The organism is Fusobacterium perfoetens ATCC 29250 (assembly GCF_000622245.1).
GTDB classification, from domain to species: domain Bacteria; phylum Fusobacteriota; class Fusobacteriia; order Fusobacteriales; family Fusobacteriaceae; genus Fusobacterium_B; species Fusobacterium_B perfoetens.
The window spans coordinates 456,651-514,321 of record NZ_KK211416.1 but is presented as its reverse complement, the minus strand read 5'-3'; the positions used below and the strand labels follow the sequence as shown (position 1 = coordinate 514,321).

Below are 57,671 nucleotides of genomic sequence, written 5' to 3'. Positions count from 1 at the left end.
TATGAATAAGGAGGAAAAATGAAAAAAAATAAGGGACTACTTAATAATCTTTTTGGATTTGGGATAGATTTAGAAGAGGATGAACAAATAGAAAAAGATGAAAAAATAAATCTTACTCAAATGGAAGAAGATACAGAAATTGAAATAGAGGAAATAAAAGAGAATAAAATTGAAACAGAAATAGAAACTAAAAAAAATTATACAGAAGAACCATATCAAAATTTTTTAAAAGAAGAAAATGAAAAAGAAACTTATAAAGTAGAAAAACAAGAGAAAGTAGAAGAAAAAAAAGAGAGAAAAATAGAAAGTTATGTTGATGTAACTTCTTATCAAAATGTAGTTTCAAGAATAAAAGGTTTTGAAGATAGTAAAAAAATAGCAAGATATATAAAAGAAAATAAAATAGTAACATTAAATTTAGAAGAATTAGATACAGAAACTGCTCAAAGAGTGATAGACTTTTTAAGTGGAGCAATGAGTATGAAAGAAGCTAGTTTAGTAGAAATTAGTAAATGTGTTTATGTATCAGTTCCAAAAAATCAAAGAGTTTTATTTGAGGGACAAAGAAACACAGAAAAATTTTTTAGAGAGGCTGGAAAATAACATTGGAAAATAAAAGAGTGAGAGCATTGGCACTATTTTCAGGTGGACTAGATAGTGCTTTAGCTATAAAAGTAGTAGCAAATCAAGGAATAGAAGTAATAGCTTTAAATTTTGTATCACATTTTTTTGGTGGTAAAAATGAAAAAGCTGAAGCTATGGCAAAACAATTAGGTGTAAAATTAGAATATGTAAATTTTAGTAAAGAGCATATGGATATTATGAGGGACCCTGTTTATGGAAGAGGAAAAAATATGAACCCTTGTATAGATTGTCATGCTTTAATGTTTAAAGTGGCAGGAGAGCTTTTAGAGAAATATGATGCACAATTTATAATTTCTGGAGAAGTTTTAGGTCAAAGACCAATGTCACAAAATTCACAAGCTTTAGAAAAAGTAAAAGCTTTATCAAATATATCTGATTTAATTGTTAGACCTCTTTCAGCAAAAAAATTACCAATGAGTAAACCTGAAAGAGAGGGATTGATTGACAGAGAAAAATTATTAGATATAGAGGGAAGAAGTAGAAAACCTCAAATGAGATTAGCTGAAGAATTAGGTGTTAAAGATTATCCTATGCCAGGTGGTGGATGTTTATTAACAGACCCTGGATATTCTAAGAGATTGAAATTAATAGAAGAAGATGGATTATTATATGAAGAATATTCAAATATATTCCATATTTTAAAAACAGGAAGATTTTTTAGATTAGGAGAAAAGAAATATCTTTTTGTAGGTAGAACAAAAGAGGATAATGATATAATAGTAAATTATAAAACATTTGGAAGCTTTTTTATAAGAGGAAAAGGAGTAGGAGGACCTTATATAATAGGGTATGGAGATTTGAATTCTGAAGAAATTCAATTTGCAAAGGATTTATTTTCAAGATACTGTAAATTTAAAGGGGAACAACCTATTGAAATTTTCTTTAATGAACAACCTATGAATGTTGATACAATTAATAGAGAAGAAGTTGAAGAAAAAATAAAAAAATATCAAATTAATATGGAATAAAAATTAAAGCTATTGCATTATTTATTAAAAATAATCTGCAATAGCTTTTTTATTAATCTTTTATTAAAAAATTAAGAATTAATCTATAATATCAGCAATTTCTTCAAAAGATTTTTTTGTTATTTTTGGTAATTCATAAGTTGTATCAGGTTTTCCTACTACTAATATCATTACAGGTTGCTCTCCCTCTGGACGATTAAGAATTTCTTTTAAGAAAAGCATTGGAGATGGAGTATAAGTAAGTGAAGCATAACCAGCATTTCTAAGAGCATTTATTAAAAATCCAATAGCAATTCCTATTGATTCATTAGGATAATAATTTTTATCGATAGTTCCATCAGGAAGTTTTACATAATTTTCTTTAAAAATTCCAATAAGACAAGGAGCTTCTGTTAAGAAAGGTTTTTCATAAGATAAAGTTAATTTTTCTAAGTCAGCTTTCCACTCTTTTGAAATTTTATTTTCATAGAAATCTTTTTCAATCTTTTCAGCTTTTTCTCTTATTTTCTTTTTTAAGTCTTCATTTGTGATAATAGAAAAATGCCAAGGTTGTTTATTAGCACCATTTGGAGCAGTTCCAGCTGTAAGGATACAATCTTTTATAACTTCCATATCAACTTTTTCAGGTAAAAATTTTCTGTAAGTACGACGCATTTGAGATTCTTTTAATAAGTCTTTTGATGTTAATGGCATAATATTCCCTCCTAATTTATTTTTACATGTATTATAGCATAATTTAGAATAAATTAATTAAAAACTTGACAAAAAATAAAAATAATATAAAATTAAAATATAGAGAAATTACTAAAAGGAAGTGATAGATTATGATGGATTTATTAAAAAAATTAAATTCTGAAAAGTATGATATAGTTACAGGAGCAAAAAAATATTATGGAATAAAAATAATAGAAAAGAAAGATAACTTTTTATTAGTAGAAACAAGACCAGAAACTTATATGTTGGTAAATATTGATTCTGTAACAACAATTACACCAGCAAAAGAACTTTCATATGGAACTATTGCTAAAAATATCAGATTCTAAAAAAATATAATTTTATAGCTACATTCAAAAAATTTTTATTTTTATAAATTTAGAATGTAGCTTTTTTTATTTTAATTTTTGATAGAATTTGATTGAAATTTAAAGAAAAAGATTGATTTTTTAAAAGAGGTATGATATTATAGAAAAAAAGGAGAAAAATATGTTAAGCGTAGAGAGATATAATCTTATTTTAGAACTAATAAAACAGAAAAAAAATATAAGATTGAATGAAATTGTAGAAGAATTAAAAATTTCTGAAGCAACAGCAAGAAGAGATTTAAATTTTTTAGAAGCTAAGAAAAAAATAAAAAGAGTTCATGGTGGAGCAGTCTTAGTAGATACAAAAGAAGAAGATATAGATTATAAAAAATTAATAAATATCGAAGAAAAAGAAATAATAGCAAAAAAAGCTATAGAACATATAGAAGATGGTCAAACAATATATTTAGATGCAGGAAGTACAACGGGAGCTATGATAAAATATCTTTCAAAATTTAAAGATCTAAAAGTTGTAACTAATGGATACCACTATATAAATGATTTATTAAAGTTAAAAAATATAGAAGTATATATTTTAGGTGGAAAATTAAAAGAAAAAACAGGAGCTATTGTTGGAGTTACAGCTTTGTTAATGTTAAAGAATTTTAATTTTGATATATCTTTTTTGGGAACCAATGGAGTTGATAAAGATGGATATTCTACGCCAGACCCAGAAGAAGTAATTGTAAAATCAGAGGCAGTTAAGCGTGGAAAAAAAGTTTTCTTCTTATGTGACCATACAAAATTTTTTAATAAAACTTTTATAAATTTTGCAAAATTAAATGATGGGGTATTAATATCAGATACAAATATTCCAGAAGAATTAGAAAATAAATAAATCAATCAAAAACAATCAAAAGGAGAAAAATATGATATATACAGTAACTTTAAATCCAGCTGTTGATTATTATCTATCTATGGATAAATTTATAGAAGGAGAACTAAATTCTCTAAAAGATGCCTATACTCTTCCAGGAGGAAAAGGGATTAATGTATCAAAAGTTTTAAAAAATTTTGGAGTGGAAAGTATAACTTTAGGTTTCATTGGAGGATTTACAGGAGAATATATAAGAAAAAATATTGAAGAATATGGTATTCAGCAAGATTTTGTAAAAATAAAAGAAGATACAAGAATAAATATAAAAATGAAAACAAATGAAAAAGAAAGTGAAATTTCAGGGAAAGCTCCAAATATTTCAAAAGAAGAATACAAAATATTTTTAGAAAAAATAAAAAATATAAAATCAGGAGATATATTAGTTTTATCAGGAAGTATTCCAAAATCTTTACCAAAAGATGTATATGTGGAAATAATTAGAGAATTACCAAGTGGGGTAAAAGTAATTGTAGATACAAGAGGGGATTCATTAAAAGATGTTTTAAAAGAGGGAGTATTTTTAGTAAAACCTAATAATCATGAGTTAGAAGAATTTTTTGGAGAAAAATATTTTACAGATGAAGAAATAATAGAAGCAGGAAAAAAATTAATGAAATTAGGTAGTGAAAATGTATTAATTTCTTTAGGAAAAGATGGTTCTATATTAATAACTAAAAATGGAGTTTATAAAGGAAATGTGCCAAAAGGAAAATTGATAAGTTCAGTAGGTGCAGGAGATTCTATGGTTGCTGGAGTTCTTTATGGAATAAACAGAGGAGAAAAAATAGAGGATGTTTATAAATATGGGATAGCTTCTGGAAGTTCAACAGCTTTTTCAGAAGGATTAACTACTTTTGAAAATATGAAAAAATTATTAAATGAAATTGAAATAAAAATAATTTAAAATAAAAATATAAAATATGGGGGTAAAAAATGTTAAAGGACATGCTTATTAAAAATTGTATCAACTTGAATCTTAAAGCTAAATCAAAAGATGAAGTCATTGATGAAATGATTGATATGCTTATGAGTAATGGAAGATTAAATAATAGGGAAGAGTATAAAAAAGAAATTTTAAAAAGAGAAGCTCAAAGTTCAACAGGTTTAGAAGAGGGAATAGCAATTCCACATGCAAAAACAAAAGCTGTAAAAATACCAAGTATAGCTTTTGGTAGGTCTTCAGAAGGTGTAGACTATCAATCTTTAGATGGAGAGCCTTCAAAATTATTTTTTATGATAGCAGCACCAAGTGATGCAGCAGATTCTCATATAGAAGTATTATCAAAATTAACAACTTTATTATTAGATGATGATATAAGAGAAGCTTTATTAAATGCTAAAACAGAAGATGAAGTTTTAGAAATATTATTAAAAGAAACAGAAGAAAAAGTTGAAGAAAAAATTGAAAATACAAATGGGCTTCCAGAAGTTTTAGCTGTTACAGCATGTCCAACAGGAATTGCTCACACATATATGGCAGCAGATTCTTTAATGAAAAAAGCTACAGAAATGGGAATAAAAATTAAAGTAGAAACTAATGGTTCTACAGGAGTAAAAAATCAATTAACAGAAAAAGAGATAAAAAATGCTAAAGGAATTATAGTTGCAGCTGATAAAAATGTTGAAATGGTAAGATTTGATGGAAAACATGTAGAAATTGTTCCTGTTATTGAAGGAATAAAAAATCCAGAAAAATTAATAAAAAATGCTGTAGAACAAAAAGCTCTAATATATAAAGCTGAGAATACTGGAGCAGTAGTAAATGGGAAAAAAGAAAAAAAAGGATTCTATAAACATTTAATGTCTGGAGTATCTAATATGTTACCATTTGTTGTAGGTGGTGGAATTCTTATAGCATTATCGTTTATGTTTGGAATAAAAGCTGTTGACCCAAGTGACCCATCATTTAATCCATTGGCAAAATTATTAAGTGATATTGGTGGAGGAAATGCTTTCTTTTTAATGGTTCCTGTTATGGCTGGATTTATTGGAATGAGTATAGCAGATAGACCAGGATTTGCTCCAGCAATGGTAGCTGGACTTATTTCAGCAAATAATGGAGCAGGATTTTTAGGAGCTTTAATTGGTGGATTTTTAGGTGGATATTCAATAGTATTTTTAAAGAAAGTATTTGAAAAATTACCACAAGGTTTAGAAGGATTAAAACCAGTTCTTCTTTATCCAGTATTTGGAATTTTTATTACAGGAACTTTAATGTATAAAGTAATTCTTTCTCCAGTAGTAGCTTTAAATACAGGAATGACATCTTTCTTAAATGGACTTGGAACAGGAAATTTAATTTTATTAGGAGTGATTGTAGCAGGAATGATGGCTGTTGATATGGGAGGACCAATAAATAAAGCAGCTTTCACATTTGGAATTGCAATGATATCAGCAGGAAACTATTATCCACATGCAGCTGTAATGGCTGGAGGAATGGTTCCACCTTTAGGAATAGCAATAGCAACAACATTATTTAAAAATAAATTTACAAAAGATGAAAGAGAAGCAGGAAAAACTTGTTATGTAATGGGAGCTTCATTTATAACAGAGGGAGCTATTCCATTTGCAGCAGCCGACCCAGCAAGAGTACTTCCAGCTTGTATAATTGGTTCAAGTATTGCTGGAGGATTATCAATGTTCTTTGGAGCTCAATTACCAGCACCACATGGAGGAATATTTGTAATACCAGTAGTAACAAATCCTATAATGTATTTAGTTTCAATTATTGTTGGCTCTTTAGTAACAGCTTTAATTTTAGGATATATTAAAAAATCTGTGCATGAATAAAATAATTTTGAACACAAAATAAATAATTAATATATAAGGAACTATTGTAAGAAAAAGTAAAACAATAGTTCCTTTTCATTAAGAATTTTTATTTTTTATAAGAAAAGAAAGAATTTTTTTAAATAAAAAAAATTTTTTGATTTTTTTAGAGATTTGTAGTATAATCAAAAAAATTGAGAAATAATTTAGGAGGTGTAAAATGGTAGAAGTTGATAAGAAAAAAGCAAGTTATTTAATATTTTTTATAGCTATTTTCATTACTGTAGTTTTAGCTCGTAGTTTTTATTTTAATTTGAATTTAAAACCTACAAATATAACAACAAAATCACATAAAGAAAATGTTGTTTTATTAAATACAACTACTACATCTTCAAATTATATTTCAATGAGAATCTCGAGAATAAAAGTTTTAGAAATTTTTGTTGAAAGAGATAATTTACCACCATTTTTAAAAGCTTTTGGTGAATTTTTTGAAATTGAAAAAATAGTAAAAATAATAGAAAAGAAAATAAAAATAGATTTTTTCTATTCTATTTTGATGAGATATAGGGATAGAATTCTCCGAATTTAATAAAATTTTATTCATTTAAAATACAATTGAATAAAATTTTATACAAGGAGAAACTGTCATGAAAAAATTATTTTTAGGAACTGATGTAGGTTCAACGACTGTAAAAATTGTCTGTCTTGACGAAGACAATAATGTGATTTACTCAGTTTACCAAAGACATTTTTCTAATGTAAGAGAAACTTCAAAGGAACTTTTTGAGGATTTTTTTGCTTACGTAGAAAAAAAATTTGGAACTGATATTTCTTTTAAAATAAACATTACTGGTTCTGGAGGAATGGGAGTAGCCAAGTGGATTGATGTAGATTTCGTTCAGGAAGTTATCGCTTGTATAAAAGCTATTGAAACAGTAATTCCAGAAACAGATGTAGCAATAGAATTAGGTGGAGAAGATGCAAAAATAACATATCTAAAAAATGATATGGAACAGAGAATGAATGGTAGTTGTGCTGGAGGAACAGGGGCTTTTGTAGACCAAATAGCTTCATTGTTAGATACAGATGCTTCAGGACTTAATGAACTTGCTAAGAATTATGATACCATTTATCCAATTGCTTCAAGATGTGGAGTTTTTGCAAAGACAGATATACAACCATTAGTAAATGAAGGGGTAAGAAAGGAAAATATTGCAGTTTCTGTATTTCAAGCTGTTGTAAACCAAACTATAACTGGTTTAGCTTGTGGTAAAAAGATTACTGGTAAGATAGCTTTTCTTGGAGGACCTCTTTTCTTTTTGAGTGAATTAAGAAAAAGATTCATAGAAACTTTAAAACTTTCTGATGAAGATATTATTTTTCCTGAAAATTCTCAACTTTTCGTTGCTCAAGGAGCTTGTATTTTATCAAGGGAAAATAAAAAGGAATTTACTTTTAAAGAGTTAAAAGAAAAAGTTTCAGTTTTAGATAATAAAGGACTTCCTGAAACTATGAGTTTAGCTCCTTTATTTTCTTCTGAAGAAGATAAAAAAGAATTTTTTGATAGACATGATAAAGAAAAAATAGAAAAAAGAGATTTAGAAACTTATGAGGGAAATGCTTATTTAGGAATTGATGCAGGTTCTACTACAATAAAATTAGTTCTTGTATCTGAAAATAATGAAATTTTATACTCACATTACTCTCATAATAAAGGAAATCCATTAGATAATGTTTTAGAAAATTTAAGAAATCTATATTCTAAAATGTCAGATAAAATAATAATAAAAAGTTCTTGTGTTACAGGATATGGAGAAAACTTAATAAAAGCAGCTTTAAAAGTAGATGTTGGTGTAGTAGAAACTATGGCTCACTATAAAGGAGCTAAATTTTTCTCGCCAGATGTAGATTTTATACTTGACATTGGTGGCCAAGATATGAAATGTTTAAAAATAAAAGATGGGGTTATAACTTCCATACTTTTAAATGAAGCTTGTTCTTCTGGTTGTGGTTCTTTCTTAGAAACCTTTGCTGGAAGTTTAGGACTTTCAATTCAAGAGTTTGCTGAGTTAGGAATGAATGCTAAAGCTCCTTCAGATTTAGGAACTAGATGTACAGTATTTATGAACTCGAAAGTTAAACAAGCTCAAAAAGATGGAGCTGATGTTGGGGATATATCAGCAGGACTATCATATTCGGTAGTAAAAAATACTTTATTTAAAGTAATAAAAATGAAAAATAAAGAGGAACTTGGAAATAAAATAGTTGTTCAAGGAGGAACTTTCTTAAACAATTGTGTATTAAGAGCTTTTGAATTAATATCTGAAAGAGAAGCAGTAAGACCAAATATAGCAGGACTTATGGGAGCTTTTGGAGCAGCTATTATTTCTAAAGAGTATGCAGCAGAACATCAATTAGAAAAATCATCATTATTATCATTACAAGATATAAATGGATTTACAACACAAACAAATTTAACAAGATGTGGAATTTGTGGAAATAATTGTCTTTTAACTATTCATAAATTTAGAAGTGGAGAGAGATTTATATCAGGTAATAGATGTGAAAAACCTTTAGGAAATAACAAAAAAGAAGAAGTTCCTAATATGTTTGAATATAAATACAATAGAATATTTAATTATAAACCTTTAGAACCATCTAAAGCTATTAGAGGAGAAATAGGAATTCCTAGAGTATTAAATATTTATGATTCTTATCCATTCTGGTTTACTCTACTTACTAAACTAGGATTTAGAGTAATAATATCTGATGATTCAAATAAGAAAATATATGAAAAAGGAATGGATACTATATCTTCAGATTCTATCTGTTATCCAGCAAAAATGGTTCATGGACATATTATAAATTTAGCTGAAAAAGGTATAAAAACAATATTCTATCCATGTGTAATCTTTGAAGAAAAAGAATATAAAAAAGCACAAAATCAATTTAACTGTCCAATAGTAATATCTTATCCAGAAGTTATAAAAAATAACTTAGATATTTTAAAAGAAAAACATATAGATATGATGATACCGTTTTTCTCAATGGAAAGTAAAGAAGTTCTTGCTAAAACTGTTTTTGAAGAATTCCAAAAATTTGGGGTTACTAAAAAAGAAGTTGAATTAGCTGTAAATGATGCTTGGGAAGAAAGATATAATTTTAGAAGAGATTTACAAAATAAAGCTAAAGAGATAATGGAGTATTTAGAAAAAACAGGAAAAACAGGAATTGTTATTTGTGGAAGACCATATCATAATGACAAAGAGATACATCATGGAATACCAAATATAATTAGTTCTTTTGGAATACCAGTACTTACAGGAGATGCAGTAGCCAGTCTTACAGATTTAGATGAGGGATTAAGAGTTATAGACCAATGGACTTACCATTCAAGACTTTATAGAGCAGCTACTTTTGTAGGAAAACATCCAAACTTAGAATTAGTAGAATTAAATAGTTTTAGTTGTGGATTAGATGCAGTTACTACAGACCAAGTAGAAGAAATTTTATCTAACTATGGAAAAGTTCATACTATTTTAAAAATAGATGAAGTAAGTAATATGGGAGCTGTAAGAATTAGAATCAGAAGTTTACTAGCAGCTTTAGAGGATAAAAAGAGAGCTTTAAAGAAAATAGTAAAAAATAGAATTGAATATAGAAAAAATCATTTTACTAAAAAAATGAGAGAGGAATATACAATTCTAGCTCCACAAATGTCACCAATACATTTTGGACTTATAAAAGATGCATTTAAAGCTGAGGGATATAATTTAGAAATATTAGAAGAAACAAAAGAAGCTTTAAATATAGGATTGCAGTATGTAAATAACGATGCTTGCTATCCATCAATATTGGTAATAGGTGAATTAATATCAGCATTGAAATCGGGAAAATATAATATAAATAAAACTGCTGTTATGATTTCACAAACTGGGGGAAGTTGTCGGGCAACAAATTATATAGGATTCTTGAAAAAAGCCTTAAGAGATAGTGGATTTGCAAATGTACCAGTTTTATCATTAAATACTATGGGATATGAAAAACAAGAAGGATTTAAACTTACACCAAAGTTAATTCACAAAACTTTGATGGCTGTTTCTTATGGGGATATCCTAATGAAACTTTTATATCATGTAAGACCTTATGAAACAATACACGGAATTACTCAAAAAATATTTGATAAATGGTATGATGCAGTAAGACCAAATATAAAAAATGGAAAACTTTTACAATTTAGAAACAACTTAAATAATATTGTAGATGATTTCTCATCTATAAAAATAACGGGCGAACAAAAAGTTAGAGTAGGAGTTGTAGGAGAAATTCTTGTAAAATTTAGTCCATTTGCAAATAATTATTTGGTAGATTTTATAGAATCAGAAGGTGGGGAAGCTCGTACTTCAAGCTTGATGAGTTTTGTAAATTATTGTATTTACAGCGAACACTTCTTGAAAGAAAGATTTAAAGGAAAATTAGCTAGTATGAGAGCTAAGGCTGCTTTAAAAGTTACAGGTTTCTATACAGGATTTGTTAATAGAGCTTTAAGTAGATGCAAAAGATTTAAACAAGAAGACTTTATAGGTCATATTGCCGACAAAACTTCAAAACATATTTCTATAGGACATCAATCAGGGGAAGGTTGGTTCTTGATGGGGGAAATGATAGAACTTATTGAACATGGAGTACCTAATATAGTTTGTGTACAACCATTTGGATGTTTACCAAACCATATTACAGGAAAAGGAATGATAAAAAGATTGAAAGAAGAATATTCTCAATCAAATATAGTTTCAATAGATTACGACCCTGCTTATTCTGAAGTAAATCAAATAAACAGAATAAAATTAATGATGTCAGTTGGGAAAAGAAATATATTAGCATAAAAATTAATGGGTTCACATATATAGAGGGTAGATGGGAGACTACCCTCATTTTTTTATGGAATTATTGGAAAAATTATAGTATAATCAAGTAAAAAATAATAGAGGGTGATACAATGATAGAAGCTAAATTAAAAAATATACTTGCTATGCTAATTTTTGGAACTATTGGAGTATTTGTAAAAAATATAGAACTTTCTTCTAGTGAAATAGCTTTAACTAGAGGAATTATTGGTGGAAGTATATTATTAATATTTATTTTTTTGACAAAGGAAAAAATATCTATAATATCTATAAAAAATAATTTAAAAATTTTGTGTTTTTCAGGATTTGCTGTTGGAATAAATTGGATTTTTTTATTCCAAAGTTATAGATATACAACTATTTCTAATGCTACACTTAGCTATTATTTTGCTCCTATTTTTGTAACTATTTTTTCTCCTATAATTTTAAAAGAAAAGTTAAATTTTTTTAAAGTTATTTGTATATTTATGGCATTAATTGGAATGGGTTTTATAGTTGGAGTAGATGGAATTACTAATAAAAGGGATTTTATAGGAATAATATATGGACTTTTAGCAGCTGGATTTTATGCTAGTGTAATATTGAGTAATAAGTTTTTAAAAGATATAAGAGGGATAGAAATAACAGTTGTACAATTATTTGTATCAGCACTTACTCTTTTACCATATGTATTAGCAGTAGAGGGAAATAATATTTTAAAAGTTTCTAGTAGCTCAATACCATATATATTAATATTGGGAATTATTCATACAGGAATAGCTTACCTTTTATATTTTTCATCAATTCAAAAATTAAAAGCTCAAACTGTGGCAGTTTTAAGTTATATTGACCCTGTTTTTGCTGTTATAATCTCAGGATTTTTATTAAAAGAACCTTTAGGATTTTCAAAAATTATTGGAGGAATATTAATTTTAGGTTCAAATTTTATGAATGAATTTTTAAATAGAAAATAGGAGGAGATTATGGAGGAAATAAAATTAATTATTGTTATTCAATGTGAAATTTCTAAAAGAAGATGTAGTGGATTTCATTGTATGCAATCTTTTTTCAATAGAGAACACCTTTTTAAAGATTATCCCCAAGATAAAGAAATAAGATTTTTAACTTTTCAATGTGGAGGTTGTAATGGAAAAGGAGTTAATATTCTCTTAAATAATGTTTCAAAAGTATTAAAAAAAGAGGGGAAAATCACGAAAGATAATATAGCTATCCATCTATCAAGTTGTATGGCTTTTGAAAATCATCATTCTCAAAGATGTATGTTTATAGATTTTATAAAATCAGAAATAGAAAGACTAGGTTATAAAAATATAGTAGAGGGAAGTTATCTTTCTAAAACTGCTACAAGAAGAAGAGAAGAGGGAGTATATAAAAAATATTAAAAAGATAGAGAGATGTTAAAAAGTTTTATAAAAACATCTCTCTATTTATATTTTTATTTATTTCTATAAAAACAAAGTAAATCCTTTGGAAAATTATTTATTTTAGAAATTAAATTATCAATTTTAGAGGAAATCATATTTTTATCTCTTTCATTTACTACAATAAGTATTTTTAAATTATTGATAGCCCTTGTCATAACCAGATAATTTTCATAAATATTTTCATAATTGAGAGTTTCTTCATTTAAGAAAAAATCTTCAAATTTTGTAATAAAAATAAGATTATCAAATTCTCTTCCTTTTATAAAATCTACTTTATGAGTAATAGTGTTTTTAGTAAAGGAAAAATCTCTGACAGAAATCTTTGAAAGAGTTTCATAATTTTCTATAAAAAGTGAGTTATGAAGATTTTTTTCTTTTAAATTTTCATAACCTTTTGAATTTATAGGTCTAAAATTAAAATAGATAAGATTTTTATTATATCTTAAATCAATCTCTAAATCATTTTCTTTATAGTAATATGGATAACACAAAGAATTTTCTAAACTATTATAAAGTTCTTTTTCTGTAACTAAACAATAAGTATCTCTATCCATTAAAATATTATTTTTAATAGAATAAAGTTGTTCAAAATAATCTATATATTTTTTAGAAAATTTAGAAGTATAATATAATAAATATCTAAAAGTAAAATCAGCTAACCAATAATCTAATCTATAACTTATATTTAAGTCAAATTCAATAACTTTATTACTATCTTCTATTCCGAGAACTTTCCAAAAAATATTTTTTATATTATTTTCTCCAAAATTATTAAAGTAATAACCATTATAATTAATTTGATTAGCATCAGTTAAAAGTATAGTATTTATATCTTGTCCATATAAATTTAAACAACTTATTAGATTTTTAAGCTCTGCAAAAGATTTAGAAGAATGGGAAACTATATCATTAACCTCATCTATATAAATTTCTTTTATATCCTCATAAAGAATAGTTTCGGTTTTATAATATGGTTTAGTAGAAGTAGAAACTTTTATTTCTACTCCTTTGTCATTAGCCTGTATATATCTATCTTTTGTAAGTAAATCAAGAAGAAAAATATTATCTCCATATAAATCATATTTAGAATGAAGATAATTGTATAGGGTACTTTGTTTATCTTTTAAAAAGATTAGAATTTTTTTATTATTATACATTGAATAATCTTCATTTTTATTAAAGACATTAGAAAAATTTCTATTGATATTTTCTCTTAAAAATTCTTCTAACCTATATTCCATAATATAAGTTTTACCAGAACCAGCTACTCCATATATAAAAAGAAATTTATTTTTTAAGTTTTCAATACTTTCAGCTATACCCTGTTGATTTTGGTCTAAAACCATATAATTATTATTTAAATTATAAGTGATTAAATCATTTATAATATTTTCAGAATCTCGAATTTTAATATTTCTAAATATCCCTATTTCATTAAAATTATCAAGGTTATCATAAGTTTTTATCTGATTTAAAACTAGAGAATAGAGCTCTGTAAGATTTCCTAATTTATTAATATCTTCTTTAAAAATAGTGTGAGTAAATATCATATTTTTAATATTTTCTTTAATCTCTTTATTTAAAAGTTTTTCAAAATCTTCTTTTGAAAGGTTAGGGAAAACTACAAAAGAACAAGTAGGGATATTAACTTCATTATATTTAGAATTTAAGTTTTTTAAAGTTTTAAAATAGTTATTAAAATCATTTAGGTATCTTTTACATTGACTTTCATAAGGATTATTTTTGACAGATATATTTTTAGTTTTTAAAGAAAATCTTAATTTAAAAAATTCAGATAATCTTTGTTCTCCTAAAAAATCAATACTTTCAATATAATTTTTATCCCAATCTTTAACTTCTAATATAACAAAAAAATTATTTTTATTATAAATTAAAAAATCTATTCTTCTTCCTCTAAATACATTAAATTCTTTAAAAAAGTATATATTATTATTGTGAGAACCTAAAAAATTTAAATTTTCAGCAACTAATTTTTCTCCAGGAGTATAGGAAGATAATGTTAAATCGAATTTAAAATTTCCTCTTATTCCATTTATACAATCATAAAAATGATACATTATAATATAATTCCTTTTTCTATTAATTTTTCTTTTAAAAGATTAGGAGAAGTTAAATGAATAGTATCTATTCCTAAATCATTAGCAGCTACAATATTTTCTTTTGTATCATCTATAAAAAGAGATTCTTCAGCTTTTAAATTATAAGTATCTAAAAGAAGATTATATATTTCATATTCAGGTTTTAAAAGTTTACAATGTCCTGATATAACTTTTCCATCAAATAATTTAAAGAAATCCCATAACTCATTAATATTATCAAAAGCTGGATAATGAAAATTTGAGATTATATAAAGTTTGTAGTTTTCTTTTAATTTTTTTAATAACTCAGCATTAAAAGTTATAGGAGCTAAACAATCAATAACTTTTGTATCAAACATTTTCTTGATAATTTCTCTACACTCTGGAAGTTCTTTAGAAAAAAGTTCTATAGCTTTATCATATTCTAAAGTCCCTCTGTCTAAATCTTTCCATTCTTGTCTTCCAAAAACTACTTGAAAAAACTTTTCTCTATAAATTTCTGGAACATTTTCATTTACAAATTTTTCTGGATGAAAGGAAACTAAAACATTTCCTAAATCAAATATAATATTTTTTATCATAATGACCTCCTAATCTATTAAGTTTATATTTTATTATCTACTTCTATTATATTATAAAAATACAATAAAATAAATTAAAATTTATATAAATAAAAAAGGACACTACATAGTAATGTCCTTTTGATTATTTAAGATAATTTTGCTACAATTAAATCTGTTACCATTTGAGGGTTTGCTTTTCCTTTAGAAAGTTTCATAGCTTGTCCTACAAGTCCTTTTAATACTCTAGGTTTTCTTCCTTCGTCAGAATTTTTATAGTCCTCAATTAATTTTGGATTATTTGCTAAAACTTCTTCAACTAAAGATTCAATAGCAGAAGAATCAACTACTTGAGCCATTTTCTCCTCTTCAACTATTTGAGAAGGAGTTCTATCGTCAGTAAATTTCATTTCAAAAACAGTTTTTGCTATTTTTGAAGAAATAACATTTTTATCAATAAGAGTTATAATTTCTCCTAAAGTTTCTGGTAAAATTGGGAAGTTTTTAATTTCTATATTATTATTTTTTAGATATTTTAAAACTTCTGTCATTATCCAGTTAGAGCTTACTTTTGGATTTTTAGAAGCATGAGCAACTTTTTCAAAGTAATCAGCAAGTTCTATATCTTCACAAAGAATATTAGCATCATATTCAGGAATTTGATATTCATTTATAAATCTGTGAATTTTATCTACAATATTTTCTGGCATAAGAGCTTTTATTCTTTCGATTTCTTCATCTTCAATTATAACTTTTAAAAGGTCTGGCTCAGGGAAATATCTGTAATCCATAGCCTCTTCTTTACTTCTCATTACTCTTGTGATTTGATGTTCGTCATCCCAAGTTCTAGTTTCTTGGTCTATAACTCCACCTTTTTCAATAACTTCTATTTGTCTATTGATTTCATAATCAATAGCTCTTGCTACTGCTTTAAATGAGTTTAAGTTTTTAACTTCAACTCTAGTTCCAAATGGTTCTCCTTTATAGTGAACAGAAATATTAGCGTCACATCTTAAAGAACCAAGTTCCATAGAAACATCACTTACACCAGTATATTTTATAGTATTTTTAAGTAAAGTTAAATATTCATAAGCTTCTTCTGAAGTTCTCATATCAGGTTCAGAGATAATTTCAACTAAAGGTATAGAAGCTCTGTTAAAGTTAATAAATGATTCATTAACTCCATGGATAGATTTTCCAGCATCTTCCTCTATTTGAATTTTTGTAATTCCAACTCTTTTTTCTTTTCCATTAACATTGATATCTAAATATCCTTTTCCAGCATAAGAATTTTCAAATTGAGTTATTTGATAGTTCTTAGGAGTATCAGGATAGAAGTAATTTTTTCTGTCAAAAGAACATTCATGATTTATTTTACAATTAAGAGCTAGAGCAGTTTTGATAGCATACTCTAAAACTTTTTTATTTAATTTTGGTAAAGCTCCAGGGTGTCCTAAACAAATTGGACATGTATGAGTGTTTGGCTCATCATTATCATAATCTGTACTACAATTACACCAAACTTTTGTATTTGTTTTTAATTGAAGATGAACTTCAAGTCCTATTACTGATTCCCACTCTTTTATCATTATTTCTCAACTCCCTCAGGAAGTTTCCATTCCCCTCTTATTTTTTCAAAAGCACTTCCTACTGATAATAATTTTCCCTCTTCAAAGTATCTTCCTAGAAGTTGCATTCCTACTGGTAAACCATTAGAAAGTCCTGCAGGAATAGAAAGTCCTGGAACTCCAGCAAGGTTTGCTGAAAGAGTAAATATATCTTCTAAGTATAATTCTAAAGGTGTTTTTACAGCATCAAGAGAGAATGCTGTAGAAGGTGCTACAGGTGTAAATATCATATCTACACTTTCAAAAGCTTTATCAAAATCAGATTTTATTAAGGCTCTAACTTTTTGAGCTTTTTTGAAATATGCATCATAGAAACCAGCACTTAAAACATATGTTCCTATCATTATTCTTCTTTTTACCTCGCTACCAAATCCTTCACTTCTAGATTTTACATATAAATCATTGATATCTTTAGCATTTTTACTTCTATATCCATATCTTATTCCGTCAAATCTAGCAAGGTTTGCACTAGCTTCAGCTGGAGCTAATACATAATAAGTAGGTAGAGCATATTTTGTATGAGGAAGAGAAATATCTACAATTTCTGCTCCTAATTCTTTTAATTTATCTAAAGCTTCAAACATAACTCTTTTAATATCTTCATTCATTCCATCTACAAAATATTCTTTAGGAACTCCAATTTTTATACCTTTAATATCTTTTCCTAAAAATTCTGTATAATCAGGAACTTCTAATTTACTAACAGTAGCATCATAATCATCATATCCAGCTATAACATTCATAGCAAGAGCAATGTCTTCTACATTTTTAGCAAGTGGTCCAATTTGGTCAAGAGATGAAGCAAAAGCCATAAGCCCATATCTTGATACTCTACCATAAGTAGGTTTTAATCCAACAACTCCACAGAAAGAAGCTGGTTGTCTAATACTTCCACCTGTATCAGAACCTAAAGATATAAAACATTGTTGTGCAGCAACAGAAGAAGCTGCTCCTCCACTACTTCCTCCAGGAACTTTTGATAAATCCCAAGGATTTTTTGTAAGTTTGTAACAAGAAGTTTTTGTACTTCCTCCCATAGCAAACTCATCCATATTAGTTTTTCCTATAATTATTGCATCAGCTTCTTTTAATTTTGTAACAACAGTAGCATCATAAATTCCCTCATATCCTTCAAGAATTTTAGAGCAAGAAGTAGCAGGGTCATTAAGTGATACCATATTATCTTTTATAGCCACAGGAACTCCAGCAAGATATCCTACCTTTTCACCTCTAGCAATTTTTTCATCAACTAATTTTGCCTCTTCAAGAGCTTTTTCTTTTCTTAATGAAACAAAACTTCCAATTAATTCATCAGTTTTTTCTATTCTATCAAATATAGCATTAACAACCTCAAAAGAAGTAAGTTCTTTATTAAGAATTTTATTTCTAACTTCTGAAGCTGTAAGTTCATAAATTTCTTTCATTAGAATTCCTCCCAAAATAATAAATTTTTATTCTCCACCAACAACTTTAGGAACTACAACAGTACCATCAATTTCTTCAGGAGCATTTTTTAAAGCCTCTTTTACAGAAAGAGAAGGTTTTACTTCATCTTCCCTTAAATTATTAGTATCGTTGTTTACCTGAGATAAAGGTTTAGTATTCTCTGTGTCTAATTCATTTAACATATCAATGTAATTTAAAATTTCATTTAATTCAGTTTGATATTTTTCAATTTCATCATTGTTAAATTCAAGTCTAGCAAGTTTTGCAACTTTTAAAACTTCTTCTCTAGTTAAAGCCATTTTTTCCCCCTTTATATTAAAAATTTTATATATTTAATTAAAATTACTTACAATGAATATAGATAATTTATTTCACTTTTTTTAAGTGGACGATAACCACCAATTTTAAGTTTTTCATCTAAGATTAAATTACCAATAGAGATTCTTTTTAAAAATGTCACTTTATGTCCAACACTTTCAAACATTCTTCTTATTTGTCTATTTCTTCCCTCTTTTATAGATACATTTAAAGTTGTATTATTAGATGTAGAAGAAATAATTTTAGCTTTTGCAGGAAGAGTCATTTTTCCGTCTAACTCAATTCCTTTTTTTATTTTATTAAGAGATGTCATAGAGATACTTCCTTGAATTTCTACATAATAAGTTTTAAAAACCTCTCCTCTAGGATGAATTACTCGGTTATAAATATCTCCATCATTTGTTAAAATAATAAGTCCCTCTGTATCATAATCTAGACGACCAATAGGAAATATTCTTTCATCAGTATCTATTAAATCTGTAACTAATTTTCTACCTCTATCATCTTTTACAGCTGATAAAACTTTTTGAGGTTTATTAAGCATAAAATATACTTTTTTATTTTGAGATTTTTTATTTATATTTTTTCCATTTATAATAATCTCATCATTTTCATCAACTTTCATTCCAGAAAGAGCCACACTTCCATTAACTAAAATTTTTCCCTCATCAATAAGTTTATCAATAGCTCTTCTTGAATCTACACCTAAATTTGCTAAATATTTATTTATTCTTATTTTCTCCATAAAATTTTATTCATTTCCTTTATTTTCATTATAACTTAATCTTTCAATTTGTTCTCTTATCTCTTGATAATTAGGTAATTCATTGACATAATCTATTCCCAAATATCCAAGGAATTTTTCTGTAACTTCATAAAGATTAGGTCTTCCAACAGTTTCTTTTTTTCCACAAATTCTTATAAATTTTCTGCTCTCTAAGTTTCCAATAATACTATCTACATTAACTCCTCTTATAGATTCAATTTCACTTTTTGTAATAGGTTGATTGTAAGCTATTATAGAAAGAGTTTCTAAAGTAGCAGCAGATAATTTTTTTGGCTTTTTCTCTTGCTCAAAGAAATTATTTATAACACCACCATATTTTGGATTAGAAACTAAATAGATGTTAGAATCAGAGATTTCTATATTTATTCCAGATGATTTTCTTTCACCTTTTAATTCATATATAATCGGTATAAGTTTATCAATAGGAATTCCAAAAAATTTAGAAATATCTTTTATTTTTATATCTTCACCACCTATAAAAAGAATAGCCTCTATTTTATTTTTTAATTCATCAACATTAATTAAGAAATTTTCCATGTTTATAATCACCTATTATAATTTATCTATATCACTAAGAGAGATACCAATTTTATTTAAAGTTCTAACAAATTTTCCAATAGGAAATCCCATTATTGAGAAAAAATCTCCTTGAATTTTTTCTACAAAGTAACTTCCTTTTCCTTGAATACCATAAGCTCCAGCTTTATCAAAAGGTTCTTTAGTATCTATATACCATTTTATCTCTTCATCACTTATATTTTTAAACTGTACCTTTGAAATTTCAAAATCAGAAATAGATAAGTTTTTTGATATATTTACTAGAGAAAAACTTGTTATAACTTCATGCTCTCTATTAGAAAGCTTTTTTAACATAGTATAAATTTCATTTTCATTTTTAGGTTTTCCTAAAATTTCATTATCTATAACCACTACAGTATCAGACCCAACTACATATTCGTTGGGATAATCTTTAGCTACAGCTAAAACTTTTTTATTGGCAATATCCATAATTTTATCTGTTATATTTTTTTTATCACTTATTTCTTCAATATTTTTAGTAATTATTTTTAAATTAAAACCAAAATTCTCTAAAATTTCTTTTCTTCTTGGAGAATTTGAAGCTAGTATCATTTTATCACCTTTATTAAATTTTAAATTTCTCTTTACGAGCTCTTTCTAATTGTTCTTTGATTGCTATATCTTGAGCTTGATTATATTTTATATACTCATCTTCCTCTTCATTTATAAGAGCTTCTTTTATATCAATACGAGTTTGAATATCTGCTTTTTTCTTTTCTAAATTTGCAATATGAATAGATTCTTTCTTTCTTTTTTTAATAAAAAGAGATATAATTCCAGCTCCTGAAATAAACAGAGAAAAAAATAGTATACTAAATGTTACTCCTAAAAGAATTACAAAATCAAATTTTTCAAAAAGATATAAAATAAGCTCAGTAAACATATATCCTAAATGAAAAGTATTTAATGATATAAATAAAAGATGAAAAGGAGTTAATTCAGCAGTAATTTTTGCATATCCTAAAACTACAAGAAAAGCTATTGCTAAAAAAGAAATATTGAAGAATATTAATCTTATTCTATAAACAGTACGTTTAATTTTATTTTTATTAAAACAAAATAAAATGTCAGCAAATATATTTAAAATTAGGATATAATAGAAGACCCCAAAATAAGGAAATAATGTTGTATAAAAGTTAGATAAAGGTATATTTGAAAATTTTATAAAACCAAAAAATATAAATGAAAAAATTATATATATAAAAACAATTTTAAAATTTTCTAAAAATTTCAATACAATCACCTAATAAATTAAACTAAATTCATAATATTTTATCATATTAAATTTTTAATTTCAAGAAATATAAAGAATGACTTTTTTAAAAAATAAAAATATGATATAATTATTTTGAAAATACAAAAAATAGGAGCATGAAAATGGAAAGTAGTGGTAAAGTAACAAAAATAAATGGTAGAAAAATTACAGTAAAAATGTTTAAAGAGAGTTCTTGTGCCCATTGTTCAGGGTGTGGAGAAGCAAATAAATTAACAAGAGAAATAGAATTAGATTTTAATCCAAAAGAGAGAGAAATAAAAGTTGGAAATATTGTAACTTTTGAACTAGAAGATTCTAAAATGTTGAAGATTGGATTTCTAGTATATGTAATTCCTGTTATTATGATGGTTGTTGGATTTGGAATAGGAAGTTATTTAGGAAAAAGTGAAGGAGTAAGCGTTTTATATTCTTTTATTGGACTTTTTTTAACATTTTTAGTTATACATTTATATGATAAATTTATTGTTAAAGAGAAAGTTAGTATGAATATAACAAAAGTAGAAGAAGATACTAAAGACAATGAAGTATCAAATTGTAGTACTAAAAAATAAATTAGGAGAGTAATGTCTATGAAAAAATTTCTATGTTTTTTTTCTTTGATATTTACAATTTCTTTTAGTCAAAAAATAAAACTAGAAGAAAATAATGGAATATTATTAAATAAAGATGATAAAAAACCTTTTACAGGAGTTTTAAAAGATGGAAGGGATAGACAATATTTTTATAAAGGAAAGGCAAATGGAAAATGGCTTTCTTTTTACTCTAATGGAAAATTAAAGACAATAGAAAATTGGAAAGATGGAAAACTAGATGGAAAATATATTGTCTATACAGAAGATGGAAAAAAATATATGGAAGTTTTTTATGAAGAAGGAATAGAAGATGGATATTACAAACTTTTTAATTTGGATGGTAGTCCTAGAATAGTAGGGCGTTTTAAAGATGGGAAAGCTACAGGAAAATGGAAAAGATATAATTAGGGAAAGAGAAAGATGGAAAATAAAGAAAATTACAAATTTTTTCAAAATAAAGAGTGTGAATATTTTCCTTGCCATAAAATAAAAAATTTTTCTGAAAAATTTAATTGTTTATTTTGTTATTGTCCTTTGTATTCTTTAGGAGAAAATTGTGGTGGAAATTTTAAATATACAGAGCAAGGAATAAAAGATTGTTCTAACTGTATATTACCTCATATAAAAGGGATAGGATATGAACATATACAAAAAAATATAAAAAAAGTTTTAGAAAAAAATAAAAAAAATATTGACAAATAGGACTAAATTATGTTACTATCTTTATTGCTTAGAAACTATAGCTACGAGGGTACACCTAGTAACATACCGAACCTAGAAGTTAAGCTCGTAAACGCTGAAAGTACTTGGGGGGCAGCCCTCTGGGAGGATAGGAAGTTTCTAAGCTTTTTTATTATTCAGAAAAAATTGGAGGCTATTTTGAAAAATAGATATTATGTTACAATAACAGATTTAAAAGGGATGAAATGTTATTCTTTTGATAAAATAGTAAAAAAATATTTATTGGTTATAGGGATATTATTTACTTTTAGTATAGCAGCATTGATAACTGTGGTGTTAATACTTAATCATAAAGTTAATTTATATAGTTTTTATAGAGTAGAAAATGAAAAATTAGTTGATAAAATAGAGGATAATAAAAAAGAATATCTTGTACAGTTAGAGGAAGCAAATAAAAAAATAACAGAAAAAGAAGTAGAATTAGAAAATATCACTTCAAAAATAGATGAAATTGAAAAATTAATGGGAGAAGATATAGGACTTCCAGAACAATTAACAGAAACGGAAAAATTAGATTTAGCTAAAATGAGTGTGCTAGAAAGAAGATTTTTATTAGAAGTTGTTCCTAGTGGACAACCACTAGAACCATTTAAAGGTTATTCAAGTTTATTTGGAACAAGAGACCATCCAGTATTAGAAAAAAAATTATATCATTATGGTTTGGATTTTAAAGGAACTAAAGGAACTAAAATTGTTACTACTGCTGATGGAATTATAGAATTTGCAGGATATAATTCAGGTGGTTTTGGAAATTTAGTTATTGTAGCTCATAGTTATGGATTTAAAACTTATTATGCTCATATGAGTAAAATAGATGTTAAAGTTGGGGAAATAGTGAAAAAAGGTCAAAAAATAGGAGAGGTAGGTAGTACAGGAAGGTCAACAGGACCACATCTTCATTATGAGATTCATTATTTGGGAAAAAGAATGGACCCAATAAATTTTACAGAATGGAATATAGATAAGTATAATAATCTTTTTGAAAAAGAGAAGGGGGTAAAATGGCAGTCTTTAGTAGAAATGATAAGACAACAACTACAGATTTTTCAGGAAAAGAGATAACAAATATTGCATTTGGTAGTGAAATAAAAGGAGATTTAAAAATAGCAGGAAATCTTCAGATAGCAGGAAAAATTTCTGGAAAAATTTATTGTAATTCTGAAGTTGTTATTGGAAAAACTAGTATTTGTGATGGAAGTATAATTGCAAGAAAAATAACTGTTCAGGGAAAATATACAGGACATTTAGAGGCTGACTATATTGAGCTTGTAGATGAATGTGTGGTTCAAGGAGAAATTATAAGCAATAGAATATTGATGAAAGAGGGCGTTATATTCGAAGGAACTAGTAAACATAGAGAAGCTTTTTTACCAGATAAAAATATAATATTAGAAATTGAAAAGAAAAAATAATAGAAGCTGGTCTTTGAAAGACCAGCTTTATTAATATGGAGGAAGTATGAGGTTTGAATATATTAATTTTAAGGAAGATTATATAAAAAATATAGAGAATAAAGAAACGACTCTTTTAGTTTTTAATGATTATTTTTTAAAAAATTATTTTTTAAGAAATAGAGAAAAAAATATATTAGAAAAAGAGGGAACATTTTTAACTTTAGAAGAATTTCAAAAAAATATTTTTACAACTAATAAAATAATATTAACAGAAGCTAAAAGACCTCTTACTTTGTATAAGAATATCTCTACTTCTTTAAAAGAGGAATTTAATATAAATAATTATTATGATATTATTGACATTGCAGACTTATTTTTTAAATATTATAAAGAGTTAAATATAAATCTTATACAAACTATAGACACTTCTTTACTAAAAGATTGGCAAATTGATAAAATAGAAAAATTTCAAAAAATGAAAAAAGAATATGATAAATTTTTAAATAAAAATAATTTTATTCCAAGTGATTGGATAATAGATTTAGAAAATTTTAATGAAAATTTTTTAAAAAAATTTAAGAAGATAATTTTTATAGATATACCATATTTTACTCCTATAATAAAAAAGGTTTTAGAAAAAATAGATAGCTTTTTAGAAATAGAAATTGTAATTCAAGGAAATTCAAAAATATATAATGAAAAAGAATTAAAATTTAATAAACTTGGAATAAATAAAAATATATTTTTAAATAAAGAAAATATAAAAGTTTATCAAATAAATGAAGATATAGAGGAAATATTGAATTTACTAACTCTTTTAAATGAAAAAGAAAAAATAGGTTATATATATACTCCTAATGTAGATGGCAACACTTTTTCTAAACTTTTACCAAAATATTTTTATACAGGAAAATTAAAAAAATTAGAGGAAACAGAATTTTATAAATTCTTAAAAATACAAAGTGATTTACTTTTTTCAATAGAACCTAAAAAAAGAAAAGGGATAAAAGTAGAAATTTTAAGAAAAGCTTTAGATAATAAAATATTTAATAAAATTTATGGAATAGATTTGAAAGCAAAAAGAGATTTTTTTGAAATTTTTAATAGAGAATATAAATATTTAGATGAAATTATATTTGAAAAAACAGAAATTTTTAGTGAAGATAGAAAAATTAAAATAGAAAAAATCTTTAGAGAAATAAAGAAAGATTTGGAAAAAATAGAAAAATTTAAAACAGTTGATGAATTTTATAATTATTTTAAAGAGATTGGATTTGAAAATTTAATTGAAAATATATATACAGACTTTTTCGAAAAATTCCATGAGGTTATTTTTAATATAAAAAGTAGTGAGCTTTTATTTGGAAAAAATGGATTTAAAGAGATTTTTAATAAAGAGATTGGAAAATATCTATATATTTTACTTGGAAAATATATGGAAGGGATTGAGTTAGAATCTGTAGATAAAGAAAAAACTATTGAGATAAAAGGAATAATAAGAGATATTCAAGAATCAAGATTAAATTTTAGAGGAGAAGCTTATTTTATAGATATAAATAATAATTTTATTCCTAAAATAAAAGATAAACATCAAATTTTTACAGATAGACAACTTAATCAAATGGGGTTTATAACTGAAGAGGAAAAAATAAATATATTAAAATATAGATTTTTACAAGGAATATTAAATGCTGATAAAAATATAATTTTCTATAAAAAAGATAGTGATAGTAAAATTGATAAATCTTCATTTTTAGAAGAGATAATTTTAGAATGTGGCATAACAATAGAGGAAAATAAACTTAATAAAGAAACTATAAATAATATTATAGAGGAATATTTCTTTAGAGAAAAAGATTTTAATATAATAAGCAATAACTATCAAATGAAAAAAGATTTTTCAAGATTAATAAATGAAGATGGAAAAATGACTTTTGGGACTTATGATGCTTTACAACTTGAAAAATGCCAATATAGATATTTTTTAGAAAAAGTAGTTGGAATTTATGAAGATGTAGAAGATGAGTTTGGAAGTTCCTTTGCACTTTTAGGAAATATAGTCCACAAAATATTTGAAGAGATAGTTGATAAAACTTATTATAATATTATCAAAAAAAGAGATTTTTCTATAGATGAAAGTTTATTAGATAGAATATTATCTCAAGAATTAGAAAAAAATACAATGAAAATACCTGTTTATATGGACTTATATTTTCAAAAGATAATGATACCTACAATAAAAAATGGGGTAAAAACTTTTTATAAAAAAATAGAAAAAGAATTTTCTGACAAAAAAATAAATACTTTCTTTAGTGAAAAAGGGAGAGTTTATTTTAGTGATTATAATGAAGATGATAAAACAAAACCAGACATAGTTTTGAAAGGAAGAATAGACTTAGTTGTAGATTGCCAAGAGGAAAAATATATAATAGATTATAAAACAGGTGGAACAGCAGATGGGCAGCTTGATATTTATTCTCTTATGCTCTATGGAGATTCTAATGTAGCTAAAAAGATAATCTATAATGTTATAAAAGAAGAGATGAAAGAGATTGAAGAAAGTTTAGTTACAAAGGAAAAATTAAATGAAATCTTAAATAATTTTATAGAGGAAAAAACTTATTTAAGAGCTGAAAAAGTTTCTGAATGTAGAAATTGTAGCTTTTTAAATATATGTAGAAGGGATGTGATATAATGTCTAGAAAAATTTTAAAAGCTAGTGCTGGAACAGGAAAAACTTATAGACTTGCTTTAGAATATGTGGTTTCTCTATTAAAAGGAGAAAAATTTTCAGATATTATAGTTATGACTTTTACAAATAAAGCAACTGGAGAATTAGAAGATAGAATATTGGAGTTTTTAAGAGATTTAACTTTTGAAACTAAAGATGGAATAGAATTAAAAAAGAATATTATAAATTTATATCCAAATCTTGAAATAGAAAAATCTAAAATTGAAAAAATTTATAAAGAGGTTTTATACAATAAAGAAAATTTAAAGATTTTTACTTTAGATGCTTTTAAAATTCTTATTTTTAAAAGTGTTATAGCTCCAATGAAAGGGATAATATCCTATGAAATTATAGATGAAAATGAAAATTTAGAGATATTAAAAAAATGTTTTGAAAAAATTTCTGCTGATGAGGAACTGTTTGAAGAGTTTAAAGATTTCTTTGCTCTGAAAGTAGAAAGGGACATAAATAAATATATTGAAGTCTTGAGAGATATTATAAGAGATAGATGGAAATATATTTTTGTAAAAAAAGGAAACTTTTTAAAGAGAGAGGGATATGATTATTCCAATGATAAATTTGTAGAAATCTTATCAGAATCTGAAGAATTAGTAAAAGATTTTATGACTTATAAAAATAAAGATAGTGAACCTATTGGAAGTTATGTAAATACTATTTATCAAAATTATATAAAATTGGAAAATAGTGATGAAAAATTTGAGTATATAGAAAAAAATTGGAAAGAGATATTTGGTAAAAATTTTTATAATGGTAGTAAAATAAGAAAAAGTAAAGATGAAAGAGTAACAGAGATTATAGAAAATCTTGTAGAGTTAAAAGAAGAATTTGATAGAGAGTTAGCTAAAAAAATATTTACAGAAAAAGTAATTCCATATGAAAATAGAGTTTTAAGTTTTTTAGATACTATGTATTCTCTATATGATGAATTTAAGTTAAAAGAAAAGAAATTCACTCAAGATGATATAAAAGATTATTTGATGATTTATATGGAAGATAAAAATCTTAACCTTATAGAAGATGGAAAAATCACTCCATATATGCAGGAGATAATTGATAGTAAATGTACTTCTATATTTATAGATGAGTTTCAAGATACAAGTATAAGTCAATGGAAAATGTTGGAGAGTTTTTTCTACAGTGCAGAAAATATAATTTGTGTTGGTGATGAAAAACAAAGTATTTATGGCTGGCGTGGAGGAGAAAAAAATCTTTTTACAGAACTTCCAAATATTTTAAATGGAGAGGTTGAAACTTTAGAAACTTCTTTTAGAAGTGAAAAAAATATAGTAAATTTTACCAATGAATTTTTTACAAATGTTTCAGAAAAAGCAAATGTTACTTGGGATTTTTCAAATATTAATAGTAGTAAAAAAGATGAAGAGGGATTAATAAAAATAGTAAACTGTATAGGTGAAAAATCTAAAAAAGGTGAAAATGTAGAAAAAAATCTATATTTAGAAGAGATTTTAAAAACTTTAAATGATGAATTTAAAGGAGATTATAGAGGGGTAGGAATACTAGCTAGAAAAAATAAAACTTTGATAGATGTAGCCAATTTATTAAATGATAATAAAATTCCTTATTTCTTAGAAACTAGAAAAAGTATATTTGAACATAGATGTGTAGTCCCTATATTAAAACTTTTAAAATATTTTTATAAAAATAATATATTTTATCTTTTAGAATTTTTAAGAGATGATATTATTTTTGTAGGAGATGATTTTTTAGAAAAAGTAATTGATATCAGTTTTCAAACAGATGAAAATATAAAGGAAACTTTAGAAAAAATATTATCTTTAGAAGAGTATATTGAAGAAAAAAAAGTAATAACTAAAATAATTTACTTATATGAAGTCTATAATGAAAATTTATCTTTGGATAATTTTATAATAGAGTGTATAAAAACTTTTTCCATTGTTGATATTTACAAAAAAGAAAACGATATAAAAAATATCTATAAGTTTGTAGAAATTGTTAAGGAATTTAATTCTGTAGAAGATTTTCTTTATGAAGTAAATAATAATTATTCTAATGAAAAATATCAACAAATAACTTCAAAGAATGTGAATGGTGTTAATCTAATGACAATCCACAAATCAAAGGGGTTGGAATTTGATACTGTAATTTATATCTATTCTGATGAAAGTAAAAAGTCTGATAAAGGATTTAATTTTAATTTAAAATTTAATAAGGATTATAGTGGAATAGAAGAATATCTTATTATAGACTCGTCTTATGAAGAAATTTTATCAAAATTAGATAATATAAGTGATTTTAAAGAGATTAAAGATAAAAAAGAGGAAGAAGAGGAGATAAATAATTTATATGTGGCTCTTACTCGTCCAAAAAGTAATCTTATAATTTTAGTAAATAAATTTATAAAAGATAGAGTTGGAACTAATGTATTAAACGAATATGTAACCTCAGAAAATAAAATTTATATTCAAGGAGTAATAAAACCTTTTGAAAGTAAAAAAGAAAATATAGAAAAAACTTCTAAAGATGAAAATATTATAATTGATTTTAGTGAGAATAGATATTTAGAAGAGAGTCTTTCTAAAAATTCTCAAAAAATTAAAGAGGATATTTATAGATACAGTCTAGAAATAGAGGAAAAAAGAAATATAGGAAATGTAATCCATTCTTTTCTAGAAAATATATATTATGGAGATGAAGAAGAAATATTAAAGTCTAGAGAAAAAGTTATATCAAAATATGGAACTATATTTGAAAGAGAGAGATTGGAAAAAGAGATACTTTCATTTTCTAGGATAAAAAGAATTATTGAGGAAAATAAAGAAATTTTTTCTAAGAAGTGGGATATTATATATAATGAATATTCTATTTATTCTGAGGAAGATAAGAAGCTTTATAGAATAGATAGAATTATGATAGATAAAAATAAAAAAGAAATTTTAATTGTAGATTATAAAACAGGTGGATATGAAGAGGAACAAATTGAAAATTATAAAAAACTTGTTTTTAATTTATTAAAAGAAAATGCTAAAGATTATAAAATTTTTACTAAATATATAGAAATATACTAAATAGTAAAATTGAAAAAAATAGTTAAATATGGTATAATTTTCAAATATTGTAGATAAATTTAGGAGGAAAAATGAGAACAATAGATGATATATATGATTATCCTTTATATAGGCCTCCAAGCGAAGCTTATAGTCTGATTTTACAAATTACTTTAGGATGTTCACATAATAAATGTACTTTTTGTAAAATGTATAAAGGAAAAAAGTTTACTATAAAACCATTTGAGCAAATAAAAGAAGAGATAGATATATTTAGAAAAGAAATTAGATATGCAGAAAAAATATTTTTAGCTGATGGAGATGCTTTAATTATTCCTACACCAAGATTACTTGAGATACTAGATTATATAAATGAAAAATTTCCAGAAAGAGAAAGAATATCTTTATATGCTAGTCCAAAATCTATATTATTTAAAACTCCAGAGGAATTAAAAGCAATTAGAGAAAAGGGAGTTTCTCTTGTATATATAGGTTTAGAAAGTGGAGATAATGAAGTTTTAAAAGAGATAAAGAAAGGTGTAACTTCTGAAAAAATAGTTGAGGCTTCTTTAAAAGCAAAAGAAGCTGGATTTATGTTATCTATGACAGTTATAGCTGGGGTTTTAGGAGATAGAGATTATACTAATCATGCTTTAAAAACAGCAGAAGTTGTAAATAAAATTGTTCCAGATTATTTAAGTGTTTTATGCTTAGTTGTTCATGATGGAACAGAGATTTATGATAGAGTTCTAAGAGGAGAATTTAGAGAAGCAAAAGGTGAAGATATTCTAAAAGAAATAAGAATGATGATAGAAAATATAAATATACCAGAAGGAAAAAAAGTTATATTTAGGTCAAACCATGCTTCTAACTATTTAGGACTTAAAGGAGATTTCCCAGAAGATAAGGAAAAATTCTTGTCAGAAATAAATTTTGTAATAAATAATGACTATATAAGAGAAAGAAATGATAGATATTTAAGATATTAATATAGTTTAAAAGAGGGAAAAATGTTAGGAGAAGAAAGAAGAGAAAAAATATTAGAAACTTTAAAGAAAAATTCTAAACCTACATCAGGTGGTTTTTTTTCAGAAACTTTTTCAGTTAGTAGACAGGTAATTGTTCAAGATATAGCCCTTTTAAGAGCCAAAGGACATGATATAATTTCTACTGCAAGAGGATATTTGTTACAAGAGCCTGTATATTTTGAAAAAGTTGTGGAAGTTTCTCACAATGACGAAAATATAGAAGATGAGTTAAATTTAATTGTAGATTTAGGTGGAGAAGTCATAGATGTATTTATAAATCATGAAGTTTATGGAAATTTAAAGGCTGAATTAAATATAAAATCAAGAAAAGATGTAAAAGAATTTTTAAAAAAAATAGAAGAGGGAGCTTCTAAACCTTTAAAAAATTTGACTTCTGGAAATCATTTTCATACTATAAGAGCTTCTTCTGAAAAAGATTTAGATTATATTGAAAAGGAATTGAGAAATAAAAACTATATAATAAAATAAAAAAACTATTGATTTTTATAAGAAAAAATGATATACTAATCAAGTACGCATAGGAAAGGTATTCAGCAACCTAAACTAGCGACAAATATATACTTTTGGAGGTGCTTATATGTACGCAGTTATAAAAACTGGTGGTAAACAGTACAAAGTTGCAGAAGGTGATGTTTTAAGAGTTGAGAAGCTTAATGCTGAAGTTAATCAAACAGTAGAATTAACAGATGTTCTATTAGTAGCTAATGGAGATGACGTTAAAGTTGGAACTCCAGTAGTTGAAGGAGCAAAAGTTCTAGTGGAAGTTTTAAACCAAGGAAAAGGTGCAAAAGTTATTAACTTCAAATACAAGCCAAAAACAGGAAACCACAGAAAAAAAGGTCATAGACAACTTTTCACTGAAATTAAAGTTACAGCAATCAATGCATAATTAAATTATGACAAAGATTGAAGTTATTAGAAAAAAAGGTAGCATAGTAAAATATCAAGCTACTGGACATTCAGAATATGAAGAATATGGATATGATATAGTTTGTGCAGCTTTATCTACTGCATTACAAATGCCTCTTGCTGGATTTCAAGATGTATTAGATATTTATCCAAGATTTGAAATAAATTCTGATGGTTTCATATGTGTCGACCTTGACGGTATGAATTTAAAAGGAAAAGAAAGAGAAGTGCATACTCTTTTAGAAAGCATGGTAGTAATCCTTAGAGGACTAGCCAAAGAATATCCTAAAAATATAAAGCTTGTAGAGAAGGAGGAAAATTAGATGTTATTTACATTAAATATACAATTATTTGCACATAAAAAAGGACAAGGTTCTGTTAAAAACGGAAGAGATTCTAATCCTAAATACCTTGGAGTTAAAAAATATGATGGAGAAGCTGTTAAAGCTGGAAACATTATAGTTAGACAAAGAGGAAATCAATTCCACGCAGGTGCAAATATGGGAGAAGGTAAAGACCATACATTATTTGCATTAATCGACGGATATGTAAAATTCGAAAGATTAGGAAGAGATAAGAAACAAGTTTCTGTTTACGCAGAAAAGTAATTCTTTTAACGAAGAACATCAAAAGCCCTGTATTTACAGGGCTTTTTTATTTAAAAGACAAAATACCAAAAAGAAAAATTTATTTTCAGCATTTTTACTATAGGAGCTATTTAGGAATACGATAGTCCCATTAAAACAATAAAAAAGTCAAATTCATTCTTTAAATAGAAAATTTATTTTTAATATATATTACTTTTTTATAAAATAATGATATAATAAGTAATAATATAATAAAGGAGATTTTTTATTGTGGGAGAATATATTTTTGGATTTTTAGAAGGAGAATTAAAACAAAACTATTATGGTAGCTTGTGTACTGAAATGTATGAAATCTTACACGAACAAGCACCACAGGATGAATTAGATTTTTATCTTTCCTATGCAGAAAATGGAAAGAAAATATTGGAACCTCTGTGTGGCAGTGGACGTTTTTTTGTTCCGTTTTTAGAGCGTGGCTTTGACATCAGTGGGATGGATTTGTCAGGAGAAATGTTAGCGAAATTAAAGCAGAAAGTGCCAGATGCAAAAGTGATACAGGTGGACATCATCGATTATGTTGTACAGGAACAGTTTGATTATATTTTTATTCCCTCTGGTTCCATTTCACTGTTTACAGACATGAAGATGTGTCAAGGAATTTTGCAGAAGATGAAAGGACTGTTGGCTCCTGGCGGGAAATTTGTGTTTGCAGTTGATACCATCTTTGACCGATGTGAAGAGGAAAGTAACTACAAAGTAAATGTTTCGGTGAAAACAAAAGAGGGATATGACTTGATCCTGAAAGGGAAAAACCATTATGACGAAAAAAGCCAGACGCAGTTTTCTCCGTCTATTTACGAACTCTATCATGGAGCAGAATTGCTGCAAAGAGAAACCATGGATTTTCAGACACATCTGTACCAATACGGAGAGATGGATGAATATCTGCGGAGGTGTGGCTTTAAGAACATATCTGTCTATTCTAATTATCAGAAAGAACCCGCTGTTAATGATCAGTGCAAAATGTTTATCTATGAATGTGGCATATAACAAAGTTAGCCAAGTCAATCAACGGTCAAGATGAATGGTGCATTTTGTGTGTTGGCATTCTCTGAACCAGCCTGATTTCTTGTCCAATCCCATTCACAAAAAATCAGTCTGTTTCATGGTCTGTTTTCGCTCTTTGTAAAGTTTAGTGTAACAAGCTTAAGTGGAATAAATTCTAAAGGAAATTATAATACATTTGGAATGAGTTTAGGAAGAATAGGAATAATTTTGAAATGTATATGTAAGAGTAGCTAGAGTAAAAGAATTTGCTAGAGAATTAGATACAACAATAAATGGAAAAATATTTACAGAAGATTTAGGAGATAGTTGGATAGAATATGGAATAGGAGCAAACTATAGAGTACTAGAAAATCTAAATCTATATGTAGACTTTGAAAGAATAGGAAGTACAGAGATACAAACAAATTGACAAGGGAATTTAGGATTTAGATATGAATTCTAAAAAAATTAATATTTTAATATAGACTTTATAAAAAAGCTTGAGATTTTCTCAAGCTTTTTATATTTAAAATATAAAGATAAAAACTTTAAAATAATATTGTATAAAGTATTATAATATTATTACTGAATTGTAGGAGAGTGATTCTATGGTACAAGTTGATTTAATAATAAAAACTGATGAAGAAGTTAAAAAAGAATTTAATTCTATCTGTGAAAAATTAGGAATGGATATGTCTGTAATAATAAATCTTTTTATGAAAGCTGTAATTAGAGAACAAAGAGTACCTTTTGATTTAGCATTAAATCCTAATAAAGAAACTATAGAGGCTATAGAAGATGTAAAAAAAGGAAAAAATTTAAGTAAAACTTTTAATAATTTTGAAGAAATGATGGAAGATTTAGATGTTTAAATTTAGATAATATAGTAAAATTTAAAAAAATAATATAGAGAATAAATGAAAAATTACAATTATAAAAAATACTAACACTGTTAATATATGATATAATAGTGTTAGAATAGATAATATAGTGTTAGGATTGAAGAAATATAAAATTTGTAGAAAATCTCATTGTTGATTGCAAGATTTAGATATAGTAGAAAAGACAAAGAAGGGTAGAAGTGTAAGTTATAGAATAAAATAAAGAATTTTATTAAAATATGATATAATACTAATAAAAATATTAAACTTACAAGTTATAATAGGGTATTAAAATAAAAGGAAAGTGGAAATAAAAAATGACTAAATTAGAAAGAATAAAAAACTTGAAAAATGAATTAGATAATAAAAGACCACTTTCTCAAAGTATATTAAAAAGAATAAAAGAGAATTATATAATAAAAAATACTTATAATTCAAATGCTATTGAAGGAAATACTCTTAGTGAGATAGAAACAAGGGTAATAATAGAAACAGGAATTACTGTTGTTAAAAAAACTTTAAGAGAACATTTGGAAGTAAAAAATCATGCAGAAGCACTTGGTTATATAGAAACTTTAAAAAATGAAAAATTATCAGAATATGATATAAAGTCAATTCATTCTATAATGCTTGATGGAATAGATAGGATGAATGCAGGAAGATATAGAACTACTGATATAGAAATTGGAGGAGCTACACATCCGGTAACACCTCATTATTTAGTGTCAGAACAGATGTTTGAACTTTTAAAATGGTATAGAGAAGATACTCCAACAATAAATAGAATAATAGAATTAACTTGTAGATTTATAAATATACATCCTTTTATTGATGGAAATGGGAGAACTTCTAGGCTTTTAACCAATTTGGAACTTCTAAAATTAGGTTATCCTCCAATAACAATATTAGCTATTGATAGATTAGAATACTATCAAATATTGGATAAAAGTTATTATTTAGACTATAGTGAAGCTTATGATTTTTTTAATGACCATATTATAAAATCTTTAGAAGAGTATCTAAAATACACAGATTAAAATATAAATTTTTATAAAAAATAAAATTTTGAGGAAAAATATGGAAAAATTGAGAAAAGATATTGAAAGGTATATACCTTTTAATGAGCAAGAAGAAAAAGATAAAGAACTTATTCTTGAAATACTAAAAAATGAAAAAGATATTTTAACAAGAGATAATAAAAAATGTCATTTTACTGTATCAGCTTGGATAATAAGTCCAAATAGAAAAAAAGTATTAATGTGCTATCATAATATATATAATTCTTGAGCTTGGCTTGGTGGGCATGTAGATGGAGATAGTGATTTGAAAAGAGTGGTATTAAAAGAAATAAAAGAAGAAAGTGGAATTACAAATATTAAATTTTTATTAGAAGATATTTTTTCTTTAGAAATACTTACTGTAAATGGACATGTAAAAAAGGGAAAATATGTATCCTCTCATCTTCACTTAAACTTAACATTTTTATTAGAAGGACATATAAATGAAAAGCTTTCTATAAAACCAGATGAAAATAGTGGTTTAATGTGGATAGATGTAGAAGATATTTCAAAGAAATCAATTGAAAAATGGTTTGTTGAAAATATTTATTCAAAATTAAATGAGAAAGTGAAAAATATTATGAATTAAAATATAAATAGCTATAAATTATTAAATAATATAAAAAAATAAAATACTTTAAAGTATAAGTAGTTAATTTTAGAGACAATATAAAAAGACGTGTAATAATATTACATGTCTTTTTATATTTAAAGAAAATTATGATTTAAATTTTTATTCTTATTTTAATTTAATATTATTTTAGATTGAAAAATATAAAAAATATCCTATAATTATATTATAAAAATTTTATAAAGAAATAATAGGAGTTAAAATGAAGAAAATTGTTGTAATAACTTGTGATAAAAGAGCAGGAACTTTTCATGCTAATCATTTAAAATTTTTATTAGAAAATAAGGTAGAAGTTTATTCGGAAATAGTTGCTAATATAGAAAATTTAAAGGTAAGTGCTGACTTATTTTGTATAACTACAGACGCCTTAGAAAAATTACCTTCTTTTTATAAAGATATAGCTAAGGAAATACCTGTTGTAATTTTGCATGTAACCTTTTCTAAGAAAAATCTTGAAAAACTAAAAAATATCCCCAAAAAAGAAAATGTTTTATTAGTAAATTTAAATAAAGAAATGGCACAAGAGGCTATAACTAGTTTAATTCAATTAGGTCTAAACCAATTTAATTATATTCCGTTTTACCCAGGAGCAAATCTTAAAGAGATAAAAGATAAAGATATAAAATATGCAATAACTCCAGATGAAGAGAGGTTTGTTCCTTCAGGAATAGAAAATATAATTAATATAGGACAACGTGAGGTAGATAACGGTACATTAGTTGAAATTGCTTTAAAATTAAAAATGTATAATCTTTGGGAAAGTCAAAGATGGAAAAAACATTTATCTTCCATTACATCAAATAGTTATAATTTTGATGAATTATTTGGAAGAAGTTTACAATTAGAATTAGGTTTTCAAAATATTATTGATATTTTAGAAATTGGGGTTTTAGGTGTTAATGAAGAGGGAAAGATTTTTATTTCGAATAAGAAAGCAGAAGGGATTTTAAAACAAGATTTATCTTTAAAAATAGGAGAGAAAGCAGAAGAACTTTTTCCTTTTTTACCTTTTGATGAATTTAAAAATGGATTAAAAAAAGTAGATTCAAAATTGATTAAAATTGATGATAATTTAATAACTATAAGTATCTATCCTATTAATTATAATCAAAAAAATAAGGGGTTTTTAACTATTTTACAATATTTTAAAGAAGAAGAAGAAAAACAGCAAAAAGTTCGTAATCAATTATTAAATAAAGGGCATGTAGCGAAATATACGTTTTCAGATATCATAGGAATAAGTAATAAAATGATTAATATAAAAAAAATGGCTGAAAAAATGTCTAAAACAAAATCTCCTATTTTAATAACAGGAGAAAGTGGAACAGGAAAAGAGTTATTTGCACAGTCTATACATAATTCTTCTGAAAGAAAAAATTTTCCATTTATTGCTTTAAACTGTGGTGCATTACCTGAAAATTTATTAGAAAGTGAATTATTTGGATATGTCGATGGGGCTTTTACAGGAGCAAAAAGAGGAGGAAAAATGGGATTCTTTGAATTTGCTCATAACGGAACATTATTTTTAGATGAAATAGAGGGAATGACTCCTTTATTACAATTAAAATTATTAAGAGTTATTCAAGAAAAAGAATTTATGAGGTTAGGGGATACTAAATTAATATCAATAGATGTAAGAATAATAGCAGCAACTAACAGGGATTTGGAAGAAATGATGTTAAGAGGAGAGTTTAGGGAAGATTTATATTATAGACTAAGTACTTTACAAATAAATATTCCTCCTTTGCGTGAAAGACCAGAGGATATTTTTCCTTTAATAGAAGCTTTTTCAGAAGAAAATAAGAAAAAACTATATTTAAGTTCAGAAGTAAAAAAAGCATTGTATTCTTATTATTGGAGAGGAAATATTAGGGAATTAAGGAATTATATAGATTATTTTTTCTTTTTGGATAAAAAAACTATAGAAATAGAAGATTTACCATCAAATTTCTTTAAAGAAAAAAATAAAATATTAAATATAGAAAAAGAAAATTTTATGAGAATAGAGGAAGAAAAACTAAATGATAAAGAAATTTTTGTTTTAGAAAAAATAAAAGAATATAATGAGAAAAAAATATTTATTGGTCGAGAAAAAATATATATATTGGCCAAAAATAGCCACTTAAATCTTTCATTTTATGAAATAAGAAAAATTTTAGAAATATTAAATTTAAAAAAATTTATAGAAATAAAAAGAGGAAAGATAGGAAATACAATAACTATGGAAGGGAAAAATTTTTTAAATGAATATTTAAAAGAAAAATAGTGTATATTTTATAAATAATGAATACAATATAATTATTGTAAATTAAATTATTTATAATAAAAAGAATTCAATTAAAGAAAAATAAAATATTTTTTATAAAAAGCATTTTTAATAAAAACTCCTAATTCTTTAAATATAAAGGTTTTAAAATATATTTGAAAGAATGGCATTTGTTTTGCTTGTATAATTTATATGTACTAAAAAAATAAAAAAATATATTTATCCGGAAGATATATTCTAAAACAAGGAGGATTTAATTATGAGTAACACAGAAAGTAAAAAAAGTGTATGGGCAAGTTATAAGTTTCCTATATTATTAATTTCTTCAATTATAATAGGTTCTATAATAGGAATCGTTATGGGAGAAAGAGCAACTGTTTTAAAACCTTTTGGTGAAATATTTTTAAATTTAATGTTTACAGCAATAGTTCCTTTAGTATTTTCAACAATAGCTAGTGCTATAGGAAATATGTTAGATATGAAACGTTTAGGAAAAATTTTATCAAGCTTAATAGGAGTATTTACAATAACAGGAATTATAGCAGGTGTCTTAATAATAGTGTTAGTTACTTTATTTCCACCAGCAGCAGGTGTAAATATTACTTTAGAAAGTGCAGCTTCTATTGAAAAAATAAGTTTATCATCAGCTATTATTAAAGCTTTAACAGTAAATGATTTTTCTGGATTATTATCTCGTCAAAATATGTTACCATTAATATTATTTTCTATATTGTTTGGTTTCTGTATAAGTGTTTGTGGAGGAAAAGAGAGTCCTTTAGGTAAAGTTATAAATAATTTAGCAGAAGTAATGATGAAAATAGTTAATATTATTATGCTATATGCACCAATAGGATTAGGAGCATATTTTGCAAATCTTGTAGGAGAATTTGGACCAAATTTATTAGGAGCATATGGACATGCAATGTTAATATATTACCCAGCATGTTTCTTATACTTTGTTATATTCTTTCCTATATATGCTTACTGGTCTGCAGGAAAAGAAGGAGTTAGAAGAATGTGGAAATATATATTACCTCCAACTGCTACTTCTATAGCAACTCAAAGTTCTGTTGCTACTTTACCTGTAAATTTAGAAGCTGCTAAAAATATAGGAGTACCTAAAGATATTAGAGAAATTGTTTTACCTCTTGGAGCAACAATGCATATGGATGGTACAGTATTTTCAACTTTATTAAAAATAGCATTTTTATTTGGAATATTTGGAAAATCTTTTACAGGAGTAGGAACATTCGTTTCTGCAATGGTTATAGCAGTTATGTCAGGTGTAGTTATGTCAGGAGTTCCTGGTGGTGGATTAATAGGTGAAATGTTAATAGTAAGTCTTTATGGATTCCCTGCAGAAGCGTTTCCAATTATAGCTACAATAGGATTTTTAGTAGACCCACCTGGAACATGTATAAATGCTACTGGAGACACTATTGCTTCTATGATGGTTTCAAAATTAGTAGAAGGAAAAGATTGGATACATAAAGATTTAACTTCAAAAGAGTAAAATAAGGAGAAAAAATGGAAAATAAATTTGAAAGAGAACGTTGGAATTATCCAATTTTAAATAATTATACATATTTAGATACAGCAACAATGGGGCTTATTCCTCAATATGCATGTAACATGATGTGCTCTTATTTACAAACTAGAGTTGATCATAGTCTTGATATCGATGATTATCATATTCAATGGGAATATGCAGATGATGTTAGAGAAGATATAGTAAAAATGATAGGGGCAGAGTCAAAAGAAGAAATAGCTTTTGGACAAAACTCATCAACATTATTTAATATTTTTACTAATGGTTTAGAATTAAAAAAAGGTGATAATGTTATCATATATGATACAGCTTTTCCAGCAATGACTTATGTTTGGCTAAATTTAGAGAAAAAAATAGGAATAAATGTAAAAGTTGTAAAGAGTATAAATGGTCAAATTCCAGCAGAAAAAATTTTTGAATTAGTAGATGAAAAAACAAAAGCAATTACTGTTTGTTATGTTGATAGTGGAACAGGATATAAACATGATTTAAAAACTATAGGAGAGTTTTGTAGAAAAAATGAAATAGCTTTTGCTGTTGACGCAACTCAAGCATGTGGAGCAATGTATTTAAATGTAAAAGATATGAAAATAGATTTTTTAACAACATCTTCTTATAAGTGGCTTCAAAGTATTCAAGGAATAGGATTTGCTTTTATTGATAAAAATTTTATAAATAAATTATCACAAAATGAAATGGGATGGGCAAATGTAGAAGATAGAATAAATGGAGAACCATTTGATCTTATTGTAAATAAAGGAGCATATCGTTTTGAAAATGGAGGTCTTCCAGCAGTGGGATTATATGGACTTTATGAAACTGTAAAAAGATATCTTTATTTAGGTGGAAAGGATATAGAGAATTATATATTAGATTTAACAGACTATTTATATGAAAAAATAGAAAATATTTCAGGAGTTTCTATAGCATATCCTCACGATAGAAAATATAGATCTGGATTAGTATCAATTAGGGTTCCTGAATCTTTAGAATTAACAGAAGCTAAATTAAGAAAGAATAAAATGAGAGCTAAGGTTCAAGGAAAAGATAGAATAAGATTAGGAATTCATTATTATAATAACAAAAAGGATATAGATAATTTCTTAGAATGTTTAGAAAAGATGATAAAGGAGAAATAAAAATGGCAGAAAATGAAAAAGTAGTATTATCTGGAAAAATAGAAGATTTACCTAAAATTGATGCAGGAATGCACATGTTAGGAGGAACAAAGAGAGTTGTTTTTGGACCAGAAAGATTTTGGCCTACTCATGTTATGAGATGTTTTACTTTAGTTCCTGGAGGAAAAGCAGCTAAAAATCATCATCCTTGGGTGCATTGGTTTGTATGCATTCAAGGAAAAGGAAAATTTCAAATTGAAGAAGAAATATATGATTTAGAACCAGGAACATGGGTTTATGTTCCTGAAGAAGCAAATCATTCATTTTGGAATGTTTCTGAAACAGAAAATTTAGTTTCTTTATGTATAGTTACTAAAGAAGGAGATACAGATCCTTTAGCATTAACAAGAGGATGTTAGGAGTTGAGAAAAATGGCAATAAAAACTTATAAAGCTTTTGCTGAAAAAATAGAAGGATTAAAGGTTAAAGCTACTGCAAGAGATTTTTCAATTATTTTGGATGAACCTGAAAATCAAGGAGGAAATAATGAAGGAATGAATCCAGTTGAATTAGCTTTATGTAGTCTTAGTGCCTGTCAAACTATAACTGCTATTATATTTGCTGATTTTTATGGAATACCTTTAGAAGATATAAAAATAGAAGCAGTAGGAGAAATGGATAGTGATGGATTTAGTAATCCAAATGTCAGAACAGGATTTCAAAAAATTTCTTTTAAATTTCATATAAAAAGTTCAGCTTCTAAATTTCAAATTGAAGAATTAGTAAAAATAGTAGAAAAAATGTGTCCAGTAGGAGATTCTTTAAAAAATAATGTTATATTAGAAAAACCTGAAATTATTCTAGAATAATATTAAAAAGAGGTGATTATTTTGGAAATAAGAATGGGTTTAATAATGGGAGGAAAGACAGCAAAAGTAGGAGTAATAGAGGTAGAGGAAAATGCTGTAATTTCTCAAGGACAAGTATTATTAAATATAGAAACTGGAAAAGGAAATAGACCTGTTATTTCAGAAGTTAATGGAAAAATAACTAAAATTCTTATTAATGAAGGAGATGAAATAAAAGCAGGTGATATTTTATTTGAATATTTAGAAAAAGAAATAGAAGATTCAGAATCTATAGAAACAATTGTAGAAAAAAATAAAAAAGAGTTAAAGGCAGATATAGTAATAATAGGAGGAGGGCCTGGAGGATATGTAACAGCAATTTATGCTGCTAAAAAAGGGAAAAAAGTTGTTCTTATTGAAAAATCTAAATTAGGTGGAACATGCCTTAATTATGGTTGTATTCCTACAAAAACATTTATTGAAAGCTCTAATTTTTATTCGAAATTAAAAGAAAGTAATATTTTTGGAATTGAAGTAAATAGCTTTTCTTTTGATATAGATAAAATAAAAGAAAGAAAAGAAAAAATTTGTAAAGAAAATGAAGAAGGAATAAGATTTTTATTACAATCTAATCAAGTAACTTTACTTGAAGGATTTGGAAAGATATTGAATAATAAAGAAGTTCAAGTGGAAGATAATAAAAATCTTTATACTATAAAGACATCTACTATTATAATTGCTACAGGATCAGAAAGCTTTATACCAGAGTGGTTTAATAAAGATGTATGTATAGATAGTAAAGATGTTTTAGAAAACTTTCAAGTGCCAGATTCTATATTAATAGTAGGTGCAGGAGTTATAGGGATGGAATTTGCTAGTATATATTCAGCTTTAGGAGCTAAGGTGGAAATGTTAGAATTTGGGGAAACTATTTTAACAAATATAGATGATGAAGCAAAGCAAATAATAAAAACCTCTTTAGAAAAAAGAAAAGTAGTAATTAAAGCTTCTTCAGAAGTATTAAGAATAGAAAAATCTACACAAGGTAAAGCTGTTGTTTTTTATAGAAATAATGGTAAAGAATATATTTCTGTTGCAGATAAAGTATTAGTTTCTATAGGAAGAAAACCTATTTTAGATAGGATGAATTTAGATGAAGTAGGAATTAAATATAATAAAAAAGGTATCATTACAAATGAATTTTTTGAAACAAATATAGAAGGAATATATGCAATTGGAGATGTTAATGGTAAAGTTCAACTTGCTCATGCAGCATATTCACAAGGAATTTCTGTAATAAATAGAATTTTAAATAATTGTGAAAAATCAGAAGAGTTACTGATACCAAGTGTAATTTTTACTGTACCAGAGATTGCAACTGTAGGAATAACAAAAAATATGAAACCATCTTTTGAAATAAAAGAAAGTAAGTTTCCATTTAGTGCAAATGGAAAGGCTAAAATTGAAAATGAAACAACAGGTTTTGTGAAAATTGTAATCAATAAAGAAAGTAAAGAAATAGTAGGAGCAACAATAGTTGGACCAGAAGCTTCATCTTTAATTTCTATATTAACTTTGGCTATTAAGAAAAAATTAACTATAAATGATATAAAAAATTTAGTATTTCCTCATCCAACATTATCAGAAGCAATATGGGAATCTTCTTTAGGATTTGAAAAAGGATTTATACATTATTATGAATAGAATAATTATTTCTGAAGAAAATGATCCTTATTATAATCTTGCTCTTGAGGAAGAATTATTAGAGAATTTGAAAGGAAATGAAAAAATTTTATATCTTTGGATAAATTCTCCATGTGTTATAATTGGAAGAAATCAAAATCCATATTTAGAATGTAATTTAAATTTTCTTAAGGAAAAAAATATAGAATTATTAAGAAGAAAGTCAGGAGGAGGAGCAGTTTACCAAGATTTAGGAAATTTAAATTATACATTTATTAATAATACTGATTTAGAAATTAGTCAAAAATATCAAGAAATTTTAATAGAATCCTTAAAAGAAAAACATATAGATAGTTTTTTTTCAGGAAGAAATGATATATTGATAAAAGATAAAAAAATATCAGGTCAAGCATTTTATGAAATAAATAATAAAATGTGTTTACATGGAACTTTATTAGTAAATGTTGATTTAGATAATTTGGTAAATTCTTTAAAACCTTCATATTCTAAATTAATTTCTAAAGGAATTTCATCTATAAAAAGTAGGGTAGGAAATTTAAAAGATTTTAATAAAAGTATTAATATAAAAGAATTGAAAGAGATTTTAATAACAAAATACAAGAAAAAAATTTCTGAAGATGTTAATATAGAATATTATAACAAAAAAATTTTTTTTCCAAAATATTATAGAGAATATAAAAAAGAAGAATGGAATTTAGAAAATTGTCCTGAATTTATATTTGAAAAAGAAATTATTTATGAAGAAGGTATTTTAAAAATATCTTTTAAAATTTCAAATGGAATTATAAAAGATATTATTTTCTCAAGTGATAGTTTAAAAAAATTGAATTTAATTTTTCTTAGAGAAAAACTAATAAATAAAAAATTTTCAGAAAATGAAATAAAGATATTTTTAGATGATTTAAGGAGTGAATAAAATGGATGTATATGAAAATTTAAAAAAATTAAATATAAAATTATTAGATCCAACACCAAAAGGAGGAATTTATAGTATAACAAAAGAATTTGGAAATAAATTAGTTTATGTATCAGGAACTGCTCCATGGAATTCAGTAGATGAAAATATAGTAGGAAAATTAGGTAAAGATTTAACTATAGAAGAAGGACAAGAAGCTGCTCGTCGTTGTTTAATAAACATTTTATCTAATCTTCATCATGAACTAGGAGATTTAAATAAAATAAAAAGTTTTGTAAAAATTTTAGGATTTGTAGCCTCTGCAGAGAATTTTTATGAACATCCTAAAGTTATAGATGGTGCTTCAAAATTATTGAAAGAAATTTTTGGAGAAGAAATAGGTTTACCAACTAGATCTGCTATTGGAGTAAGTTCATTACCATGGAACATTCCGGTAGAGATAGAATTAATTTTAGAATTAAAGTAGTTATTAATTAATAAAAATATTTTTATATGATAAAAGTTTAGATTTATCACATAAAGTTAAAAAGTAAAAATAAATATTAATGAGAGGTTTTTGTATTGTACTCAAAATCTTAGATATTCGAGATGATGTTTATAGTATTAAAATCTCTCGTTTTTTTATTTTTTGATAGAAATTTAGAAGTAAAATCCTTTAAATAGAAAAAATTAATATTTAAATAAGAGATTGGGTAAAATCTTTTTTTGTTATTCAATATATTTTTATAAAAATAATTTTGATAAAATTATTTTCATAAAAAATAAAAAATGAAAAAAATTTTTTAAAAAGTGTTGACTTTTAGTTTCAAATGGTATAATATTAATATATAAATTTAAATTAATGGAGATAAAAATGGAAAAAAATAAGAATGTTTTAAAATTAATTGATAATCATTATGATAAACTTTCTAAAAATCAAAAAATTTTAGCGAATTATATAAAAGAAAATTTAAATATTGTTGGTTTTTTTTCAATTAAAGAATTAAGTGAAAAAACAGGAATTAGTATAGCAACTATAAGTAGATTTGTAAAAGAAATTGAATTTGATGGTTTTTTTGAATTCCAGAAAAATCTTAGTGATTTATTAAAAAAAAATATCACTCCTATGAAAGAAATTAAAAATTTTATTAAAGAAAATGAAGAAAAAAATATTTTAAAAAATATTATTGATTCAAATACTAATATTCTATTAAATACTTACACAGAAGAGTTAAATAATAATTTTAATAAAGCTATTGATATTTTATCAGAAAAAAAAGGAAATATTTACATATGTGCTTCAAGAAGTTCTTATAGTGTAGCTTTTTATTTATATTTTACATTGAAAGGTATAAAGGAGAATGTTTATTTATTATCAGATGAAAATGGAAATATTTCACTAAAATTACTTTCTGTAAAAAAAGAAGATAAATTAATTGCAATAAGTTATGCAAGGTACACTAAATTTACTTATAATATAACTAGATTTTTTAAAGAAAAAGAATGTAAAATAGTTTCTATTACAGATAATATTAATGCTCCAATTGGATTAAATTCAGATGTTGTTTTATTAGCTAAAAATAGTGAAATATCTTATAGTTTTGTTGGAGCGATGACATTAGCAAATAGTATAACTGTTGCTTTAGGAAAAATAGAAAAAGAGAAAGTTTTAAAAAGAATGGAGTTGCATGATAAGATTCTATTAGAAAATGATATTTATATTTCTTGATTATTATTTTATTAATATAGCGTACGGATATTAATAAAGTTAATAAAATAAAAAAGATTAGGAGGAAAATATGATTTTTGATTTACCACCAATTTTAGGATTTTTACCTTTACTTTTATATATTTATTTAATGTTAAAAGGAAAAGATATGAACCTTTCTGTTTTAATTTGTGTTCTTTTAGGAGCTGTAATGACAGGAGAAACTATAACTGGTTTTGGTGAAGTATTAAAAGGTTCCTTAAGTTCATTTTTATCTTTGATAGGTTTTATAATAGTTTTAGGATCTGGATTAGGAGAAGTTTTAACACATACAAAAGTTGCACAAAATATTGTATATTTTGTTGTAGAGAAAACTAATATTAAAACAGAAAAACAAGCTATATTAATTTCAATGATAACTTGTACATTGTTAGTTTCTATGTTAGGAACATTATCAGGATCAGTAGCTATTGTAGCTCCTATATTAATTCCAATAGTTTCTTGCTTAGGATTAACACCAAGTACTTTAGGAGTTATATTTCATGGTGCAGCAGCTACTGGACTTCAAATAGGACCATTTGTTCCTCCAGTTGCAACTATAATGGGGTTAACAGGATTAACATATTCTAGTTTTTTATTAAATGCAGGATTACCTATGGGTATTATAATATGGGGATCAACTTATTTTATAGCTTGTCGTACTCAAAAGTTAACAAGAGGAACAGAAAAATTTGATGATTCTTATACCAAAGCAGATGATTTTAAAGCAACTAAAACAATAAATAGAGCAACTTTCACATTTATAGGAACAATGGCAGTGATGTTAATATATGGTATTATAGCTAAAGCAGGGGCTTCTTATGCAATAGTTGTTATGATAACAGCATCTTTACTTACAGGACTTTCAGCAGGAATGAGCTTAACAGATTCGATAAAGAAAATGGTAGATGGAGCTTCAAAAATGTATTGGATGTTTTTTATGTTTATTTTATTTGATCCATTTTTAAATTATGTAGCAAAATCAGGGGCTTTTGAAGCTATTTCAAATTATATGAAACCTTTAATAGATGTAGGAGGAGTTGCAGCATTTTTAGTAATAGCTGCAGCAATAGGGGTATTTGGAATTTCTGGTGCAGGAGTAGCACAAGCTCAAATAACTCATGAATTATTTTTACCATTAGTAACTGCAATGTCAGTAAAAATGGAAATATGGTCTTTTATTGTTTTGGTTGCTTGTCAAGTAACATTCTTTGTAAGTCCAACAGTTGATATGGTTGGAACAATGGGACTAGCACATTCTAAAAATATTAAAGCTATGTTAAAAAATGGATGGTGTTTAACAATCATTACCTTTATAGTAGTTATTATTAGAGCTATAATTTATGCTAGAAGTGTATAGGAGGAAAAATGATAAATTTTGCATTATTACAAACAGATATTAAGTATTGTGATCCAGAATATAATTTTGAAAAAATAAAAAAGATGTTTAAAGAAGCAATGGATAATGAAAAAAAACCAGATATAATAGTTATTCCAGAAGATTGGAGTTATGGTTTTTCTGATAAAATGTATCATGATATGGACAATTTTTGTGAAGAAGAAAATGGGCCTTCAATAAGTGTTTTAAAAAAATTAGCTAAAGAATATAATGTTTGGGTGGTAGGAGGTTCTATTTCAACTAGACATTCAAGAGATAATAAAATAAGAAATACTACTTTTATACTTAATAATAAAGGGGAAATAGTATTTGACTACAGTAAGATGCATTTATATAGTGATATGGATGAAAACTTTATGATTGAACCTGGTGATAAAGCAGAAATTTTAGAAACTGAATTAGGAAAATTTGGATTTATGATATGTTACGATATAAGATTTTGTGAACTTTCAAGAATTTATGCATTGAAAGGTGCACAGGCAATAATAGTTACTTCGAATTTTCCTAACCCAAGAGTAAATCATTGGAAAACACTTTTAACAGCAAGAGCAATAGAAAATCAATTATTTGTAATTGCTTGTAATAGAGTAGGAGAAAGCCCAATGGGAAGTTATTGTGGTCACTCACTAATTATAGATCCATGGGGAAATATAATAGCAGAAGGAGGTGAAAGAGAAGAAATAATTTATGGAAGTATTGATCTTTCGATAATAGATGAAATAAGAAATACTATTCATATGTTTAGAGATAGACACCCTAATTTTTATGAAAAAGAAGGATTATTAAAATAGATTAGGAGGATGAAATGTCTATTATAAATTCAGCAAAAGAAATTCAAGAATATTTACAAACTATAAGAAGAGAATTACATGAAAATCCAGAAATTTCTAATAAAGAATTTAAAACTTCCAAAATAATTTTAAGAGAACTAGAAAAACTTAGAAATTTTAATATAAGAAAAAATGTAAATGGGAATGGAATAATAGCAGAACTTATAGGAGCTAAAGAAGGAAAAACTATAGCACTGAGAGCTGACATGGATGCTTTACAAATAGAAGAAGAAACAGGACTTTCTTTTGAATCTAAAAATAAAGGTGTTATGCATGCTTGTGGTCATGATAATCACATGACTATGGTTTTAGGAGCAGCTTATCTTTTATCTAAAAGAAAAGATGAGCTTTCAGGAAAAGTAAGATTTATTTTCCAACCAGCTGAAGAACTTTCTCCTAATGGAGGAGCTAAAGGAATGATAAAAGAGGGAGCTTTAGAAGGTGTTGACGCTATATTTAGTATGCATGTATGGCCTGATTTACCATTAGGAAAAGTTGGAATAAAAGAGGGGCCATTAATGGCAGCTTCTGACCATTTTATAGTAACTATAAAAGGAAAGCCAAGTCATGCAGCAAAACCAAATGAAGGAATAGATGCTTTAGTAACAGGAGCTCAATATGTAACAGCTGTTCAAACTATTGTAAGTAGAAATGCAGACCCAATGAAGTCTATGGTAATAACAATAGGAAAAATGCAAGCTGGAAGTAGGTACAATATAGTAGCTGGAGAATGTGTTTTAGAGGGAACTTGTAGAACTTTTGTTCCAGAGATGAGAGATTTAGCAGAAAAAAGATTAAAAGAAGTATTAGATGGAGTATGTCTTCTTTCAGGATGTACAGGAGAATTAAATTATGAAAGAGGATATATGGCAGTATTAAATGAAGAAAAAATGACTAAATATATGTCAGATAAAATAAAAGAACTTTATGGAGATGAAGCTTTAATAAAGGTAAATCCTATTATGATAGGAGAAGATTTTTCTTTCTATTTAAACGAAGTTCCAGGAGCTTTTGCTTGGATAGGAACAACAGGAGAGGGAGAAAAAGTATGGCCTTTACATAATAGTCATTATAATCCAAATGAAGGAGTATTATGGAGAGGAGCTGCTTTACTTACAAAATTAGTTTTAGATTTTAATAAATAATATTTTTTATAAAATAAGGTTCACTTAAAATGAACCTTATTTTATTTTAATAAAAATATTCAAAAATTAATTAATTTTAAATTAATTAATTTAAAATAAAAAAAATTAATTAAAAATTAATTTTGTGATTGACTTTACAATTTTTTTGTGGTAAACTTTAATAAATTAAAATAAGTGCACTATATTTTATCATTTTTAACATTTTTATATCTAGAAGTTAGGAGGAAAAACATGATTGATATTTTAATAAAAAATATTTCAATAGTAGATGGAACAGGTAAACCTGCATTTAAAGGAAATGTTGGTGTTTTAGGTGATAAAATAGTAAATGTTTTGGGAAATGAAGATGCAAAAGAGATTATAGATGGAACAGATTTATTTATAAGTCCTGGTTTTATAGATGCTCATTCTCATGGAGATTTAATTTTAGGTGATGAATGTGCAAGATTATGTAAAACTTCTCAAGGAGTAACTACAGAAATAGGTGGACAATGTGGTCTTTCAGCAGCACCAATAAATCCAAAAAATTTAAAATTAGTTCAAGGGCAATTATCAGTAGGAGCAGTAAAATTTCCAGAAGATATGGTAAACTGGACAAGTTATAAACGTTATTTAGAATATGCGGATTCTGTACCTAAGACAGCAAATATTAAAAGTTATGTAGGTCATAGCACATTGAGAATAGCTGTGATGGGATTTGAAAATAGACAACCGACAGAAGAAGAAATGGAAAAAATGAAATCTCTTTTGAAAGAAGCAATGGAAAATGGAGCAGCTGGATTTTCTACAGGTTTAATATATACTCCATGTTGTTATGCTACAACAGATGAGATAGTAGAATTGGCAAAAGTAATTAAACCATATGGAGGAATTTATGCTTCGCATATGAGAAATGAATCATATGATAGTGTAAAATCGGTTGAAGAAACTATTGAAATAGGTAGAAGAGCAGGAGTTCCTGTATTTATTTCACATCATAAAATTTTAGGTAAATCAAATTGGGGATTACAAAAACAAACATTAGCAATAATACAAAAAGCTATAGATGAAGGAATAAAAGTAACATGTGATCAATACCCATATCCAAGAAACATGACACATTTAAATGCTTGTGTACCTCCTTGGCATTTTAATGAGGGTGTAGAAAAAATGTCAGAATTATTTAAAAATCCAGAAATGAGAGAAAAAATAAAAAAAGAAATGGAAGATCCTAATTCTAAATATGATAATTATTATTTAAATGCAGGAGGATGGGAAGGAGTATTTGTTTCTTCTTGTCCTAATACAAGTGGTGTAATAGGAAAAACAATAGCAGAATATTCAAAAGAAATAGGGAAAGATCCTTTTGAAACATTTTTTGATATAATGGTTGAAAATAAAGGTATCGGAAGTGCTGTTTATAGTAGTATGTGTGATGAGGATGTATTTGAAATAGCTAAATTTCCACATACAGTTATTGGAAGTGATGGTTTAACTAGAGAAATGGGAGAAAAGGGTCATCCTAGAGCTTATGGAACTTGTCCTAGAGCAATTTGTTATTATCATAAAGAAAATCATATCATGACTTTAGAAGAAGTAATAAGAAGAATGACGTCTATGTCAGCAGAACGTCTAGGTTTAAAAACAAAAGGAATAATAAAAGAAGGGTATGATGCAGATTTAGTTATTTTTAATTATGAAAAACTTCAAGATAAAGCAACATATACTAATTCAAATGAATTAACAGAAGGAATTGAATATGTTATAGTAAATGGAGGAATAGTATATAAAGATAAAAAATTGACAGGAGTACATACTGGAAGAGTTCTTAGACATTATGAAAAATAAAATAGGAGGAATAAAATGAATGTTTTGATTGCGTTTCTTATCACAATTACAATTTTATTAATTGCTTTAATTAAATTTAAAGTTAGTCCAGCTATAGGATTATTTGTTTCAGCGATAATAATGGCTATTTTATGTAGAATGCCTTCTTCTGAATTATTAGGATATATAGCAAGTGGATTTGGAAATACAATGGCAAGTTTAGGAATAGTAATTTTATTTGGTGGAATTTTTGGTGAAATGTTAGGAGCCTCTGGTGCTACAGAAGAAATGGCAAAAGGGTTATTGAGAAAATTTGGTAAAAAAAATGACCTATTAGCACTTAATTTAGCAGGATTTATTGTTGCTATACCAGTATATTTTGCTTCAGGATATATAATGCTTTCACCATTAATTAATTCTTTACAAAAATTGACTAATAAGAAAAAAAGTGCTTATGCGGCATCATTATTTGTAGGATTATTATTAACACATTGTATAGTTGCCCCAACTCCAGGGCCTGTAGCAGTTGCTTTACAAATAGGTGCAGATTTAGGATGGTTTATTGTATATGGAATAATTGTTGCATTACCAGCAAGTTTATTATGTGGATGGCAATATGGAAATATTGTAAATTCAAAACAAACTAAAGAAGAAAAAGAACAATATAAAAAAGAAGTACAAGAGTTAGTTAATAATGAAGAACTTCTTAAACCAGATCCCGAAAAGCCATCAGCAATGACAGCATTTTTATTAATTTTATTTCCAATAGTTTTAATAATAATTGGGTCTGTTGCTTCTGTTGTATTACCAAAAGAAAATATTATATATTTAATTTTTACATTTTTAGGAAATAATAATATAGCTTTATTTTTAGCAATGATTTTATCAGCAGTAGTTTTAAAAAAATATATTGTAAAAAATACAAATATGAATATTATGAAATTTATAGATTTCTCATCTGATAAGTTAGGAAATGTTTTAATGGTTATAGGAACAGGAGGATGTTTCGGATTAATTTTACAAAAAAGTGGACTAGGAAATGCTTTAGTTGAATTATTATCAAGTTGGAATTTACCAATAGTTCTTTTAGCATTTATATTAGCTATGATAATAAGAGCTGCTGTAGGGTCAGCAACAGTGGCGATGTTAACATCTGTATCTATAGTAGGACCAGCAGCTGTAGCTATGGGATACTCTCCAGTTATTATAGGATTAGCAATTTGTTCTGGAACTGTTGGATTAACATTACCAACTGATGCAGCTTTTTGGTTACCAGCAAAGTATAATGATTTGGAAGTTAATGACGCTTTTGTAGCTACAACATATAGTACAACTTTAGCTAGTTTAGTTAGCTTTATAATTATTATAATTTTAAATATATTTGTAACTTCGTTACCAGGAATGTTTTAATATAGTCTAGGAGGAACTATAAATGATACTTAATAAAAGTTTACAAGAATGGAAAAAAGAGTTTCCTATTATAGAAGATTTAATTTCTTTAAAAGAAACCTTTTGGATAAATAATAAATTATATTCAACTGATGAGGTTTTAAAGAATTCGTCAATTACAATGAGTGAAATATTAGATGCTTCCAAAAGATTAGAAAGATTTGCACCATATATTTCTAAAGTATTTCCGGAGACTCAAAAAAGTAATGGAATAATAGAATCAAAAATAGAAAAAATTGAAAATATGAAAAAAGTTCTTTCTGAAAAAATAGAAAAAAATATAGAAGGAACATTACTTTTGAAATGTGATAGTCATTTACCAATCTCTGGTTCTATTAAAGCTAGAGGAGGAATATATGAAGTTTTAAAATTTGCAGAAGATATAGCATTAAAAAGCGGAAAATTACATTTGGAAGATGATTATTCTATATTAGCTTCTGATGAATTTAAAAAATTATTTTCAGAATACAGTATAGGTGTTGGATCAACTGGAAATTTAGGACTTTCTATTGGAATTATGGGAGCAAAACTTGGATTTAAAGTAACTGTACATATGTCAGCAGATGCTCGTCAATGGAAAAAAGATATGCTTAGAAGCAAAGGTGTAATAGTAAAAGAATATGAAGATGATTATAGTAAAGCTGTTGAAATGGGAAGAAAAGAGTGTCTTTTAGATGAAAAAGCATATTTTGTTGATGATGAAAATTCTAAAACTTTATTTTTAGGTTACACAGTAGCTGCCTTAAGATTAAAAAAACAATTTGAAGATATGAATATTTTGATAGATAAAGATCATCCGTTGTTTGTTTATCTTCCTTGCGGAGTAGGTGGAGGACCTGGAGGAGTAATGTTTGGTATAAAATCTTTATTTGGTGATAATGCCCATTGCTTTTTTGCAGAACCAACTCATTCTCCATGTATGATATTAGGTTTATCTACAGGATATCATGATTTAGTTTCAGTACAAGACTTTGGAATAGATAATAAAACTTGTGCTGATGGATTAGCTGTAGGAAGAGCGTCAAAGTTTGTAGGAAAAACAGTTGAAAATCTAGTAAGTGGTTCTTATACATTGTCAGATGAAAAAATGTATAGATATCTATCTACTTTAGCAGATGTAGAAAAAATTTTCTTAGAACCAAGTGCTTTAGCAGGATTTAAAGGTGTTGAACTAATAGAGAATTCTATATTAGGAAAAAAATATTTAGAAGAAAAAAATATAAATCCTAAAAATATAACACATTTAGTTTGGGCTACAGGTGGAAGTATGGTTCCTAAAGAAGAAATGGAAAAATATTATCAGAAGGGGAAAGAATAATATAAAATTAAAGAAGAGAAAGGAAAATCTTTCTCTTCTTTTTATTTTCTTTTTATGATATAATTTATTAGAAAAATTTTATTATAGAAAGGGAATTGAAATGGAAGAGAAAGATTCTTTAGAATTAGGAAAAAAAATACAAAATTATAGGAAGATGAGAAAATTGACAATAAAAGAATTGTCAGAAAAAGCTAAATTAACTGCGTCTATGCTTAGTCAAATTGAAAGAAATTTAGTAAATCCTTCTATTGGAACCTTAAAAACAATATCTCAAATATTAGATATACCATTATTTATGTTTTTTAAAGAAGAAGAAACTCAAGAATTGATAGTTCGAAGTAACAGTAGAAAAATAATAGGGCTTCCTAATGATGAAGAAGTAAGATATGATTTGTTAACACCAAATACAAAAGGAAATATTGAATTTTGTATGATGCATATACCCCATAGTAATTTTTCAAGTAATATAACTCAAAGTCATAAAGGGGAAGAAGTAGCTTATGTAGTAGAAGGAGTAGTAACTATTCAAATTGGAAATGAAGAATATGAGTTATATCAGGGAGATAGCGTAAGAATTCCTCCTCTAACAGAACATAAGTGGATAAATAATTCAGAAGGAGAAGTAAAGGTTATATTTGCTATAACTCCACCAAGTTTTTAATATTTAATATTAACTGAATTAAACTAAAAAATAATTATAAATGTAGAAAAAACTCTGTATTTACAGAGTTTTTTAAATTTTAATTGCTTCTTTTTTATATATTATTTTTTTTTGAAATTTTAATAATTCAACTTTTAAAAGGTTATAATTTTCTATTTCTTGTCTCGAATATAATTCTTTTTTTATTTTTTCTAATTCAGTTAAATAAGTTTCTAGAGTATCTTCTGTTATTTTTAAATTTTCTTTTTTATTATTTATATAGTAATTAATTATAATACAATCTTTTTCTTTTTCTATTTTATCGTATATATATTCATTAAATATCTCTTTTTTTAGTTTTTTAATTTCTTTTTTTTCTATTACTTCTATTTCATTAAATAATTTTAATACTTGTATTAAATCATTTATTTGTTCTTCTGTTATATCTATTTTTTTTAATTCTTTTATATTTTTATTGAAATTTTTTTCAAAAAAATCAATAATCTCTTTAAGATTATTAGAAAATATATATTTTTTACTAAGAAGATCTTCATATTCTAGTATTGAAGAATTTGTTGATTTTATATATTCTTTTGTGCATTTAAAAGTTGATATTATAGATATTAGGTATTTTATTTCTAAAGAATCTCTAATATAAACTTTCAGATAAATATCTTTCCATTCTTTTGCTGTATGATTTTCATATTTATTTCTATCATTATTATATTCTATGTTTTTATTAATTTTAATTTTTTTTATTATTTCTTTTAATATTTTATAAGGATAATCATTAGTGTATAATTTTATTAATTCATCTAAAGAAGAAATAATATATTCTTTATTAGTATCAGACATATATTTTATTATTTCTTTTATACTATCAACTGGATTATTAAGAATTTCTATAGTATCAATTATTTTAAATAAATATTTTTCAGGAAATTTTTTATATTTTTCTAATTCTTTCATTATTTTGGTTTCTTCTATTTTTATATTATTATAATAACTTTCAAAATATATTTTCTTTTTTCCTAAATTTGTTTTAAAAATTTCTTTTCTTTTATATAAACTTTTTCTTTCATCATTCATTTCAAAAATATACATTTGACAAATTTTTTCTATATTTTTTTCTATTATTTTAAAATTATCTAAAGATATATCTTCTTTTTTTTTCTCTTTTATTTCTTTTGCTTCATACTCGTCTAGTCCTAGAATAATATCAGGTCTTAATTCTTCTTCTAGAATATCATTTAGTTCTAAATTAGGAAAATTATCTCTAATTATTTTATATTCTACTCTATAATCTATATTTTTTTCTTTTTCATCTATATATTCTTTTAAATTAATTAGATACCTAGGATTTTTTAATTTATTTGCTATATTTTGAAAATATAGTTTTACTTCATTTTTTAGTTGATCTATTTTTTCTTTTCCTTGTGAAAAGGATTTTTTTTCATTTTCTAATTCTTCGGTCAAAAAGTCTATATTTTCGTTTATCCTTTTTTGTATTTTTTTTATTTCTGTTAATATTTCTTTTCTATCTTCTAATATTTCATCTACATTAATATCTTCTACTTTTATTTTATTAAATACATATTTTGATATATATTCTACAAAATTATCATTTTCTTTTTTAAAAATTTCTTTCATATATTTTTCATCATAAATATATATTTTTTTCATTTCATTTGGTAATATTTCATCTAATATAGCAAAAAGTTTTATAATTCTATTTTTATTATTTAATCTTTCTAAATTATCAAAACAAATAACAACTTTTTTTATAGAATTTATTTCTTTTATTTTTTCTTCTAGTTCTCTTTTATTTTCTTCTAAGGATATATTAGAAAAAAGAAATTTATAGATTATTTTTAAAAAAGTTTCATTTTCTAAAAATAAATTTTTTATAAATCTTCCTTCCAATCTAAGGAAATTATATTTTTTTAATAATTTTCCAATTCTATTTTGTAAAGTTTCTATTATTTTTTCATTTTCGCTATAGATTGAAACATCAATATAGATAAATTCATATTTATTTTTATATAATATTTCATTAAAATCTTTATAATTTCCATTAAAAAAATTTTCTATAAGTTTAGTTTTTCCTATTCCCCATTCTCCAATTATAGCAAAAGTTTTCATATTTTCTAAATAAAAATCTATTAAAGATAAATATTTTTCTCTACTCTTATATAAATCTTTTTTATAAAATATTTCTTTTTCTTCTTTTGCATAATATATAAAAGAATATATTATTAAAAAATAAATAAAAAGTATTATTAGATATAATGGAGTTATTTTCAATTTGTATTGATAAGTTCCATAAATAAATGAAAAGAAATATAATTCGAGCCATAAAATATTTTTAGAGACTTTTCTTATTCTAAAAAAATCTTTTTCATAATAAATTATAAAAAAGATACTTATTAAAATTGTTAAAATCATTACAATAAGTATTTCTGAAAATGATATTGTAAATATAAAAGGTTCAATATATTCATATTTTTTATTTTCTGATATTTTTAAAATATTTGTTGAAGATAATCCAGAATTTAAGATTTTTCCTAATAATCCAAAAATCATTATATAGAATATTTTTATCATAATTTTCCCCCGGTGTTATGTTTATTTATTTTATTTTATCATACTTATACTATTATTAGAAGAACAGACCATGTATTTTTTGAGATTTAATCATTTTTTATATTAGTATTTATAGTATAGTAAATATGAGAATATATGTTAACAATTTCTATTAAAAATTATATCTTTTTAAATTAAAAAAGTATAGTTATAATAAAATAAATAACTTATAAAGTATATAAAAATATGATTTATTTTTTTATATAGTGTTTTGATATAGATTAATAAAAGTTAATTTAACATAAAAAAATATTGACAAAATAGAAAAAATATAATAAACTTATAATAAATAAAGAAAG

Annotated in this window: 55 protein-coding genes, 1 rRNA gene and 1 pseudogene (1 of these 57 only partly in view); 46 read left to right on the top strand and 11 right to left on the bottom strand. The window is 25.3% G+C overall.

The window, feature by feature from the left end:
• The 3 genes in view from T364_RS0109360 to T364_RS0109350 are tightly spaced (at most 9 nt apart) and all read left to right on the top strand, a layout consistent with a single transcriptional unit that may run on beyond the window.
• Positions 1 to 9, top strand: the 3' end of a protein-coding gene (locus T364_RS0109360; protein ID WP_027129364.1) for a YggS family pyridoxal phosphate-dependent enzyme. Its footprint begins 669 nt before the window's first position; 9 of the gene's 678 nt are visible here — the last part of the coding sequence; the start codon falls outside the window, past its left edge; it ends in the stop codon at positions 7 to 9.
• Between the two features lie 9 nt (positions 10 to 18).
• The gene (locus tag T364_RS11000; protein ID WP_051532719.1) at positions 19 to 603 is read left to right on the top strand and encodes a cell division protein SepF; all 585 of its coding nucleotides are present in this window, start codon (positions 19 to 21) and stop codon (positions 601 to 603) included.
• A gap of 2 nt (positions 604 to 605) precedes the next feature.
• On the top strand, positions 606 to 1,613 hold the full coding sequence (locus T364_RS0109350; RefSeq protein ID WP_027129363.1) for a 7-cyano-7-deazaguanine synthase: 1,008 nt from the start codon (positions 606 to 608) through the stop codon (positions 1,611 to 1,613).
• Positions 1,614 to 1,691: 78 nt separating this feature from the next.
• On the opposite strand, the gene T364_RS0109345 is transcribed toward T364_RS0109350, so the two are convergent.
• Positions 1,692 to 2,306 carry a nitroreductase family protein gene (locus T364_RS0109345; RefSeq protein ID WP_027129362.1) on the bottom strand — a complete coding sequence of 205 codons (615 nt, stop codon included), beginning with the start codon at positions 2,304 to 2,306 and terminating at the stop codon, positions 1,692 to 1,694.
• A gap of 131 nt (positions 2,307 to 2,437) precedes the next feature.
• Here T364_RS0109345 and T364_RS0109340 point away from each other — a divergent pair, with 131 nt between their 5' ends.
• The 8 genes from T364_RS0109340 (at position 2,438) to T364_RS0109305 (ending at position 12,633) form a co-directional block, all read left to right on the top strand.
• Positions 2,438 to 2,656: a hypothetical protein gene (locus T364_RS0109340; RefSeq protein ID WP_027129361.1), complete on the top strand. Its 219-nt coding sequence runs from the start codon at positions 2,438 to 2,440 to the stop codon at positions 2,654 to 2,656.
• Positions 2,657 to 2,816: 160 nt separating this feature from the next.
• The gene (locus T364_RS0109335) at positions 2,817 to 3,533 is read left to right on the top strand and encodes a DeoR/GlpR family DNA-binding transcription regulator (RefSeq protein WP_027129360.1); all 717 of its coding nucleotides are present in this window, start codon (positions 2,817 to 2,819) and stop codon (positions 3,531 to 3,533) included.
• Positions 3,534 to 3,564: 31 nt separating this feature from the next.
• On the top strand, positions 3,565 to 4,476 hold the full coding sequence (gene pfkB / locus T364_RS0109330) for a 1-phosphofructokinase (RefSeq protein WP_027129359.1): 912 nt from the start codon (positions 3,565 to 3,567) through the stop codon (positions 4,474 to 4,476).
• 29 nt (positions 4,477 to 4,505) lie between these two features.
• Positions 4,506 to 6,362 carry a PTS fructose transporter subunit IIABC gene (locus T364_RS0109325; protein WP_027129358.1) on the top strand — a complete coding sequence of 619 codons (1,857 nt, stop codon included), beginning with the start codon at positions 4,506 to 4,508 and terminating at the stop codon, positions 6,360 to 6,362.
• Between the two features lie 199 nt (positions 6,363 to 6,561).
• Positions 6,562 to 6,933: a hypothetical protein gene (locus T364_RS0109320; protein WP_027129357.1), complete on the top strand. Its 372-nt coding sequence runs from the start codon at positions 6,562 to 6,564 to the stop codon at positions 6,931 to 6,933.
• 58 nt (positions 6,934 to 6,991) lie between these two features.
• Positions 6,992 to 11,230, top strand: coding sequence for an acyl-CoA dehydratase activase-related protein (locus T364_RS0109315; protein WP_027129356.1), 4,239 nt, complete (start codon positions 6,992 to 6,994; stop codon positions 11,228 to 11,230).
• Positions 11,231 to 11,343: 113 nt separating this feature from the next.
• Positions 11,344 to 12,204 (top strand): DMT family transporter, encoded by an 861-nt coding sequence (locus T364_RS0109310; RefSeq protein ID WP_051532718.1) that lies wholly within the window; start codon positions 11,344 to 11,346, stop codon positions 12,202 to 12,204.
• Positions 12,205 to 12,213: 9 nt separating this feature from the next.
• On the top strand, positions 12,214 to 12,633 hold the full coding sequence (locus T364_RS0109305; protein ID WP_027129354.1) for a CGGC domain-containing protein: 420 nt from the start codon (positions 12,214 to 12,216) through the stop codon (positions 12,631 to 12,633).
• A 53-nt stretch (positions 12,634 to 12,686) separates the two neighbouring features.
• Here T364_RS0109305 and T364_RS0109300 read toward each other — a convergent pair whose 3' ends face one another.
• The 9 genes from T364_RS0109300 to T364_RS0109260 form a co-directional block, all read right to left on the bottom strand.
• Positions 12,687 to 14,753: a DEAD/DEAH box helicase gene (locus tag T364_RS0109300; RefSeq protein WP_027129353.1), complete on the bottom strand. Its 2,067-nt coding sequence runs from the start codon at positions 14,751 to 14,753 to the stop codon at positions 12,687 to 12,689.
• Complete coding sequence (locus tag T364_RS0109295) at positions 14,753 to 15,355, bottom strand: HAD family hydrolase (RefSeq protein WP_027129352.1); 603 nt, start codon at positions 15,353 to 15,355, stop codon at positions 14,753 to 14,755. Before T364_RS0109295 ends, T364_RS0109300 begins: the two co-directional genes overlap by 1 nt.
• Before the next feature lie 128 nt (positions 15,356 to 15,483).
• Positions 15,484 to 16,923 (bottom strand): Asp-tRNA(Asn)/Glu-tRNA(Gln) amidotransferase subunit GatB, encoded by a 1,440-nt coding sequence (gatB, locus tag T364_RS0109290; RefSeq protein WP_027129351.1) that lies wholly within the window; start codon positions 16,921 to 16,923, stop codon positions 15,484 to 15,486.
• The gene (gene gatA, locus T364_RS0109285; protein ID WP_027129350.1) at positions 16,923 to 18,386 is read right to left on the bottom strand and encodes an Asp-tRNA(Asn)/Glu-tRNA(Gln) amidotransferase subunit GatA; all 1,464 of its coding nucleotides are present in this window, start codon (positions 18,384 to 18,386) and stop codon (positions 16,923 to 16,925) included. The genes gatB and gatA overlap by 1 nt, the downstream gene beginning before the upstream one ends.
• 27 nt (positions 18,387 to 18,413) lie before the next feature.
• Positions 18,414 to 18,707, bottom strand: coding sequence for an Asp-tRNA(Asn)/Glu-tRNA(Gln) amidotransferase subunit GatC (gatC, locus tag T364_RS0109280; protein WP_027129349.1), 294 nt, complete (start codon positions 18,705 to 18,707; stop codon positions 18,414 to 18,416).
• 47 nt (positions 18,708 to 18,754) lie between these two features.
• Positions 18,755 to 19,462, bottom strand: coding sequence for a pseudouridine synthase (locus tag T364_RS0109275; protein WP_027129348.1), 708 nt, complete (start codon positions 19,460 to 19,462; stop codon positions 18,755 to 18,757).
• 15 nt (positions 19,463 to 19,477) lie between these two features.
• The gene (scpB, locus tag T364_RS0109270) at positions 19,478 to 20,050 is read right to left on the bottom strand and encodes an SMC-Scp complex subunit ScpB (RefSeq protein WP_027129347.1); all 573 of its coding nucleotides are present in this window, start codon (positions 20,048 to 20,050) and stop codon (positions 19,478 to 19,480) included.
• Positions 20,051 to 20,065: 15 nt separating this feature from the next.
• The gene (locus tag T364_RS0109265) at positions 20,066 to 20,644 is read right to left on the bottom strand and encodes a nucleoside triphosphate pyrophosphatase (RefSeq protein WP_027129346.1); all 579 of its coding nucleotides are present in this window, start codon (positions 20,642 to 20,644) and stop codon (positions 20,066 to 20,068) included.
• 13 nt (positions 20,645 to 20,657) lie between these two features.
• Positions 20,658 to 21,326, bottom strand: coding sequence for a hypothetical protein (locus tag T364_RS0109260; protein WP_027129345.1), 669 nt, complete (start codon positions 21,324 to 21,326; stop codon positions 20,658 to 20,660).
• Between the two features lie 143 nt (positions 21,327 to 21,469).
• On the opposite strand from T364_RS0109260, the gene T364_RS0109255 reads away from it, so the two are divergent.
• The 35 genes and pseudogenes from T364_RS0109255 to T364_RS0109095 all read left to right on the top strand — a co-directional run bounded on the left by T364_RS0109255 (position 21,470) and on the right by T364_RS0109095 (position 54,750).
• On the top strand, positions 21,470 to 21,919 hold the full coding sequence (locus T364_RS0109255) for a SoxR reducing system RseC family protein (RefSeq protein ID WP_027129344.1): 450 nt from the start codon (positions 21,470 to 21,472) through the stop codon (positions 21,917 to 21,919).
• 18 nt (positions 21,920 to 21,937) lie between these two features.
• Complete coding sequence (locus tag T364_RS10830) at positions 21,938 to 22,348, top strand: toxin-antitoxin system YwqK family antitoxin (protein ID WP_081775696.1); 411 nt, start codon at positions 21,938 to 21,940, stop codon at positions 22,346 to 22,348.
• 12 nt (positions 22,349 to 22,360) lie between these two features.
• Positions 22,361 to 22,642, top strand: a complete 282-nt coding sequence (locus tag T364_RS0109245; protein ID WP_027129343.1) for a cysteine-rich small domain-containing protein — start codon at positions 22,361 to 22,363, stop codon at positions 22,640 to 22,642.
• 27 nt (positions 22,643 to 22,669) lie between these two features.
• Positions 22,670 to 22,786, top strand: a 5S ribosomal RNA gene (rrf, locus tag T364_RS0109240).
• A 33-nt stretch (positions 22,787 to 22,819) separates the two neighbouring features.
• Positions 22,820 to 23,743, top strand: a complete 924-nt coding sequence (locus tag T364_RS11355; RefSeq protein WP_027129342.1) for a M23 family metallopeptidase — start codon at positions 22,820 to 22,822, stop codon at positions 23,741 to 23,743.
• Positions 23,683 to 24,093 (top strand): bactofilin family protein, encoded by a 411-nt coding sequence (locus tag T364_RS0109230; protein ID WP_027129341.1) that lies wholly within the window; start codon positions 23,683 to 23,685, stop codon positions 24,091 to 24,093. Before T364_RS11355 ends, T364_RS0109230 begins: the two co-directional genes overlap by 61 nt.
• Positions 24,094 to 24,139: 46 nt before the next feature.
• On the top strand, positions 24,140 to 26,770 hold the full coding sequence (locus tag T364_RS0109225; RefSeq protein WP_027129340.1) for a PD-(D/E)XK nuclease family protein: 2,631 nt from the start codon (positions 24,140 to 24,142) through the stop codon (positions 26,768 to 26,770).
• Positions 26,770 to 29,874, top strand: a complete 3,105-nt coding sequence (locus T364_RS0109220) for a UvrD-helicase domain-containing protein (RefSeq protein ID WP_051532717.1) — start codon at positions 26,770 to 26,772, stop codon at positions 29,872 to 29,874. Before T364_RS0109225 ends, T364_RS0109220 begins: the two co-directional genes overlap by 1 nt.
• A gap of 80 nt (positions 29,875 to 29,954) precedes the next feature.
• Positions 29,955 to 30,842 carry a B12-binding domain-containing radical SAM protein gene (locus T364_RS0109215; RefSeq protein ID WP_211249042.1) on the top strand — a complete coding sequence of 296 codons (888 nt, stop codon included), beginning with the start codon at positions 29,955 to 29,957 and terminating at the stop codon, positions 30,840 to 30,842.
• A gap of 21 nt (positions 30,843 to 30,863) precedes the next feature.
• Positions 30,864 to 31,370: a transcription repressor NadR gene (locus T364_RS0109210; protein ID WP_027129337.1), complete on the top strand. Its 507-nt coding sequence runs from the start codon at positions 30,864 to 30,866 to the stop codon at positions 31,368 to 31,370.
• Between the two features lie 109 nt (positions 31,371 to 31,479).
• Complete coding sequence (gene rplU / locus T364_RS0109205; RefSeq protein WP_027129336.1) at positions 31,480 to 31,791, top strand: 50S ribosomal protein L21; 312 nt, start codon at positions 31,480 to 31,482, stop codon at positions 31,789 to 31,791.
• 7 nt (positions 31,792 to 31,798) lie between these two features.
• Positions 31,799 to 32,134: a ribosomal-processing cysteine protease Prp gene (locus T364_RS0109200; protein WP_027129335.1), complete on the top strand. Its 336-nt coding sequence runs from the start codon at positions 31,799 to 31,801 to the stop codon at positions 32,132 to 32,134.
• Entirely contained in the window at positions 32,135 to 32,419 is a 285-nt protein-coding gene (rpmA, locus tag T364_RS0109195) for a 50S ribosomal protein L27 (RefSeq protein WP_027129334.1), read from the top strand.
• 249 nt (positions 32,420 to 32,668) lie between these two features.
• Complete coding sequence (locus tag T364_RS0109190) at positions 32,669 to 33,448, top strand: class I SAM-dependent methyltransferase (protein ID WP_211249037.1); 780 nt, start codon at positions 32,669 to 32,671, stop codon at positions 33,446 to 33,448.
• A gap of 244 nt (positions 33,449 to 33,692) precedes the next feature.
• A pseudogene (locus tag T364_RS11385) lies at positions 33,693 to 33,875 on the top strand (autotransporter outer membrane beta-barrel domain-containing protein); the annotation flags it as partial.
• Between the two features lie 178 nt (positions 33,876 to 34,053).
• Positions 34,054 to 34,317 (top strand): type II toxin-antitoxin system RelB/DinJ family antitoxin, encoded by a 264-nt coding sequence (locus T364_RS0109185; protein ID WP_027129332.1) that lies wholly within the window; start codon positions 34,054 to 34,056, stop codon positions 34,315 to 34,317.
• 326 nt (positions 34,318 to 34,643) lie between these two features.
• The gene (locus T364_RS0109180) at positions 34,644 to 35,363 is read left to right on the top strand and encodes a Fic family protein (protein ID WP_027129331.1); all 720 of its coding nucleotides are present in this window, start codon (positions 34,644 to 34,646) and stop codon (positions 35,361 to 35,363) included.
• Positions 35,364 to 35,403: 40 nt separating this feature from the next.
• Positions 35,404 to 35,613: a hypothetical protein gene (locus T364_RS11230; RefSeq protein WP_211249036.1), complete on the top strand. Its 210-nt coding sequence runs from the start codon at positions 35,404 to 35,406 to the stop codon at positions 35,611 to 35,613.
• A gap of 36 nt (positions 35,614 to 35,649) precedes the next feature.
• Positions 35,650 to 35,973: an NUDIX hydrolase gene (locus tag T364_RS11225; protein ID WP_211249035.1), complete on the top strand. Its 324-nt coding sequence runs from the start codon at positions 35,650 to 35,652 to the stop codon at positions 35,971 to 35,973.
• A gap of 244 nt (positions 35,974 to 36,217) precedes the next feature.
• Positions 36,218 to 38,281, top strand: a complete 2,064-nt coding sequence (locus T364_RS0109170) for a sigma-54 interaction domain-containing protein (protein ID WP_035945616.1) — start codon at positions 36,218 to 36,220, stop codon at positions 38,279 to 38,281.
• A gap of 259 nt (positions 38,282 to 38,540) precedes the next feature.
• On the top strand, positions 38,541 to 39,794 hold the full coding sequence (locus T364_RS0109165) for a dicarboxylate/amino acid:cation symporter (protein WP_027129329.1): 1,254 nt from the start codon (positions 38,541 to 38,543) through the stop codon (positions 39,792 to 39,794).
• Positions 39,795 to 39,808: 14 nt separating this feature from the next.
• Positions 39,809 to 40,969, top strand: a complete 1,161-nt coding sequence (locus T364_RS0109160) for an aminotransferase class V-fold PLP-dependent enzyme (RefSeq protein WP_027129328.1) — start codon at positions 39,809 to 39,811, stop codon at positions 40,967 to 40,969.
• Positions 40,970 to 40,971: 2 nt separating this feature from the next.
• On the top strand, positions 40,972 to 41,367 hold the full coding sequence (locus T364_RS0109155; RefSeq protein ID WP_211249034.1) for a cupin domain-containing protein: 396 nt from the start codon (positions 40,972 to 40,974) through the stop codon (positions 41,365 to 41,367).
• Positions 41,368 to 41,379: 12 nt separating this feature from the next.
• Entirely contained in the window at positions 41,380 to 41,817 is a 438-nt protein-coding gene (locus T364_RS0109150) for an OsmC family protein (RefSeq protein ID WP_027129326.1), read from the top strand.
• A 21-nt stretch (positions 41,818 to 41,838) separates the two neighbouring features.
• Entirely contained in the window at positions 41,839 to 43,500 is a 1,662-nt protein-coding gene (gene lpdA, locus T364_RS0109145; RefSeq protein ID WP_027129325.1) for a dihydrolipoyl dehydrogenase, read from the top strand.
• Entirely contained in the window at positions 43,493 to 44,416 is a 924-nt protein-coding gene (gene lplA, locus T364_RS10820) for a lipoate--protein ligase (RefSeq protein ID WP_051532715.1), read from the top strand. Before lpdA ends, lplA begins: the two co-directional genes overlap by 8 nt.
• Position 44,417: 1 nt before the next feature.
• Positions 44,418 to 44,882, top strand: a complete 465-nt coding sequence (locus T364_RS0109135) for a RidA family protein (protein ID WP_027129324.1) — start codon at positions 44,418 to 44,420, stop codon at positions 44,880 to 44,882.
• A gap of 387 nt (positions 44,883 to 45,269) precedes the next feature.
• Complete coding sequence (locus T364_RS0109130) at positions 45,270 to 46,124, top strand: MurR/RpiR family transcriptional regulator (RefSeq protein WP_035945614.1); 855 nt, start codon at positions 45,270 to 45,272, stop codon at positions 46,122 to 46,124.
• A 70-nt stretch (positions 46,125 to 46,194) separates the two neighbouring features.
• On the top strand, positions 46,195 to 47,502 hold the full coding sequence (locus T364_RS0109125; protein ID WP_027129322.1) for a citrate transporter: 1,308 nt from the start codon (positions 46,195 to 46,197) through the stop codon (positions 47,500 to 47,502).
• An 8-nt stretch (positions 47,503 to 47,510) separates the two neighbouring features.
• Positions 47,511 to 48,332: a carbon-nitrogen family hydrolase gene (locus tag T364_RS0109120; protein WP_027129321.1), complete on the top strand. Its 822-nt coding sequence runs from the start codon at positions 47,511 to 47,513 to the stop codon at positions 48,330 to 48,332.
• 14 nt (positions 48,333 to 48,346) lie between these two features.
• Positions 48,347 to 49,516, top strand: coding sequence for a M20 metallopeptidase family protein (locus tag T364_RS0109115; protein WP_027129320.1), 1,170 nt, complete (start codon positions 48,347 to 48,349; stop codon positions 49,514 to 49,516).
• A gap of 231 nt (positions 49,517 to 49,747) precedes the next feature.
• Positions 49,748 to 51,343, top strand: coding sequence for an N-acyl-D-amino-acid deacylase family protein (locus tag T364_RS0109110; protein ID WP_027129319.1), 1,596 nt, complete (start codon positions 49,748 to 49,750; stop codon positions 51,341 to 51,343).
• Positions 51,344 to 51,358: 15 nt separating this feature from the next.
• Positions 51,359 to 52,732, top strand: coding sequence for a GntP family permease (locus tag T364_RS0109105; RefSeq protein ID WP_027129318.1), 1,374 nt, complete (start codon positions 51,359 to 51,361; stop codon positions 52,730 to 52,732).
• 22 nt (positions 52,733 to 52,754) lie between these two features.
• Positions 52,755 to 54,089, top strand: coding sequence for a D-serine ammonia-lyase (locus tag T364_RS0109100; protein WP_027129317.1), 1,335 nt, complete (start codon positions 52,755 to 52,757; stop codon positions 54,087 to 54,089).
• Between the two features lie 100 nt (positions 54,090 to 54,189).
• The gene (locus tag T364_RS0109095) at positions 54,190 to 54,750 is read left to right on the top strand and encodes a cupin domain-containing protein (protein WP_027129316.1); all 561 of its coding nucleotides are present in this window, start codon (positions 54,190 to 54,192) and stop codon (positions 54,748 to 54,750) included.
• A 72-nt stretch (positions 54,751 to 54,822) separates the two neighbouring features.
• Here the strand turns inward: T364_RS0109095 and T364_RS0109090 are convergent, their stop codons facing one another.
• A complete protein-coding gene (locus T364_RS0109090; RefSeq protein ID WP_027129315.1) occupies positions 54,823 to 57,333 on the bottom strand; it encodes a P-loop NTPase fold protein in 2,511 nt (836 codons plus the stop codon).
• Positions 57,334 to 57,671: the final 338 nt, after the last annotated feature.

What these genes read in the sequence shown, in the direction of transcription:
- T364_RS11000 (WP_051532719.1), top strand. Translation starts at nt 19, where the DNA reads ATGAAAAAAAATAAGGGACTACTTAATAATCTTTTTGGATTTGGGATA.
- T364_RS0109345 (WP_027129362.1), bottom strand. Translation starts at nt 2,306, where the DNA reads ATGCCATTAACATCAAAAGACTTATTAAAAGAATCTCAAATGCGTCGT.
- T364_RS0109340 (WP_027129361.1), top strand. Translation starts at nt 2,438, where the DNA reads ATGATGGATTTATTAAAAAAATTAAATTCTGAAAAGTATGATATAGTT.
- T364_RS0109335 (WP_027129360.1), top strand. Translation starts at nt 2,817, where the DNA reads ATGTTAAGCGTAGAGAGATATAATCTTATTTTAGAACTAATAAAACAG.
- pfkB (WP_027129359.1), top strand. Translation starts at nt 3,565, where the DNA reads ATGATATATACAGTAACTTTAAATCCAGCTGTTGATTATTATCTATCT.
- T364_RS0109325 (WP_027129358.1), top strand. Translation starts at nt 4,506, where the DNA reads ATGTTAAAGGACATGCTTATTAAAAATTGTATCAACTTGAATCTTAAA.
- T364_RS0109320 (WP_027129357.1), top strand. Translation starts at nt 6,562, where the DNA reads ATGGTAGAAGTTGATAAGAAAAAAGCAAGTTATTTAATATTTTTTATA.
- T364_RS0109315 (WP_027129356.1), top strand. Translation starts at nt 6,992, where the DNA reads ATGAAAAAATTATTTTTAGGAACTGATGTAGGTTCAACGACTGTAAAA.
- T364_RS0109310 (WP_051532718.1), top strand. Translation starts at nt 11,344, where the DNA reads ATGATAGAAGCTAAATTAAAAAATATACTTGCTATGCTAATTTTTGGA.
- T364_RS0109305 (WP_027129354.1), top strand. Translation starts at nt 12,214, where the DNA reads ATGGAGGAAATAAAATTAATTATTGTTATTCAATGTGAAATTTCTAAA.
- T364_RS0109300 (WP_027129353.1), bottom strand. Translation starts at nt 14,753, where the DNA reads ATGTATCATTTTTATGATTGTATAAATGGAATAAGAGGAAATTTTAAA.
- T364_RS0109295 (WP_027129352.1), bottom strand. Translation starts at nt 15,355, where the DNA reads ATGATAAAAAATATTATATTTGATTTAGGAAATGTTTTAGTTTCCTTT.
- gatB (WP_027129351.1), bottom strand. Translation starts at nt 16,923, where the DNA reads ATGATAAAAGAGTGGGAATCAGTAATAGGACTTGAAGTTCATCTTCAA.
- gatA (WP_027129350.1), bottom strand. Translation starts at nt 18,386, where the DNA reads ATGAAAGAAATTTATGAACTTACAGCTTCAGAAGTTAGAAATAAAATT.
- gatC (WP_027129349.1), bottom strand. Translation starts at nt 18,707, where the DNA reads ATGGCTTTAACTAGAGAAGAAGTTTTAAAAGTTGCAAAACTTGCTAGA.
- scpB (WP_027129347.1), bottom strand. Translation starts at nt 20,050, where the DNA reads ATGGAAAATTTCTTAATTAATGTTGATGAATTAAAAAATAAAATAGAG.
- T364_RS0109265 (WP_027129346.1), bottom strand. Translation starts at nt 20,644, where the DNA reads ATGATACTAGCTTCAAATTCTCCAAGAAGAAAAGAAATTTTAGAGAAT.
- T364_RS0109255 (WP_027129344.1), top strand. Translation starts at nt 21,470, where the DNA reads ATGGAAAGTAGTGGTAAAGTAACAAAAATAAATGGTAGAAAAATTACA.
- T364_RS10830 (WP_081775696.1), top strand. Translation starts at nt 21,938, where the DNA reads ATGAAAAAATTTCTATGTTTTTTTTCTTTGATATTTACAATTTCTTTT.
- T364_RS0109245 (WP_027129343.1), top strand. Translation starts at nt 22,361, where the DNA reads ATGGAAAATAAAGAAAATTACAAATTTTTTCAAAATAAAGAGTGTGAA.
- T364_RS0109230 (WP_027129341.1), top strand. Translation starts at nt 23,683, where the DNA reads ATGGCAGTCTTTAGTAGAAATGATAAGACAACAACTACAGATTTTTCA.
- T364_RS0109225 (WP_027129340.1), top strand. Translation starts at nt 24,140, where the DNA reads ATGAGGTTTGAATATATTAATTTTAAGGAAGATTATATAAAAAATATA.
- T364_RS0109220 (WP_051532717.1), top strand. Translation starts at nt 26,770, where the DNA reads ATGTCTAGAAAAATTTTAAAAGCTAGTGCTGGAACAGGAAAAACTTAT.
- T364_RS0109210 (WP_027129337.1), top strand. Translation starts at nt 30,864, where the DNA reads ATGTTAGGAGAAGAAAGAAGAGAAAAAATATTAGAAACTTTAAAGAAA.
- rplU (WP_027129336.1), top strand. Translation starts at nt 31,480, where the DNA reads ATGTACGCAGTTATAAAAACTGGTGGTAAACAGTACAAAGTTGCAGAA.
- T364_RS0109200 (WP_027129335.1), top strand. Translation starts at nt 31,799, where the DNA reads ATGACAAAGATTGAAGTTATTAGAAAAAAAGGTAGCATAGTAAAATAT.
- rpmA (WP_027129334.1), top strand. Translation starts at nt 32,135, where the DNA reads ATGTTATTTACATTAAATATACAATTATTTGCACATAAAAAAGGACAA.
- T364_RS0109185 (WP_027129332.1), top strand. Translation starts at nt 34,054, where the DNA reads ATGGTACAAGTTGATTTAATAATAAAAACTGATGAAGAAGTTAAAAAA.
- T364_RS0109180 (WP_027129331.1), top strand. Translation starts at nt 34,644, where the DNA reads ATGACTAAATTAGAAAGAATAAAAAACTTGAAAAATGAATTAGATAAT.
- T364_RS11230 (WP_211249036.1), top strand. Translation starts at nt 35,404, where the DNA reads ATGGAAAAATTGAGAAAAGATATTGAAAGGTATATACCTTTTAATGAG.
- T364_RS0109170 (WP_035945616.1), top strand. Translation starts at nt 36,218, where the DNA reads ATGAAGAAAATTGTTGTAATAACTTGTGATAAAAGAGCAGGAACTTTT.
- T364_RS0109165 (WP_027129329.1), top strand. Translation starts at nt 38,541, where the DNA reads ATGAGTAACACAGAAAGTAAAAAAAGTGTATGGGCAAGTTATAAGTTT.
- T364_RS0109160 (WP_027129328.1), top strand. Translation starts at nt 39,809, where the DNA reads ATGGAAAATAAATTTGAAAGAGAACGTTGGAATTATCCAATTTTAAAT.
- T364_RS0109155 (WP_211249034.1), top strand. Translation starts at nt 40,972, where the DNA reads ATGGCAGAAAATGAAAAAGTAGTATTATCTGGAAAAATAGAAGATTTA.
- T364_RS0109150 (WP_027129326.1), top strand. Translation starts at nt 41,380, where the DNA reads ATGGCAATAAAAACTTATAAAGCTTTTGCTGAAAAAATAGAAGGATTA.
- lplA (WP_051532715.1), top strand. Translation starts at nt 43,493, where the DNA reads ATGAATAGAATAATTATTTCTGAAGAAAATGATCCTTATTATAATCTT.
- T364_RS0109135 (WP_027129324.1), top strand. Translation starts at nt 44,418, where the DNA reads ATGGATGTATATGAAAATTTAAAAAAATTAAATATAAAATTATTAGAT.
- T364_RS0109130 (WP_035945614.1), top strand. Translation starts at nt 45,270, where the DNA reads ATGGAAAAAAATAAGAATGTTTTAAAATTAATTGATAATCATTATGAT.
- T364_RS0109125 (WP_027129322.1), top strand. Translation starts at nt 46,195, where the DNA reads ATGATTTTTGATTTACCACCAATTTTAGGATTTTTACCTTTACTTTTA.
- T364_RS0109120 (WP_027129321.1), top strand. Translation starts at nt 47,511, where the DNA reads ATGATAAATTTTGCATTATTACAAACAGATATTAAGTATTGTGATCCA.
- T364_RS0109115 (WP_027129320.1), top strand. Translation starts at nt 48,347, where the DNA reads ATGTCTATTATAAATTCAGCAAAAGAAATTCAAGAATATTTACAAACT.
- T364_RS0109110 (WP_027129319.1), top strand. Translation starts at nt 49,748, where the DNA reads ATGATTGATATTTTAATAAAAAATATTTCAATAGTAGATGGAACAGGT.
- T364_RS0109105 (WP_027129318.1), top strand. Translation starts at nt 51,359, where the DNA reads ATGAATGTTTTGATTGCGTTTCTTATCACAATTACAATTTTATTAATT.
- T364_RS0109100 (WP_027129317.1), top strand. Translation starts at nt 52,755, where the DNA reads ATGATACTTAATAAAAGTTTACAAGAATGGAAAAAAGAGTTTCCTATT.
- T364_RS0109095 (WP_027129316.1), top strand. Translation starts at nt 54,190, where the DNA reads ATGGAAGAGAAAGATTCTTTAGAATTAGGAAAAAAAATACAAAATTAT.
- T364_RS0109090 (WP_027129315.1), bottom strand. Translation starts at nt 57,333, where the DNA reads ATGATAAAAATATTCTATATAATGATTTTTGGATTATTAGGAAAAATC.